Genomic DNA, 56,037 nt, shown 5'->3' with positions numbered 1-56,037 from the left:
ATCAAGACGCGGCCTTGGCCGCGGCGATTTCGGCAATCATCTGAAGTATATCACGTTCGGCCGCTTCCGCCGGAGCGTCTTCGCGGCTGCGGATGACGATTTCCGTCGAAAAGCGGTTCTCGCTGAAGCGCGGATAGGAGCCGATGCTGGTTTCCGGGTGCTTCTTCTGGATCCCCGCCAGCGCGCTGCCGATGTCGCCCTCGCCGAAGGGCGAGGCGACGGAGCGAGAGAGCATCGGCACGCCGCCTTCAAGCTTCGGCACGACGGTGCCGAGCATGGCGGTGAAGACCTGCGGCACGCCGGCCATGACATAGACATTGCCGATGTGGAAGCCCGGTGCCGTCGAGACGGCGTTCTCGATATGGACGGCGCCTTCGGGCATGCGCGCCATGCGCTGGCGCGCCGCGTTGAACTCCACGCCGCGGCGCTCGTACATCGCGCCGAGCAGCTGCATGGCGAGCGGATCGTAGAGGCAGGGCACGCCGAAGGCCTTCGAGACGGCATCCGCCGTGATGTCGTCATGGGTCGGGCCGATGCCGCCGGAGGTGAAGACATAGGTATGGCGCGCGCGCAACGCATTCAGCGCCTCGACGATCGCGTCCTCGTCGTCGCCGACGATGCGCACCTCCTTGAGATCGATGCCGGCGAGGAAGAGCACGTCGGCAAGCTGGCCGATATTCTTGTCCTTGGTGCGCCCGGAGAGCAGTTCGTCGCCGATGGCGAGCATGGCGGCGGTGGCGATGGGACGGGAACTCATGGGCGCTCTCTGAAGTTCGGACAGAAATGCCGACCGGAAGGAACGGCATTGTCAATGACGGGTGAACAGTCTGTCGACCGGGCGGCCGCTGGGGGACCGCCACCCCGAAGTGCTACATCCAACGAGACGCCGCGATCAAGCGGAAAGGCATCATCGAAACAGGAGACGACGATGGCAAACGTACTGGTTCTTTACTACTCGGCCTATGGCCATATCGAAGCCATGGCCTATGCAGTGGCGGAAGGCGTGAAGTCGGCCGGGGCCGAGGTGACCGTCAAGCGTGTTCCGGAGCTGGTGCCGGAAGAGGTGGCGAAGGCCTCGCATTTCAAGCTCGACCAGAAGGCCGAGATCGCCACCGTCGACGAGCTGGCCAGCTACGATGCCATCATCGTCGGCGCCGGCACGCGCTTCGGCACGGTCGCCTCGCAGATGCGCAACTTCTGGGACCAGACGGGCAGCCTCTGGGCGCAGGGCAAGCTGGTCGGCAAGGTCGGCTCGGTCTTCACCTCCTCGGCCACCCAGCACGGCGGCCAGGAATCGACCATCCTCGGCTTCATCCCGACGCTGCTGCATCACGGCCTCGTCGTCGCCGGCCTGCCTTATGCCTTCCAGGGCCAGATGGGCGTCGAAGCCGTCAAGGGCGGCTCGCCCTACGGCGCCTCGACGATCACCGACGGCGACGGGTCGCGCCAGCCGTCCGAAGTCGAACTGGACGCCGCCCGCTTCCAGGGCGCCCATGTCGCCAGGATCGCGGCCAAGCTTTCGGCCTGACGTTCTCCTGAAACGTCGCCGAACAGAGCGGCGCGGCCTGCATAAGGCCGCGCCGCTTTTCGTACCCGCCCGCAAACCGCGCGAAATGCGGGTATCCGTATCCGGTTCCTCGATCGTCCGACATCCGAAGGTCCGGCTTCACCACTCTCTTTCCGAGATGGGAAAGGCCGGAGATTTCCGGGACGCCCTATTGACGAACCTCCTCGACTTTCCGAAAAGCGGGGCACGCGGGCGTGGCGAAACTGGTAGACGCAAGGGACTTAAAATCCCTCGGCCTTGGCTGTGCGGGTTCGATCCCCGCCGCCCGCACCATGCGGCACCAACGGGGTGTCGCAAGTCCCTTGTGCCGGTGATTCGCAGCCGGCCGGCGAAAGGACAGAGCGGCGCGGGTTGCGTGGCTCCTGCGGTCGGAAACCGTCGTTTTTCTGCCGATGCCAGGGCGGACTGTGCCGGTCTTGCAACACAGTTGCCTCCTTCGGCGCCGAAGAGGCGCAATCTATAGGCGAAGTCTTGCCAGGTAAAAGAACTTTCGCTTTTTTAGCGCCCAATGTTTCAATGTGGAGCACCATTGGGGGGCGTAGATGAAATTTCCGAAATACCTGACGAAGGCCTATCTCCAGAAGACCTACGGTTCGCTCAGCGGCGTCGGTGATTTTACGGTTACGCTGACCAAGTTCAGCAAGACCGCCACGACCCTGAAGGCCACCGTTGAAGTCGACAGCAGCTTCGGCGACAGCAAGACCGACATCCTGATGAAGGTCGGCAAGACCACGACGAGCCTGAGCCTGAAGATCGAGGCCGAGGGCTATAGCAGCAAGCTGGCCTATTCCACGGCGCAGACGAAGGCCGGCCTTACCATCAAGGCGACCTACACCGACAGCTTCAATACGAAGATGAACTACAGCCTCAACCTCGAGAAGGATGGGGATTTCAGCAAGTTCAAGCTGGTTTACGCCCTCGGCACCGAAAAGATGACCATCACCTCGACGAAGATTTCCGGCGATGTGGTGACGTTCAAGGCGGTGGACGGTGACGGTGACGTGATCGGCACGGCCAAGATCAACCTCAAGGCCTTCGGCAGCTATTACGACAAATCCGACAAGTATCTCTTCGATTCGTCGAAGACGGCCGAACTCTTCAGCAAGATCCAGCTCAAGTTCACCAGCGTGAAGAAGGCGGGCGAGCCGGCGGACGACGATCACAGCGGCGCCGACGCCTTCGTCTTCAAGAAGATGGCGGCTCCCGACGGCGACCACGACACGGCCGCCTTCGCCGCCCGTCCCTTTGCCATCGAGGATGCCTCGGATGCGGCGGGCGCCGATGCGTTCCACTTCGCAGCGGCGCACGATCTGGGCCAGCCGGTCCACGCATCTGATCTTTTCTGATCGGCGATTGAAAACGGCATGACCGGAACGGCGGGAGCGACAACGCTTCCGCCGTTTCCGTTTGGGCTCGCCTCAGCCGGTGACGGCGTTGATGGTGAGGAAGAAGAGGGCGGAGATCGCGGCGGCGGACGGCAGCGTGATGATCCAGGCCCAGACGATGTTGCCGGCGATGCCCCAGCGCACGGCAGTGACGCGGCGCGCGGCGCCGACACCGATGATCGCGCCGGTGATCGTGTGCGTGGTCGAGACCGGGATGCCGAGCCAGGTGGCGGCGAAGAGGGTGATCGCCCCGCCCGTCTCCGCGCAGAACCCCTGCATCGGGTTGAGGCGGGTGATCTTGGAGCCCATCGTATGGACGATGCGCCAGCCGCCCATCAGGGTGCCCAGCGCCATCGCCGCCTGGCAGGTGATGACCACCCAGAAGGGCACATGGAACTCGTTGCCGAGATAGCCCTGCGAGAACAGCAGGACGGCGATGATGCCCATGGTCTTCTGCGCGTCGTTGCCGCCATGGCCGAGCGAATAGAGCGAGGCCGAGATGAACTGCATGACGCGGAAAGTGCGGTCGACGGCGAACGGCGTCTGGCGCACGAAGAGCCAGGAGACCGTGAGCACGAGGATGAGGGCCAGCAGGAAGCCGATGGCGGGCGACAGGAAGATGGCGCTCGCCGTCTTGATGAGGCCGCTCCAGACGACCGCGTCGAAGCCTGTCTTGGCAAGGCCCGCGCCCACGAGGCCGCCGATGAGGGCGTGCGAGGAGGAGGAGGGGATGCCGAAGATCCAGGTGACGACGTTCCAGATGATCGCGCCCATCAGCGCCGCGAAGATGACGAGCGGGCTGACGATGCCAGGATCGATAATGCCCTTGCCGAGCGTCTCGGCGACATGCAGGCCGAAGAACAGGAAGGCAATGAAGTTGAAGAACGCCGCCCACATGACGGCATATTGCGGGCGCAGCACGCGCGTCGAGACGATCGTGGCGATCGAGTTCGCCGCATCGTGCAGGCCGTTCAGGAAATCGAACAGCAGCGCGATGCCGACGAGGCCGACGAGCAGCGGAAAGGCGAGGGTGGCGTCCATCAGACGTTCTCGATCACGATACCGCTGATTTCATTGGCGACGTCCTCGAAGCGGTCGACGACCTTCTCGAGCTCGCCATAGATCTCGCTGCCGATGATATAGGCCATCGGGTCGGTCTTGCCGTATTGCCTGAAGAGGTCCTTGAGGCCCTGGTCGTGCAGCTCGTCCGAGCGGCCCTCGACGCGGGTGACCTCCTCGGCGATCGTGCTGAGGCGGCCGGCATGCACGCCCACCTTGTCGAGCAGCGGAATGGCCTCGGCGATAAGATGGGCGGCCTTGACGACCGCCTCGCCCATTTCCTGCATGCCGGGCTGGAAGCTCGTCTGCTCGTAGAGGCGGATGGTCTTGACCGTCTTGTGCATCATGTCGATGGCGTCGTCCATCGACTGGATCAGGTCCTTGATGTCGCCACGGTCGAAGGGCGTGATGAAGCTGCGGCGCACGGCGAGCAGCACCTCGCGGGTGATGTCGTCGGCCTTGTCTTCCAGTTCGACGATGCGGTTGCAGTGTCTTTCCATGTCCGGCCCGCCGGCAAGGAGCGACTGCAGGGCTTCGGCAGCGCCGACGACGGTGCGGGAATGCTGCTCGAAGAGATCGAAGAAACGGTCCTCGCGCGGCATGAGTTTGCGAAACAGCGAAAGCATGGGTGCCCCTTACGTGGCTGGGGTTGTCATGCGGCTGTCATAATTGACCGTCAATCCTCTGGAAAGCGCCGATTCCGGCTTGTCACAATTCTCTGCGTGCCTGTGGAAAAGTCGATCAGGGAACGATCTTGAAGGGCTGCTCGCTGATCGCGACCGCGCCGCTTGCGGCATCGCGAAAGCGGTAGCGCAGCACATAGTCGCCGACCGGCGGGCCGCTGAGATTGAGCGTCAGCTTGGCGAAGACCTCCTGGTTGCGCACGCTGCCCTTGAAGTCGAACGAGCCGAAGGCCTTCTGCTCAGCGAGCACCGTGCCCTTCGGATCGAGCAGCTCCAGGTCGACGGTGAAATGCGATTCGAGCAGGCCTCCGTCGGCCGGCCGCCAGGTGAGGCCGACCGGCTCGACATAGGAGATCAGCGCCTCGCCGGCCTTGAAGCTGGCTTCCGGCCGCACCGCATACATGCCGTAGCCCTCCGGCGCGGCCGAAACGAAGACGGCCTTGCCGATCGAGAAGGGCAGGGTGGCTGCGAAGGCCCCGAAGGCATCGCGGATCGTGTTGTGCGCGCCGACCGTGTCGCCGGCCGCGGCCTGTTCCTCCGCTTTCTTCGCCGCATCCGCGAGGGGACCGGCAAGGGCGAGCGTGGGTGCGAGCGCGGCAACAAAGGTCATGCGCAACAGGGACTTCGACACGAACATTCCGTCTTCCTCCAGCCGGTTGGCGGCAGGATGCGAAGAAGCATGGCAACAGTCAAGAACGCCCGCAGGTCGTCGCGCGATCAGTTCTTCCAGAAGAGCGGCGTCAGGATGACGAGCACGGTCAGGATTTCGAGGCGGCCGAGCAGCATCAGGAAGGAGAGCACGTAGAGCGCCGCATCGTGGAAGACCGCGAACGTGCCGGCCGGGCCGATCGCCTGCGTGATACCGGGGCCGACATTCGACAGCGAGGTGGCGGCCGCCGAGACGGCCGTCAGGACGTCATAGCCCATCAGCCCGAGCACGATCGCCCCTACCGCGGAGAGCGCCACATAGGTGATGAAGAACAGGAAGACGCCGCGCTGGAAATCGGCGTCGACCGTCATCGGGCCGTAGCGGACGGCATGAATGCCGTCCGGATAGATCAGGCGGTAGAGGCCGGTGCGGATGAAGTTGAAGAGGATGATCAGGCGATAGGCCTTCAGGCCGCCGGAAGTGGAGCCTGAACAGCCGCCCATGAAGGTGGCGACGAAGGCGAGCGCCACGATGAAATGGCCCCATTGCGTATAGTCGTCGCTGGCAAAGCCGGTCGTCGAGAGAATGGAGGCGACCGTGAAGAAGGAGTGGGCAAGCGCCTCGTGGAAGCTGACGCCGTTCTCCAGCCGCTGGAATATGCTGGCCGCGAGCGCGAAGAGCACGAGATAGCCGAGGAAGACGCGGATCTGCGGATCGCGCCAGGCATCGATGCGCCCGCGCACGACGAAGAGGATGAGCAGCGAGAAGGGCAGGCTGGAAAGCGTCATGAAGAAGGTGGCGGCCCACAGCAGCGGCAGGCTCTTGAAATAGCCGAAGGAGGCGTCGTGCGTCGAAAGCCCGCCGGTCGCGACCGTCGACATGGCGTGGTTCAGCGCGTCGAAGCGGTTCATGCCGAGCGCGGCGTAGATCACGGCGCACAGCAGGGTGATGCCGATATAGAGGGCGAGGAAGGCGCGGGTGTAGCTTGCGATGCGGGCGAAGGGCTTGTCGGCCGTGTCCGACGATTCCAGCTTGAAGAAGGACATGCCGCCGACGCGCAGATACGGCATGATGAAGAGGCCGAGTGCGAGAATGCCGATGCCGCCGAGCCAGTGCAGCAGCGAGCGCCACATCAGCACGCCGGGCGGCGCATGGTCGAGGCCGACGATGACGGTGGAGCCGGTCGTGCTGATCGCCGAGACCGATTCGAAGAAGGCCTGCGCGAAGGTGAGGTTCAGCGAGGACAGCCAGAGCGGGATGGCGCCGATGATGCTGCCGGAAAGCCAGAGCATGTTGACGACCAGAAAGCCCATGCGCTTGTTGAACGGCGGCGGGCCGGCGCGCGTGGCCGCGGCGGTGGTGAGCGAGAGACCGCCGGTCATGAAGGCGGAGAGAAAGAAAACCTCCGAATCGGGGTGGCCGTAATAGACGTCGATGAGTGCCGGGATCAGCATCGCCACGGAAAGGTAGATTCCGCTGATCGCTGCGATGTTGATGGCTGATCGGAAGATGGTGGCGTTCAAGTTCTGGTCTCGAAGAGGCCATGGTGGCCAGGGCGGGTGGTAACCGTCGCGTCGATATGCCATAGCCTTTGCATCGTCCAAACTCAAGGATGGCGCGGCGGCGCGGTCCATCCGGTTCGGGCGGGTTCTGCTTCGTGGGCCCCGCGGCCGCGGGGCGTCGGAAAGGTTTGAAGAATGACCGGCTTTCCCTGCCTCTGTCCTCTCCCGAAGGCAAGACACGCAGCATTTTGAACCCAATCCTATCGAACACGGACCAGAGCATGACATCCGACGTCGACACGGCCATGGAGGCCCTGCGCGGACTCTTCCCCGAAACGCCGCTCCAGCTGAACGAACACCTTTCCGCCCGCTACGGCGCGGAGATCTACCTCAAGCGCGAGGACCTCTCGCCGGTGCGCTCCTACAAGATCCGGGGGGCGTTCAACTTCTTCCGCAAGGTTCTCGCCGACGATGCCGGTGCGCGCAGCTTCGTCTGCGCCTCGGCCGGCAACCACGCGCAGGGCTTTGCCTTCGTCTGCCGCCATTTCGGCGTGCCGGGCGTGGTCTTCATGCCGGTGACGACGCCGCAGCAGAAGATCGACAAGACGCGCATGTTCGGCGGCGACTTCGTGACGATCAAGCTCATCGGCGACTTCTTCGACCAGTGCTACAAGGCCGCGCGCGACCATGCGGAGGCGACCGGCGCGCTGATGGTGCCGCCCTTCGACCATGCCGATATCATCGAGGGGCAGGCGACGGTGGCCGCGGAATTCGTCGCGCAGCTGCCCGATGGCAGGCTGCCGGACCTCGTGGTGCTGCCGGTCGGCGGCGGCGGCCTTGCCTCCGGCATCACCGGCTATCTCGACGGCAGGATGGGCCCGTCGAGCTTTGTCTTCTGCGAGCCGGCCGGCGCGCCGAGCCTGCGGCGCAGCCTCGAAAGCGGAACCGTGGTGACGCTCGACCAGGTCGACAATTTCGTCGACGGTGCCGCGGTCGGCCAGATCGGGGCGCTGAACTTCGCCGCGCTCAGCCGCTTTTCCGCCGACCAGGTGATGCTGCTGTCGGAGAACGCGATCTGCGTGACGATGATCGACATGCTGAACGTCGAGGGCGTGGTGCTGGAGCCGGCCGGCGCGCTGTCGCTGACGGCGCTGGACGCGCTGGGCCGGGAGGCGCTGGAGGGCAAGACGGTCGTCGCGGTCGTTTCCGGCGGCAATTTCGATTTCGAGCGCCTGCCCGACGTCAAGGAGCGGGCCATGCGGCATGCGGGGCTGAAGAAGTACTTCATCCTGCGCCTTGCCCAGCGCCCCGGCGCGCTGCGCGATTTCCTCAACCTGCTCGGCCCGGACGACGACATCGCCCGCTTCGAATATCTCAAGAAATCCGCCCGCAACTTCGGTTCGATCCTCATCGGCATCGAGACCAGGGCGCCGGAGAATTTCGCCGCGCTGAAGAAGGCCTTCGACGGCGCGGGCCTGCGCTACCAGGACATCACGGAAAACGAGATTCTGGCCAATCTCGTGATCTAGCGTTCCGCATCCGCCCGCCGCGGCCTTCTGCCGAAGGGGGAAGGGCGCGGCCAGGAGGCGAGTATCCACAGCTCTCCCCTTGGAGGCTGCCGCGGCCTGTGTTAGCAATCGGCCATGGCATCGTTCTTTTCAAAACTCTTCGGTCGCGGCGGCGACTCGGCAGCTCCGGCGAAAGTCGCGGAGGAAACCGAGGCCTACAACGACCTCACCCTCGTCGCGGCCCCCATTGCGGAAGGCGGGCAGTACCGCCTTGCCGGCAGGATCGAGAAGCGGGATGGCGAGCGGGTGCTGACCCGCAGCTTCATCCGCGCCGATCTCTTCTCCTCGCGGGACGATACGGTCGCCTCCACCTTCCGCAAGGCCAGGCAGATTGTCGACCAGCACGGCGCCTCGCTCTTCGGCGACGGCGTGGAAAACCGGCAGGTCTGAACGTCGCCGGGCGGATTTTCGCCCGCCGTTGTGAAAAATCGCAAGGAAGCGCTGGAGAACCGGCGCGATTGCCTGTATCCGCGGGAAAACGACTTGTTGCGACTCTCGCGCCGGGTTTAGCTGGCGGGCAGTCGAGGATGCTGCGGACCGCCCATGGGTATTGAAAACCTGATCCTGCTTCTCATAGAGGCCGGGTTCTACTTCGTCTTCATGGTGGGCCTCCTGCACCTGCGCCATCAGTTGGGCATCGGCGTCTTCATCGCCGCGCTCGGCGTGATGCATTTTCTGGAGACCTATCTTGCAGCGGTCTTCTACATCGAATTGCCCTTCGGCGTCATCTCGCCAGGCTCCTCGGTGCTGTTTTCCGGCAAGCTGATGATGATCCTCCTGCTCTATGTGAAGGAGGACGCGGCGGTGGTGCGCGCGCCGATCTACGGCCTGCTCGCGGGCAACTTCCTGACGGTCGGCCTCGGCTTCTTCCTGCGCCATCACCAGACGATCGGCGTGGTGCCGGGACGCATCGCCGATCTCGCCTTCATCGACGAGATGGGCTGGCTGATGCTCTGGGGCACGACGCTGCTCTATCTCGATTCGCTGGTGATCATCCTGCTCTACGAGCGGCTCGGGCGGGTCTTCAGGAAGAGCACGGCCATGCGGTTCTTCGTCTCGGGCGTTGCCGTGCTCACCTTCGACCAGATCGGCTTCTTCGCCGCGCTGCATTTCCTCAACGGTGCGCCGCCGGAGGTCTTCTGGGGCGGCTGGATCGCCAAGATGATGGCGGCGAGCGCCTATGCGGTGCTGATCACCATCTATCTGCATTATTCGCGCATCTCGGCGATTCCCGTCTCGCCGCGGCCGATATCGGATATCTTCGCCGATCTCACCTTCCGCGAGCGCTACGAGGACCTGCTCGACCGCTCCGGCCGCGACGCGCTGACGGGGGTCTATGATCGCAGCCGCCTGGAGTTCGAGGCGCCGCGCATCCTGTCGGCCATGCTGGCGGAGGGCAAGCCGATGGCGCTGATGATCATCGATGCCGATCATTTCAAGCAGGTCAACGACCGCTTCGGCCATCTTGCCGGCGATGGCGTGCTGAAGGAGACAGCCGCCTGCCTGCAGCGGGCGCTGCGCGCCGGCGACCGCCTGTTCCGCTTCGGCGGCGAGGAGTTCGTGGTGATCTGCGAGGACATGCCCCCGGCGGTCGGTGCCGATCGGGCGGAAATGCTGCGCCGGACCGTCGAGGCCGAAATCCGCCGGCCGGACGGCGTGACGGTGACGGTCAGCATCGGGGTCGCCAACAGCTACAGCGACGGCACGACGCTGAACGCGCTGCTTTCGGCCGCCGATGCCCGGCTCTATGCCGCAAAGAATGCCGGCCGCAACCGGGTCGTTTCAAGCTAAGGCCGATTTGCCCGGAATGGCGTGAAACCGGAATGACCTAGACCCCGACATTCGGCCGGTCGATGATCTCGCGCAGCGCGAAGCTCGAATTGATCTTCACCACATGGGGCAGCGCCGACAGCCAGTCGCGGTGGATGCGCTCGTAGTCCTCCAGGTCCTTGGCGGCGACACGCAGGATGTAGTCGTATTCGCCCGACATCAGGTAGCAGACCAGCACATTGGGGCAGAGCTTCACCGCCGCCTCGAATTCCGCGAGCGTCTTGGCGAACTGGCCGGACAGCGAGATGTGCACGATGGCGATCATCTTGTAGTCGAGCGCCTTGGGCGAAATGCGGGCGTGATAACCTGTGACGGTGCCGGATTTTTCGAGGATGTCGAGACGGCGCGAGCAGGCCGAGGGCGACAGGCCGACGCGCTCGGCAAGCTCCGCGTTGGAAATCCGCCCGTTCTGCTGGAGAGCCTTGAGGATCGCAGTATCGATTGCATCCAAATGCGCCATTCGAATTTCCTTCGAAAATCATGCTGATATTCGGAGAATATTCGACAGCCAGGCATTTCGCAAACCGGCTTTGCAAGGACATTGCGCCCGTCCTCTGCTTCCATGGTGATCCCGCCGGGAACGGCGGCAAGCAAAAACGGGAACAGACTGGGAAAGGAACGCGCATGCGTGTCGGTTGTCCGAAGGAAATCAAGAATCATGAATATCGGGTGGGTCTGACGCCCGGTGCCGTGCGCGAATATGTGGCCCACGGCCACGAGGTTCTCGTCGAGACCAAGGCCGGCGCCGGCATCGGCGCAGATGATGACGCCTATCGCGCCGCCGGCGCGAGGATTGCCGCCACCGCGGCCGATATCTTCCAGAAGTGCGACATGGTGGTGAAGGTCAAGGAACCGCAGCCCGCCGAATGGGCGCAACTCCGCGACGGACAGATCCTCTACACCTACCTGCATCTTGCGCCCGATCCGGACCAGACCAAGGGTCTTCTCGCCTCCGGCGTCACCGCCATCGCCTATGAGACGGTGACGGACGAGCGCGGCGGCCTGCCGCTCCTTGCGCCCATGTCCGAGGTCGCCGGCCGCCTCTCCATCCAGGCGGGCGCGACGGCCTTGCAGAAGGCCAATGGCGGCCGCGGCATCCTGCTCGGCGGCGTGCCGGGCGTGCTGCCGGCCAAGGTCGCGATCATCGGCGGCGGCGTCGTCGGCCTGCATGCGGCGAAGATGGCGGCCGGCCTCGGCGCGGACGTGTCGATCCTCGACCGCTCGATCCCGCGCCTGCGCCAGCTCGACGACCTCTTCGGCGGGCGCATCCACACGCGCTATTCGACGATCGACGCGCTGGAAGAGGAGGTCTTCTCCGCCGATCTCGTCATCGGCGCGGTGCTGATCCCCGGTGCGGCGGCGCCGAAGCTCGTCACCCGTGAAATGCTCTCGGGCATGAAGAAGGGCGCGGTCATCGTCGACGTCGCCATCGACCAGGGCGGCTGCTTCGAGACCTCGCACGCCACCACCCATTCCGACCCGACCTACGAGGTGGACGGCGTGGTGCACTATTGCGTCGCCAACATGCCGGGCGCCGTGCCGGTCACCTCGGCCCACGCCCTGAACAATGCGACGCTGCACTACGGCCTGCAGCTTGCCGACAAGGGCCTGAAGGCGATTGCCGAGGACCGGCACCTGCGCGCCGGCCTCAACGTGCACAGGGGCCGCGTGACGAACCGTCCGGTCGCCGACGCCCTCGGCTACGAGGCCTATGCGCCGGAAGCGGTGCTCAACGTCGCCTGACCGGGCACGCAGCGAACAGGACGAGGCCCGGAGCGATCCGGGCCTTTTTCATGCCCGCTCGACGCGGCACTGGTAGCAATTGTTGCGGGCCGAGCGGATGTGCAGGTAGGCGACATCCTCCCGGTCGAGCAGCGTTGCGGCATAGGCCGGTATGTCGGGCGTCGGCACCACGGCGCCGGTGCCGTAGAGGATGCGGTCTTCCGCCGAGTAGCCGCGCACGATGTAGTCGCGGCTTGTCAGCATCGGCGGCGGGGTTTGCGAGGGCGCGTGGGCGGCGCAGGGCTCGGCATGGAGGAAGATCGGCCCGGTTTCCGCATAGGGCTGCACGGCCGGGAAGGGACGGTGCGCCAGGATGAGATAGGGCTCCCCGGCGCCGACCAGCCGCAGGCAATGGCGGCAGGGCACGCCGGTGCCGTTGGAGACATGTCGTTCCGGGGCAAGGCCGTAGGCATCCGTGCCGCCGGCCCAATAGGCGGCGGCGGTTTCGGTCGGCAGGGGCAGGAAGCGGATGGACATGGCGGGGGCTCCGGTTGACGTAGCGATACCTTCCCGCCTTTGCCGCGGCCGCGACACCCGTTTCTTGCGGCTCAGCCCGGCTTGCGGAAGAGCTTGTCGCACTGCTCCAGCAGGCGCACGGGGTCGATCGTCCGCTCGGCAAGGCAGAGGCCGACCATGGTCCTGGCGATATGCTGGTAATAGGCCTCGTTCTCCCGGGCGGAGGCGATGTTCTTGGCGATGGCCGCACGCCGGGCCACCACCCGTTTGCGCAACGGGGACGGCAATACGCGCTCGCCGGTTGCCAGCACGCGATCCCGGATGGCGAGGTGGCGGATGCGCCTCTGCCGCGCGGCGAGCAGGCGCGTCGCCGCGGTGAAGACGAGGTCCGTCGCGTGGCGCTGCCAGATATCGGCAAGGGCGGCCGGGCAGGCGGCGAGGTAGCCCTGGAGCAGGCTTCGCCGCTGCGCGCCCTGGCGACAGAAGGGGCGCATCAGCGTGGCGGCAAGCTCGATGCCCGAGACGTCATAGGTCATCAGCTCGTAGTCGATCAGGCCGATCGCATGGTCGCCCTGCTCGATGATGTTGCTGCCGTAGAGATCGCCGTGGGTCAGCTGGTTGGCGGGCAGGCGGCGCATGCGGGCAAGGCTCTCCTCGATCCAGCGCCGCTCCTCGGGCGTGTGCGCGGCACCGGCGAGGGAAAGATAGGCCTCGTGCGGCAGCACGGGGCGGCGCCGCTCGAAAAGCGCGCCGGCTGCGGCGCCCTCGATCGCGTTCAGCTTCGCCAGTGTCCCGCCGAGCGCGGCGAGGGCCTTCGGATGGGCCTTGCGCGACAACGGCGTGCCCGGCAGGAAGGAGAGCGCCAGCCAGTGGCCGCCGGCCCGCAGGGCCTCGCGCCGCGAGTGGGTGCCGGCACAGACATGCTGGGCGGAAATGCCTGCTTCCTGGAGCTTTCGCACCGCCGCCTCGAAGCGGTCCTTCGTGGACTTGCGCAGGAAGAAATGCAGCACATAGGTCTGCTGCTCGAACTCCACGATGCGCTTCTGGATGCTGAGGCGCCGCTTGGTGTGCAGGATGCGCACCCGCTTGCTGAGCAAATCGCGAAGGTCGGGCGTGCGGCTGTCCATGCGAGCGAGAAATTCCGTTTGTCTGCCGATCGATCCGTCCACCGGATCCATCGCCTCCGGAATTGCGCGTGACAGTCATATGGCACAGCTGTGACGGCGTTTCCAGCGGCGAATTGGTCCGGACCCGTCGCCCGAAACGCAATCACCGCGGCTGCCGGAGGACCGGGCCGCGGTGATCGTCACGGATTTGTCGCGGATTTTAGCGCACGAACTCATCGATGCGGCGCAGCGTCACGCGCCGGTTGCGCCATTCCTCGCTGAGCGTCTGGACGAGCAGGTAATCCTCGCCGTAGCCGACGGTTTCGAGGGCGCGGGAGGGAATGCCGAATTCCTGCACGAGCAGCCATTTCAGCGATTCGGCACGGCGCTCCGAGAGGATCTGGTTGGAGGCGGCGGACCCGACGGCATCCGTATGGCCCTCGATCAGGAAGACCGCGCGGCGGCGACGGTTGAGGAGCTGCTCCATGGCGCGGGCGATCTGGCGCACCTTGCGGTATTCCGAGCGCGGAATCTCCGCGGAGCCGAAGGCGAAGTTGATCGACTGGATGTTGATCGACGGCGCGGCGCCGCGCAGGTCCGGCCGGCGCTTGAATTCGCGCACCGTCACCCGTTCCTCCTCGCGCAGGCGGCGCGTGGGGGCCGCGTCGAGCCGGCGAAGGATGATTTCCGAGGACGGCGTTTCCTGCGCGAGCGCGAGGCCCGGAAGGGCGGGAACGGCGAGGGCGGTGGCGAACGCGGTCAGAAAGGCGCGACGTTGCATGGCAGTGTTTCCTTGCTCGATTGATCGTCTGTTGGCCGGAAAGTGCCACGGACGAACTGAAGCGGACCTGAACCGTCCGTTGGGTTCCGTTCAGAATGATTAACGCGGTTCGGAGGGCGGCAGGCAGTCCCGCTTGGCAAGCGCCAGGAGCTCGGCGTCGGACAGCGGCACGAGTTCGGTATCCTTCGTGCCGACCGGCGAGAAGCCGAACATCTGGTAGAGCTGCAGGGCGCGCGGATGGTCGAGATTGTTGGTGTCGACCGTCACCCGCTTCGGGCCGAGCGCCCAGGCGGCATAGAGCGTCTGGAGCAGGAACCACTTGCCGATGCCAAGGCCGAGCGCCCGCTCGAACAGGCCGAAATGGGAAAGCTCCACCACAGCGTCGTCGACCTGCAGCAGTTCGAAGAAGCCGGCGGGCGCGCCGTTTACGTAGAGCACCGTCACGCTGTTGCGCTTGTCGTGAAGCGTCGCGGCCAGCGTCGCGTCGTCCATGCGCAGCCGGTCGACCCAGTGCCAGCGTCCGCCGACCTGCCGGTAGAGGAAGCGATAGAAGGCGAGCGGGATATCGGGCGCGTTGAGGATGGCGGTGTGCACGTTGACCGGCACCGGCAGGCTCTGCTTCGGCGGCGCGGTCATTTCCAGCGTGGTGACATGCACGGCGATCGGCGCAGGCTGGGACTTCTTCGCCATCAGTCTTTCCCCGTCACCACGGGCGTGTCGTCCCGCCCGCCCCATTCGGACCAGGAGCCGTCATAGAGCGTGTTGTCCTCGTGGCCGAGCGAGTGCAGGGCCAGTGTGATGATGGCGGCGGTGATGCCCGAGCCGCAGGTCGTGACGACCGGCTTGGAGAGGTCGATGCCGGTTTCCTCGAAATGCCGGCGCAGGCTGGCGAGGTCCTTGAACCGCCCGCCCTCGGAAAAGCTGCCCGACGGCATGCTCTTTGCGCCCGGCATGTGGCCGGAGCGCATGCCGGCGCGCGGCTCGGCCTCCTCGCCGGTGAAGCGGCCGGCGCCGCGGGCATCGGCGATCTGCCTTGCGCCGGTCGTGACGATGCCGCGCATCTCCTCGAAGGAGGTGACGGCATAGGGGTTGAAATTGGTGTGGAAGACGGCCGGTGCCGGTTCCGGCAGGTCGGTCTGAAGCGGCCGTCCCTCCTTCTTCCAGCCGTCGAGGCCGCCATCCAGCACGAAGACGTTCTTCGCGCCCATGGTGCGGAACAGCCACCAGACGCGCGGGGCGGTGAAGATGCCGGGGCCGTCATAGACGACGATGGTGTCCGTATCGGAAATGCCGAGCTTGCCGACTTCGGCGGCGAAGAAGTCCGGCGAGGGCACGGTGTGCGGCAGCGTGCCGGAATGATCGGCGATCACGTCCTGGTCGAAGAACACGGCGCCGGGAATGTGGCCTTCGGCATATTCGGCCGCGCCGTTGCGGTTCTGTGCGGGAAGGTACCAGGCGGCATCGACGATGCGGAATTCCGGCGCGCCGAGCTGCTTTTCCACGAAATCCGCCGAGACGACGAACCGGCTCCTGTCGTTGGACATGGTCTTCTCCTATGAGGCCGGCAGGGCCCGGCATGCGCGCATTGCGCGAAGGGCACTGCAAGAAATTGAATATGCTGGAAAATATCCTAGATCGATTTTGCTGTGGAGCCTATCCCGTCAAGCCTCCGGCGCACCGAAGCGGATGCGGAACCGGCGGTTCTCCTTACCTTTTTTCTCGATCTTGGTGATGTGGATGGCGCCCACTTCCTGGGTTTCGGACACATGGGTGCCGCCGCAGGGCTGGCTGTCGATGGCGGAGTTCTCGCCGATGCACACGAGGCTGACCCGGCCGAGGCCCATCGGCGGGCGCACGTTCTTCGATTTCACGATGCCGGGATTTTCGGCAAGCTCCGCGTCGGTGATCCACTGCACGAAGACCGGATGGTTCTCCGCAACGAGTGCCATCAATCTGGCCGTCACCTCGTCCTTGTCGATCGTCTCCGTCATGTCGAAGTCGACGCGGCTGTCCTCCTCGCCGACGGCCGCGCCGGTGATCGGGTAGGGACAGACGACGGAGAGCAGGTGGCAGGCGGTGTGCATGCGCATCAGCTTGTAGCGGCGCGCCCAGTCGATATGGGCGACCACCGTCTCGCCGACGACCGGCAGCGCTTCGCCTTCCAGCGGGCGATGGAGGATGATGTCCTTGGTCGCGCCGGTCACCGCCGGGCCGAGCGCGATGCGGCTGCCGTCGGCGCGCTCCAGGAAGCCGGTGTCGCCGGGCTGGCCGCCCGACGTCGCGTAGAAACAGGTCTGGTCGAGCTCGATGCCGCCGTCCTGGTGCACCGCCGTCACCACCGCCTCGTTCGTCGAAAGATAGAAATCGTCGCGGAAGAGGGCAGTGGTGGTGAGGGACATGGGACCTATTCGACCGGCTGGTAGGGGACCTTGATCCCCGATTTCGCCTTCAGCCATCCCGGAACGGGCAGGCTCTTCGAATTGAGGAAGTCCGCGTTGAAGAGTTTCGACTGGTAGCGGTTAGCATAGTCGCACAGGATCGTCACGATCGTGTGGCCGGGGCCGAGGTCCCGGGCGAGCCGGATCGCGCCGGCAATGTTGATGCCCGAGGAGCCGCCGACGGCGATGCCTTCCTTCTCGATCAGGTCGAAGACCAGCGGTACGGCCTCCGAATCGGGGATCTGGTAGGAATAGTCGGGCGTGAAGCCTTCGAGATTGGCGGTGATGCGGCCCTGGCCGATGCCTTCGGTGATGGAGCTGCCGGAGGATTTCAGCTCGCCATGCGCATAATAGTTGTAGAGGGCGGCGCCGTCCGGATCGGCAAGCGCGATCTTGATGTTGGGATTCTTCGCCCTGAGGCCCGCCGCGACCCCGGCAAGCGTGCCGCCCGAGCCGACCGCCGAGACGAAGCCGTCGACCTTGCCGTCGGTGTCGCGCCAGATTTCCGGCGCCGTCGTCTCGATATGGGCGTCGCGGTTGGCGACATTGTCGAACTGGTTCGCCCAGATCGCGCCGTTCGGCTCGGCCTTGGCGAGTTGCTCGGCAAGGCGGCCGGAGAGTTTTACGTAGTTGTTCGGGTTCTTGTAGGGAACGGCCGGAACCTCGACGAGCTCGGCGCCGAGCAGCCGCAGCGCGTCCTTCTTCTCCTGGCTCTGGGTTTCCGGGATGACGATGACGGTGCGATAGCCGAGCGCCTGCGCGACGAGGGCAAGGCCGATGCCCGTATTGCCCGCCGTGCCCTCGACGATGACGCCGCCCGGCCGCAGGGCACCGGAGCGCTCCGCCGCCCGGATGATCGAGAGCGCCGCGCGGTCCTTGACCGACTGGCCGGGGTTCAGGAATTCCGCCTTGCCGAGGATCTCGCAGCCCGTCGCCTCCGAGGCCTCCTTGAGCCGGATCAGCGGCGTGTTGCCGATTGCATCCAGAACGGACGGAAGAATTGCCATGGGACCCGAGCCTCGCGTTGTATGCCTAGATTGGAAAGCGTCTTTTCGGCCGGCAAGCGGCGCTTTGCAAGAAATCGTGTTCCCATGGAGCGATCTTCCAGAGGGATTTTTTCCATGGCGGGCCGTCAGGCGGGGGGCCGCGTGTAGACCACTTGGCGAACGTCGATGTTGCGCGCCCGGAAACCCGCCTCGCAATAATAGAAGTAGAACTCCCAGAGCTTGCGGAAGCGCTCGTCGAAGCCGAGCGGAACGATGCGCTCCCAGGCGGCCCAGAAGCGGTGGCGCCATTCGGCGAGCGTGCGGGCATAGTCGTGGCCGAAGCCGATGTCGGAGGCCGTTGCGAGCCCGACCTGCCTGCCGAGGGAGGCAAGATGCTCGCGGGTCGGCAGCATGCCGCCGGGAAAGACGTATTTCTGGATGAAATCCGGATTGGCCCGGTATTCGGCATAGGCCTCCTGCAGGATGGTGATGATCTGCAGGCCCGCCCGGCCGCCCGGCTTCAGGCATTCGCTGAGCTTTGCGAAATAGGCCGGCCAGTAGCGTTCGCCGACCGCCTCGAACATTTCGATGGAGACGATGCGGTCGTAGGTGCCGGTCTCGTCGCGGTAATCCTGGAATTTCAGCTCGACCCGGTCGGCAAGCCCGGCCTTCGCCATGCGCTCGCGCGCGAAGGCGAGCTGCTGGCGGCTGATCGTCAGGCCCGTCACCTTGCAGCCGATCTCGCTGGCGGCGAATTCCGCAAAGCCGCCCCAGCCGCAGCCGATTTCCAGCACATGATCGTTCGGGCCGATGCCGGTCGCCTCGGCGAGCGCGCGATATTTCGCGACCTGGGCCGAGGTGAGGTCGTTCGCCCCGCGCGAATAGAGCGCGGAGGAATAGGTCATCGTCGGGTCGAGCCACTGCGAATAGAACTCGTTGCCGAGATCGTAGTGCGCCGAGATGTTGCGCTTGGAGCCGCGGCGGGTGTTGGCGTTCAGCCAGTGACGGAACTTCTCCACGAGGAGGAAGAGGCCGCGCGGGCCGTTGGTGTAGCTGCGGCCGACATTCGTGTTGACGAGGAAGAGTTCGAGGAAGGCGCCGGCATCCGGGCTCTCCCAGTCGCCGTCCACGTAGCTTTCCGCGACGCCGATCGTGCCGGCGCTGACGGCGCGGTGCACGAGGTTCCAGTTGTTGAGCCGGACGATGGCGCGGGGACCTTGTGTCCTGCCGCGGATCACGAAGGTCTGCCCGCCGGGAACGGTCATCGCCAGCGCGCCGGCCTCCAGACCCAGCAGGCCGCGCAGCACCATCCTGGCGCGCAACGGCAGGCGCTTCGTGCGTTCGGCAAAATTGGCGGCCGTCAGTGTATCGTGGTCTGAAAATGCCTTTTCTGAAATCATTTCAGTCGTCATCGATTGCCCCTCTGCCAACCCGACGTTGGGTGAAGGCTATCGTCAATGGCGCCGAACGCCAAGACGTGAATCATGACAGACCGGATCATGAAGGGGCCTGTCGCGGATCGCAAAAAGGGAAGGGTTTTAACGATCTGTTAGCAAACGTGGTTAATTTTGCGTCTATCCGGCGTGTCGATGGGAACGCAAGTCCCGCCCGGCCGTTTGGAGGGAAACTGGAGACAGCATCATGTTTTTCGGACTTTTTCAGGTGAACCCGGCCATGCCCGAGGACGACATCGCAACCGGCACCTATGCGGATGGTGTGGTCGGAACGCCGCTTGCCGACCGGACGGCTCCGCCGCGCGACCGCAGCCAGGCCTTCCGCCGCACCTTTCCGGACCGGGATTACGGCCTCTCCCGCAAGGCCGGCCAGTCCGGCGCCGGAATGGTGGCCTGACACGAAGGGTGCCGGGAACAAAGGCTTGGCCCGGCGCATTCTTCCTTTGTTCGAATTCCGAACGGAGGAGGCCCCCGATGACGCATCACATCGACAATCGCCAGTTCACGCCGCGCCAGCCTCGCCATGTCCTCGACGTCATCGAACATTGCCGCAGGAATGGGCTGGACAAGGCCGAGGAACGCAAGCTGCTCCGGCTCTTCGGCCGCTTTGCCAGCCGCCACGAACTCCAGATGAACACGAAGCGCCCGCCGGTCAGCCCGCGCTAGGCAATGCGGCTTCATGGAGCGGAAAATCTGTCGATGGCTGAAAAGCAGAAGGGCCGCGCTATCCAGCGCAGCCCTTCAAGAATCTGGCTCCCCGGGCCGGATTCGAACCGGCGACCTGTCGATTAACAGTCGAATGCTCTACCGCTGAGCTACCAGGGATCATCCGCTCGCCGCGGAGTGAGCGCGTAATACAAATGCCTGATCGATTTGCCAAGCGCTTTTTGACAAAAAAATGCACGAGACTTGATTGATTGTGGAGAAGTCTCCAACTGGGGGGTGGACGAGCCTTGGAAAACCAGGCGTTTGGGTGAAACGGACGGCGGATGACGACGCGAAAAACAAATATGCATTTCGGGATAGACCCCCGCACGCGGGAGATCGTGATCGGCTCTTTTCGGATGAAACTGCCGGAATCGCGCTGGCTTCGCACCACGATCGGCGTCCTTCTCATCGTCGGCGGCCTCCTCGGCTTCCTGCCGGTGCTCGGATTCTGGATGGTGCCGCTCGGCCTTCTGGTGCTCTCGCACGATTCTCCCTTCGTCCGCCGCCAGCGCCGCCGCCTCGCCGTTTGGTGGGCCACCCGCAAGGCGCGGCGCAATGCACGCTGAAGGGCTTTGTTGCATCGCCGATGCGGACCTGCTCTAACCGGGCAGGCAAGGTTTGGGCGAGGGGCGCATATGGAATTGCTGTTGAAGGGCGTGGCGATCGGCATCGGCGCCACCGTGCTGATGGACCTGTGGGCGGTTGTCCTCTGGAAGGTCTTCCGCCAGGCGCGGCCGAACTGGGCGCCGGTCGGCCGCTGGTTCTGGCACCTGAAGAACGGCACCGTTTTTCATGACGATATAAGCAGGGCTGAGCCCTATGCGTCCGAGCTCGCGCTCGGCTGGGTCGGCCACTACGCCGTCGGCATTCTCTATGGCGTGATTCTGGCGCTGCTCGTCGGGCAGGCCTGGTTCGCCGCCCCGACCTTCCTGCCGGCCTGGATTCTCGGCATCGTCACCGTCGGTGCCGGCTGGTTCCTCCTCCAGCCCGGCCTCGGCATCGGTGTGGCGGCGTCGAAGCTTCCCAATGCCAATCAGGTGCGGTTCCTCAATCTGGTTTCGCACACGGTTTTTGCCCTGGGGCTCTACGGAACGGCATTGTTGCTGCGGTGAGGGCAGGGCGCCGGATCGCGGCGGTCAGTCGTTTCGGCGGTCTCTAGGAGCATATGGGACGGCCAGCGTGGTCTCGCGGCAGCGACGTGACGTCAATCGGTCGCCCGACCCCGATCTAACGTTATCGGCAGTCGCGTCCCGCGCTGCTTCTGACAGGTTGTGGTGGCTTCGTCCATCCATCACGGCCTTTTCGCGAGCCTTGAACCGCTTACCGCCCCAAGCCGAACTCGACGATGTCGATTCTGCGCCGGGAGAGCAGTTCCAGGGAACGATCCGGCGCGATCCGGTAGACTTCCATATATTCATCGCCGAACCGATCGCGGAACCGGTGGTCGAACGTGCTGCCGATCGGCGCCTTCGTCAGCTTCGTGCGCGGCTGGCCCTTGTAGATGATGCTCCCCGGGATCGGTTCCAGGGCGGCCGCGGCCGTGCAGCCGGTCAGGGCAAAGGCAATGGCGATCGCCGCGACGGTTTTGAGGCTGGGCATCGAAATCTCTCCTTATCTCGCTCGCATCGGCCGTATGTCGGCGGCCTTGAGGGTCCCGCAGCACGGGGGCGACATGATGGTGGCGATCCGGTCGCACCTGTTGCTCAGGAGTGTATTCAGTGCCTCGACATCTGCGAAGGCGAAGAAGCCGGGCACGATGAAGGTTGTCGCCCGCCTCCTCGCGGGAAATTCAGACCTCATTCCCCGATCATCTCTGGTTGACGAATTCAACAGCATCCATCTTGGCCGTCAGGCGAAGGCCATGCGATGCGGAGTGCCGATGAGCGACATAATCGACGACGGCGCGACGACCACGAAAGGAGAGGGCCGGCGGATGGCTCGGGAGTTGCTGCCCAATCGCCACGACGCCGGCCCAAGCAGATTTTACCGCCCCTGTATCACGCGAATGAACCTCGGGCTCTTTGTTCTGAAATCGCTGTAGGTGATGCGGCCGCTGGCGATACCGTTGAATGCGCGCTGGCAATAGATCCGGGCGACGTCGCGGCGGGGGCTGACATTCATGATCTTCGCCATTTCCGCCTTGCGCGCCGGTGACGCGCGGCGAGCGCCAGCATAGCACTTGTTGACGCCATCACGCTTGGCGGCGGGACTGCCCCTGACAATTTCCTGAGCACGGTTATAACTGGTCTCCGTGACACACCCCGTGATGAACAGGGACGCAGACGCAAGGGCTACAATCGACAACAGCCGCATATAATCCTCCTTTCGGTAACAAACGAGACAGACGATAACGTTTGAGATCCAGAGTTCAATGGATTCGTTGCGCAGCTATTGCTTCGTTCTGACTTGCCACGCCGAACCTTGCATTCGGCGCGATAGGAGAATACGCCGTGAGAGAGGTCGTTCCAGTCGCCTTTTATTCCATTCCGTGTCCAGAGCCGTAAGGCTGGAAACTTGGCGTCAGGGGCGCCACTAGGCAGCGCGCCAACAGCGCGCGACGGACATAGCGACAACCAATCTCTTCGGAACGTTTCGCCGCCTTCACGATTTCTCTACCGCATTTCATCTTGCAAAGGAGAGACATCATGAAATCGCTGGCTGATATCTTTGAGCACACCCTTCAGGACGTCTATTACGCAGAGAACGCGATCACGAAGGCCCTGCCCAAGGTCGCGAAGGCCGCCAAGAGTGCCGAGCTGAAGAAGGCGGCCGAGGAGCACCTCTCGGAAACCAAGGACCAGATCAAGAAGCTCGAGCAGGTCTTCAAGTCGATCGGCAAGAAGGCGTCGGGCGAGAAGTGCGATGCCATCGAAGGGCTGATCAAGGAAGCCGACGGCCTTATGGAAGAAGCACAAGGCACTGCCCTTGATGCCGGCCTGCTTGCCGCATGCCAGGCTGTCGAGCACTACGAGATCGCGCGCTACGGCTCGCTTCGCGAATGGGCGAAGGATCTCGGTCATGACGAGGCGCACAAGCTCCTGAGCGAAATCCTCGACCAGGAAAAAGCGACCAACAACAAGCTGACGAACCTCGCCGTGACCGCCATCAACAAGACGACGACCGCCAAGAAGGCGGCCTGAACCGCACGACGGGACGCTGCGACACATCGAACGTCATCCACCAGACATCGAGAGCCGGGCTTGATACCCGGCTCTCGTTCATCTAGTCGCCGCTTTTCCCAAGACCTGGCGGTCCATCCAGCCGACCCGTGGTCGCCGCCAGCGCGCCGATCGCATCCAGCGCAGTCGCCAGGCCTTGCATCAACAGGGCGATGTCGCGCTCTTGGCCAGTTTGGCTGGTCTCCAGCGCTCGCTTCCGCAACGCGGCACTGTCCGTTTTCAGCCGGTTAAAGAGGTTGTCGTCCATGATGTTCTCCTTAAACTTGTTTGTGCCAAGTTTGAAAAACGTACGGCGCATCCTGGGGTTCCATCCGGGCGGGATGGCGTCAGATGTCGGTCACCATTGACGGGTCGGAACGAGGTCACGCGATGCGGTATGAAAATCAGGTCGAATCCTTTGAAGACCCAAAGCCAAATCGATTGCATGAGGAGCGCGCAAGCCGTCGGATACTGTTTGCCCTGCTGGTAGCGGGCGCTGTGGTCGCAAGTCTCTACGGGCTCGGTCTGGTTTTGGCGTCATCCATGGGCGGCGTATAGGCGTCGATGCCTGGGAAGGCGATTTCGCATAAAGGCAGGGGCGGGCCTTCCGGTGAATCGAGAAGGCCCGCCCCACCCAAGACTCCGCCAGGGGACCATCGCGGAGGCGCATCCGTAACCGGCGGCCCTGCACGATGTTCCGGAAGCCCGGGACATTTTTTCGTCGCCGGCCTCGTTATGTCCCAAAGAGCAGGAACGGCGGAACGCTGAGTGCCGTCAGCCCCGCGAAGATCAACACAGCCGCCGCCATCAGCGTCTTGTCGGTTTCCTTCCGCTCCTTCGCTCTTTCCAACATTGCAGTTCCTCCACGATGAAACTTTGGCGCGTCAATCCGGACGCGCGCGCTTTGTTCCATCGTTGCCCGGAAACTCGTCCACCATCCGAAAAACACGCCTTTGAAGGTCTCAGGCGTTGAACGGACGGAGCAGTCTTTCACGGAAAAGCCGGATGACGCCTCCGCCGTGGAACATCGCGACCTCATCTTTGTTTTCAATAAATCACGAAAACAAGGGAGGGTGAGATGTTTCAGGCATCTCTCGGCGGCGGCTTCGGCGCGCAAGAATACGGCCTGCGCGCCTCTATCCGAGCCGCGATCGCCTATGACGAGCTTTGCTCCGGTCACAAGATCGAACTCGTCTTCGAGGCGCAGGCCATCGTCATCCACGGACGCGTGCCACCGGATGTGGCAAGGCGTGTGCGCGTGATCATCTACGAGGTTGCCGGGCCAACGCCTGTGTGGGACCGAACTTTCTGGTTGGGCTGAGTACAGCGACTGCCGCACGAACCCTTCGGCTTCACCCGCGCCGCCGGTCCCGATCTGGCTCGGGGTGCCAGCCTCGAACAACGCCGCGGCTCATTGCCCGGCCGGCGAGCTTGAACTGCCAGCGCAGAGAGGCGCAGTCCGCCGGCGGCACAGCCACATCTGAAAAATACATTCGTATTTTCAAATAATTACGATGCGTTTTTGAAGGGAATGGAGGCCTCGCCGAGAATCGAACTCGGGTGCAAGGATTTGCAGTCCTCTGCGTAACCACTCCGCCACGAGGCCGTCCGTTTGCTATAAAGCGAGTGGTGCCGGGCGTTTAGAACGAATTGAGAAAGGGCGCAAGGGGCTTATTCCGAACACGCAATTTTTTTCATTCGCGCTCGTCTTTGCTTCCGCCTCGGCCAGAGATCCGACATGCGATGGAAGGGCGCCGGGGCAGGGCGGCGCGCCCGCAGGCGCGCGCCACATTTTATTGTTGCTGCGCCGGGGCGCCGCCTTCGAGGCCGACGAGGGCGATCTTGCCGTATCCGGCCCCGCGCAGAAGGTTCATTACATCCATGACATTGCCGTAGTCGACCGCCTTGTCGGCACGCAGCAGGATGCGGGCATCCTTGTTGCCTTCCGTCACCGCGTCGAGTTCCGGGCCGAAATTGTCGCGGGCGATCTCGCCATTGCCGATCGAGACCGTCAGGTCCTTCTTCAGCGTCATGAAGACCGGCTTGTCCTCGCGCGGCGTCGGCTGGGCGACGGAGGAGGGCAGGTCGACATTGATGTCGACGGTGGCGAGCGGCGCGGCCACCATGAAGATGATCAGCAGCACCAGCATGACGTCGATGAACGGCGTCACGTTGATCTCGCTGTTCTCCTCCAAGTCGTCGCCACCGCCTTCCTTGATCTTGCTCGCCATGACGTCACCCGATCTTCACGACGGAGCCGGCGGCGCGTTCGCTGCGCTGCGCGCCATGGCGCAGCGAGCGGCGCACGTCGAGGTCGCGGCTGGCCAGCCGCTCGATGGCGGCCGAGGCGTCGCCGAGGTTCTGGCGGTAGCCGGTGATGGCGCGGGCGAGGAAGTTGTAGATCACGACGGCGGGAATGGCGGCGACGAGGCCGATCGCGGTCGCAAGAAGCGCTTCGGCGATGCCGGGCGCGACGATGGCGAGGTTCGTGGTCTGGGCCTTCGAGATGCCGATGAACGAATTCATGATGCCCCAGACGGTGCCGAACAGCCCGACGAAGGGCGCGGTGGAACCGATGGTGGCGAGCAGGCCCGTTCCCTTGGCGATGCGCCGGCCGGCATGGACCTCCATGCGGGCGAGGCGCGAGGAGATGCGCTCCTTCACGCCGCCGTCCGAAACGTGGTCGAGCACCGCCTCGGAGGCATCCATTTCCTCGCGGGCGGCGCGCGTCATGCGGGCGACCGTGCCGCGGTTGCGGCCGAGCGCCTGTTCGCCGTCCTCGAGGCCGCGCGCGACGATCAGCTGCCGCACGGCGCGGCTTGCCGAGCGCTGGGCGGCGGCCAGCTCGGCGAGCTTGGCGAGAAGCACGGCCCAGGTGACGACGGAGGCGAAGGCAAGGCCGATCATCACGCCCTTGACGACGATGTCGGCGGCCATGAACATGCCCCAGGGGGAAAGGTCGTGCGGCAGGCCGGCCTGCCGCTCGCCCGTCGCGGCATCGTCGACGGCGTCGAGCTCGGTCGCTTCCTCGCCGTCCGCCATCCCGTCGGCTTCGCCCGCGGCGGTCGTTGCCGCGTCGCCCGTCGTGGGCCGCGAGGTCGTTTCCGTGGTGGTTGTCGCCGCCGCGCCGTTCGTCGTGTCGCCGGCGGGCTGTCCGGCATCCGGCTGGCCGTCCGTCTGGGCGGCGGTTCCCTGGGCCTGGCCCTGGGTTGCCCCGGTCTGTGTTTCCTGGGTCTGGGCCAGGGCGGCCGGCGGGGTGGCGAGCGCCATCAGGATGATCGCGAATAGCAGTCGAGACCGTTTCAGCACGGCGTATTCCTCTTGCATGTCTCAATTTAAACGGTGCCCATCCGACAAACGGGCATGGCGCGGACGCCAGGCGCCGCTAAAACCTGACTGCTCAATACGACATTATGGAGGGGACAGGCAATAATATGTTGAGTAATTTATTCATGATAAACCCTGGAAATTCCGGCGGGCGATCCGGGCGAAACCGCGGGAGCGCGGTTTTTGCGCGCAGACGACCGCCGCCTATGGACACCCGGCCCGAAACCGCTCTAAGAGGATTGCGACGCATCCGGCATCGCAACCGGGCCTTCGTGCCGCGGTCTGCCGCTTACTCACAGGGCTAGAGATGATTGACTACAAAGCAGCGCGCACGAAGATGGTGGACAACCAGATCCGTACGACGGATGTGACGGCGCACGAGGTGCTCGACGCCTTCCTGACCGTCGCGCGCGAAGAGTTCGTGCCCGCGGCCGTCAAGCCGCTCGCCTATATCGACGACGATATCCAGATTGCCCCCGGCCGCTACCTGATGGAGCCGTCGCCGCTCGCCAAGTTGATCCAGCTTGCCGAGATCGCCGGCACCGATGTCGTGCTGGAGGTCGGCTGCGGCACGGGCTATGCCTCGGCCATCCTGTCGCGTCTCGGCAGCTCCGTCGTGGCGCTGGAGAGCGACGCGGAACTGGCCGCGCGCGCGACGGAAACGCTCGCCCGCCTCGGCTACGACAATGTCGCCGTCGTCACCGGCGATCTGGAGGCCGGCTATGCGCCGGAAGCACCCTACGAGGTCATCTTCGTGCATGGCGCGGTGGAATTCGTTCCGGAGGCGCTCTTCGCCCAGCTGCGTGATGGCGGCCGCCTCGTCGTCGTCGAGGGCTACGGCAATGCCTCGCAGGCCCGTCTTTATATCAAGGAAGGCGTGCACGTTTCCGAACGCAACGTCTTCAACACCGCCGTCAAGCCGCTTCCGGGCTTCCGCAAGGCGAAGGAATTCGTCTTCTGAGCCAGCGCCGGCGCGCATCGTTTCGATCGGCCCGTTTGTTGCACTTTCGCAACGGGCCGGTCCTATTGTCGTTACCAAATCCTTCCTGATGGGCCTGACGACTGTTCCTGATTGAACGAAGAGGCATTATCGCGGGCGGAGCGGATCCGTCCGCGGCCGGCCGCCGATGCCGGATGGAGTGTGCCCGGCCTTCGTGCCGGTGAGAAGTGTGTAAAGGCAGCTCCCGCGACGGGCTGGCCAGGATCGGAGTTTCGTACTGTGTCCCTTCTTCGTCGAACCGCCCTTGCGCTCGCGCTCGCCACTGCCGTCCATGTCCTGCCGCAGGCGGCCCTGGCCGAGACGCTGGCCGGCGCCATGGCCAAGGCCTACGAGAACAACCCCGACCTCAACGCCGCCCGTGCCGCACTGCGCGCCATCGACGAGAACGTGACGATCGCCAAGGCCGGCATGCGGCCGCATGTGACCGGCGTGGCCGAGGTGGAGGGTACCCGCACGAACCTCGACGTTCGGCCGGCGGCCAACATTTTCGGGCAGCGCGCGGGCCGGCAGACCGATTACGTCGCCTCCAGCTACGGCATCACGATCAGCCAGCAGGTCTTCGATGGTTTCCAGACGCTCAACCGCGTCAGGGCGGCCGAGGCGAATGTTCTGGCGAACCGGGAGTCGCTGCGGGCCCAGGAGATCTCCATCCTCCTTGCCGCGGTGGAATCCTATTCGAACATTGCGCGTGACCAGCAGATCGTGTCGATCCGCAAGAAGAACATCGCCTTCCTCCAGGAGCAGCTCAGCGCCGCGAATGCGCGCCTGAATGTCGGCGAAGGGACGCGCACGGATGTCAGCCTCGCCGAGGCGGAGCTTGCCTCCGCCAAGGCCCTGCTCACCGCCGCCGTCTCCTCGCTCAAGCAAAGCGAGGCGGCCTATGTGCAGATCGTCGGTGAAATGCCGAAAGGCATCAAGCAGCCGTCGCCGGCCAAGAAGGCGATGCCCAATTCGCTGGACAATGCCGTGGCGACCGGCATGCGCGAGAACCCGAACATCCTGGCGGCCATGCGCAGTGTCGATGCCGCGGGCTTCAGCGTGAAGGAGGCCGAAGGCGCCATGTTGCCCGGCGTTTCCCTGCAGGGCAGCGTCTATAAGTCCGTCAATACCGAGGATGGGCCGAGCGACAGTCTGCAAGGCACCGTGTCCGCCCGGCTTACCGTCCCGATCTATCAGGGCGGCGCGGAATACGGCCAGATCCGCCGTGCCAAGGAGCGGTTCGGCGAAAGCCAGCTGCTGGTGGATTCCGCCCGCATGGAAGTCCAGCGCACGATCGCCACGGCGCATGCGCAATACGAAGCGGCCAAGGCCTCGATCGCGGCCATCCGGGTGCAGATCGACGCCGCCAACCAGGCGCTGAGCGGCGTCATCGAGGAGCGCAATGTCGGCCAGCGCACGACGCTCGACGTGCTCAACGCCCAGCAGAACGTGCTCGATGCGCAGGAGGACCTTGCCGCCGTGCAGCGCAATGCGGTCGTGGCGAGCTATTCGCTGCTGGCCGCCACCGGCAGCCTGACGGTGCGCAGCCAGGGCCTGGAAGTCGCGGAATACCGCGCCGAAGTGCACTACGAGGCCGTCAAGGACAAGTGGTTTGGCCTGCGGACCGTCGACGGTCGCTAGGGTCTGTACTCCATAGGGACGGGCCACCTGATCGCAAACAATGCTCGACAAGGCCAAGGGGCCTTGCCTTGCGCTTGTTTGCTTCCATCCAATCCCGTCCATGACAACAGAACACCTATCCTGTACAGACCCTAAGCCTCGCCCTTGGCAGGGCAAACAAATCTGTGCATCACTCGTAACACATGATTCGCGGCGATTTAGTTCGCCGTCGAACTCGCCTAGGGTTTTCGGGATGTCCGGCAGGTCCCGCAGCGGCTGGCCATGGACGCCGCAGAGAACGGGGATAGAAATGGCTCAGCCAAATGTCGCGCGTGAACCGTCCATGGATGAAATCCTGGCGTCCATTCGCAAGATCATCGAGAACAACGAAGCCATGCCGGATCTTGCGGCCGATGCCGCGGACGACGGGGGCTTCGACATCACGACGGGGAGCGAGGGCCGCACCCTGCTCGATCATCCCGGCGTGATCGAACAGGGGCATGCCGAGGAGCATGCCTCCGCTGCGATCCAGCCGATCCCGCGTGCCGAACCGGTGCAGGGCGGGCAGCCGGCCCTGTCGCTTGCCGATGTCGCCGCCCGCGTTCGCGCCGCCTCCGAGCGGCATGTCGCCAGCCGTGACATGCCGGAGCGCGAACCCGTTTCCGCCGAGCCGGTGCAGATGCCCGTGCGGGAGGAAAACCCGATCGTGACCGCGCGCATGGCGGCAAGTGCCGGCCGCACCCTGCCGGCGTTCGAGGCCGTCGCGAAGGTTGAGCCCGTTGCCGAGGACGTGGTGGCGCCGGCCGTCGTGCCCCATGCCGAGGAACGCGCCGCCCAGCCGGCTGCTGCCGGCCGGGATGTCGCCGCGATCGTCTCTCCGGCCGTCGGCGAGCGCGTGGCCCAGTCCTTCGGCGCGCTGGCGCAGGCGCTCGACGCCGGCCCGCGCCGGTCCTTCGACGAGATCGCCGAGGAGATGCTGCGCCCGATGCTGCAGGAATGGCTGGACGACAACCTGCCGACGCTCGTCGAACGCCTGGTGCGCGAAGAGATCGAACGGGTGGCGCGCGGCCCGCGCCGCTGACCGACGCCGCCAATTCTCCAAAAGATTGGTTTAAGCCGCGCCGGAGCCCCCGGGGCGGCTTTTCTTCTGATATTGTTGACTTCGCCCCGGCCATCCGGTTTAGAAAACGCAACCGACAAACAGCAGGCCACGCACGAAAATGCTTGAAAAGAACTATGATTCCGCAGCGGTCGAGCCGCGCATTGCCAAGGCATGGGAAGATGCGGACGCGTTCCGCGCCGGCGAGGGGGCAAAGCCCGGGGCCGAGACCTTCACCATCGTCATCCCGCCGCCGAACGTGACGGGCTCGCTGCATATGGGCCACGCCCTCAACAACACGCTGCAGGACATCATGGTCCGCTTCGAGCGCATGCGCGGCAAGGACGTGCTGTGGCAGCCCGGCATGGACCACGCCGGCATCGCGACGCAGATGGTCGTCGAGCGCAAGCTCGCCGCCGAGAAGCTGCCGGGCCGGCGCGAGATGGGCCGCGAGGCCTTCGTCGAGAAGGTCTGGGAGTGGAAGGCGGAATCGGGCGGCCTGATCTTCAACCAGCTGAAGCGCCTCGGTGCATCCTGCGACTGGTCGCGCGAACGCTTCACCATGGACGAGGGGCTTTCCGACGCCGTCCTCGAGGTCTTCGTCTCGCTCTACAAGGAAGGCCTGATCTACCGCGGCAAGCGGCTGGTGAACTGGGACCCGAAATTCGAAACGGCGATTTCCGACCTCGAGGTCGAGAACAGGGAAGTCGACGGCCATATGTGGCACTTCAAGTACCCACTCGCCGACGGTGCGACCTACACCTATGTCGAGAAGGACGCCGACGGCAATGTCGTCTTCCAGGAGGAGCGCGACTACATCTCCATCGCCACCACGCGTCCCGAGACGATGCTGGGCGACGGCGCGGTCGCCGTCCATCCCTCGGACGAGCGCTATGCGCCGATCGTCGGCAAGCTCTGCGAGATCCCGGTCGGCCCCAAAGAACATCGCCGCCTCATCCCGATCATCACCGACGAGTATCCGGAACCCGACTTCGGCTCCGGCGCGGTGAAGATCACGGGCGCGCACGACTTCAACGACTACCAGGTCGCCCGCCGCAACAACATCCCGCTCTACCGCCTGATGGACACGCGCGCCGCCATGCGCGCCGATGGCGAACCCTACGCCTTCTACGCGGCGCAGGCGCTGGAGATCGCCAAATCCGGCGACCTGCCGAACGAGGCCGAGGTCGACGATATCAACCTCGTTCCCGACGAATATCGTGGCCTCGATCGCTACGAGGCCCGCAGACGCATCGTCGAGGCGATCAACGCCGAGGGCCTCGCGGTCACCGTCAAGGATGCCGAAGGCAACGACGTGCCCTTCGTCGAGAACAAGAAGGTCATGCAGCCGTTCGGCGACCGCTCCGGCGTCGTCATCGAGCCGATGCTGACCGACCAGTGGTTCGCCGACGCCGCGACGCTGGCCAAGCCCGCCATCGCCTCCGTGCGCGAGGGCCGCACGAATTTCGTCCCGAAGAACTGGGAGAGGACCTATTTCGAGTGGATGGAGAACATCGAGCCGTGGTGCATCTCCCGCCAGCTCTGGTGGGGCCACCAGATCCCGGCCTGGTACGGCCCGGACGGTCAGGTCTTCGTCGAGAAGACCGAGGAGGAGGCGCTGCATGCCGCCATCCAGCACTACATCGCCCATGAAGGCCCCTGGAAGGCCTGGGTCGAGGAGAAGCTGGAGAATTTTGCCCCCGGCGAGATCCTGACGCGCGACGAGGACGTGCTCGACACCTGGTTCTCCTCCGCGCTCTGGCCGTTCTCGACGCTCGGCTGGCCGGAACAGACGCCGGAGCTGGAAAAATACTACCAGACCGACGTGCTCGTCACCGGCTTCGACATCATCTTCTTCTGGGTCGCCCGCATGATGATGATGGGCCTGCACTTCATGAAGGACGAGTTCGGCAATCCGGTCGAGCCGTTCCACACCGTGTATGTCCACGCCCTGGTGCGCGACAAGAACGGGCAGAAGATGTCGAAGTCGAAGGGCAACGTCATCGATCCGCTCGAGCTGATCGACGAATACGGCGCGGATGCGCTGCGCTTCACGCTGGCCATCATGGCCGCGCAGGGCCGCGACGTGAAGCTCGACCCGGCCCGCATCGCCGGCTACCGCAATTTCGGCACCAAGCTGTGGAACGCCACGCGTTTTGCCGAGATGAACGGCGTTGCGGCCGATCCGAAATTCGTGCCGGAAGCGGCCTCGCTGACGATCAACCGCTGGATCCTGACGGAACTTGCCCGCACCGCGCGCGACGTCACCGAGGCGATCGAGACCTACCGCTTCAACGACGCGGCGAGCACGCTCTACCGCTTCGTCTGGAACCAGTTCTGCGACTGGTATCTGGAGCTGCTGAAGCCGGTGTTCAGCGGCGAGGATGCCGCGGCGAAGGCGGAATCGCAGGCCTGCGCGGCCTATGTCCTGGAGGAGATCTACAAGCTCCTGCATCCGTTCATGCCCTTCATGACGGAAGAGCTCTGGTCGCACACGGCCGGTGAGGGCAAGACGCGCGAAAACCTGATCTGCCACGCCGAATGGCCGTCGCCGGCCTATGGCGACGAGGCGGCCGCCGACGAGATCAACTGGCTGATCGACCTCGTCTCCGGCATCCGCTCGGTGCGCGCTGAAATGAACGTGCCGCCGAGCGCGACGGCGCCGCTTGTCATGGTGGGCGCCAATGCGCTGACGCGCAAGCGCCTTGAAACGCACGATTCAGCGATCCGCCGCCTTGCGCGCGTCGAGCAGATCCGCCTGGAGGACGCGGCGCCGAAGGGCGCGGCGCAGATCGTCGTCGGCGAGGCGACCGCCTGCCTGCCGCTCGGCACGCTGATCGATCTGGCGGCGGAAAAGGCCCGCCTGGAAAAGGCGATCGACAAGGCGAAGGCGGAAGCCGCGCGCATCGAGGCCAAGCTGTCGAACGAAAAGTTCGTCGCCAATGCCAAGCCGGAGGTGGTGGAGGCCGAGCGCGAGCGCTTCGCCGAGCTGGAGCAGCAGCTCGCAAGCCTGGCAGTGGCGCTTGCCCGCGTGAGCGAAGCGGGCTGATTCCCGTCAAATTTGCAGGGATGCTTTGAAAACCGCGCCGGGTCCCCCGGCGCGGTTGTTTATTCGGCGGACCGCTCGCAATATCTCGGCTGTGTCTAAAAAGTGACAGCCGGCTGCCGGATTGGAAAAGATAACTCTTAATTAGTGGAAAGCGCCCGATATTTGAAAAATCGTTTCTGGTCGTTCAACTGCTGAGGGGCTTCATGAAAATCTTACGTAATTTTTTGAACGTCCATCGGAAATCATGGGCAAAAACTGGGGTTTGCCAATCCCGCGCTCCTCTTCGATAGTCGGGATGGAGAGGCGCGAAGCAGAGGCAGCTGCTGTTTGCGCAGGACTTTTGCAGGGGAGGATTGCATGAAACGGAAGAACATCGGCCTTTTGGGGATGACGGCGATGGCCCTGCTGGCCGCCACATCCGCGCAGGCGGGCGGCCTGGAGCGCGGCGGGTACAATATCGACCTGCTGTTCGATCCCTCGGACTATGTTTTCGAGTCGGCGGTGACCTTCGTCAACCCGCAGCGCGACATGAACAATGTCCGCGACAACATTCCCCTCGACGGCGACCTGAACGGCCTGCCGAGCAACGGCATTCGCGACACGGAGAGCTACTGGGTGCCGCGCATCGGCTTCAAGGCGTCGATCACCGATGCGATCGACTGCATGGCCGACTATTCCCAGCCCTGGGGCGCCCATATCAATCCCGGCCGCAACTGGGCGGGTGCCAACGACAATGTCGAGACCAAGATCGAGAGCCATAACTACGCGGCGACCTGCTCCTATTCCTTCGACATGGGTCCGGGCCAGTTCCGGGTGATCGGCGGCGGTTTCTACCAGGAGGTTTCCGGCTTCAAGGATCGCCTCGTCTTCGCCATGCCCGAGGGCTCGCCGCTGAACGGCATGGGCCGCCTGAAGCTGGAAGGCGAGGGCTGGGGCTGGCGCGCCGGCATCGCCTACGAGATCGAGGAATATGCGCTGCGCACCAGCCTCATCTACAACAGCGCGGTGAAGCTCGACGACATCACCGGCACCATGGACCTCCGGCAGGTGCCCGGCGCCGTCCTGCCGGGTTTTGCGGGTGTCAGCACGCCGGTCTTCGGCTCCGCCGACATGCCCGATTCGCTGGAGTTCAAGTTCCAGACGGGCATCGCGCCGGACTGGCTGGCCTTCGGCTCGGTCAAGTGGACCGACTGGAGCCAGCTGCAGAGCCTGCCCTTCTGCCCTGTCGCCACGCGCGGCATCGACTGCCGCACGAGCGGCCCGACGGAGGTCACCTCGCTCGACCTGCTCTACCGCGACGGCTGGACCGTTTCGGGCGGCATCGGCCACAAGTTCAACGACAAGATCAGCGGCGCGGTGAGCCTGACCTGGGACCGCGGCACGAGCACCGGCATCGGCACGCATGCCGATACCTGGACCGTCGGCACGGGCATTTCCTATGCGGCGAACGAGAATGTCGAGTTCCGCCTGAGCGGCGCGCTGGGCATCCTGACGAGCGGCTCGTCCGGCCAGGTCGTCAAGGACGGCCGCACCTTCGGCCGCCGCGTCTCCTACGATTTCGACAGCGATCTCGTGACGGCGATCTCCACGTCGCTGAAGATCAAGTTCTGATCCGGCGGACCATTGGCGATCAGAATCGGGCCCGGTGTCATCACCGGGCCCTTTTTCTTGGTTAATGTTTCGTTACCTCGTCGCAGGCTTGATGGGGAAACCACAACGACGCCTCAAAATATGTGACGGAATCGCAACACATTTTTTTCCAGAGTTTGCTACACAACCGGGAGAGCGACGAAATGTCCATTTCCCGCCACAAACGGGGCGCAGCGATAACGACATGTAGACGCGTGGAAGCCGCGCCCAGGGAAACGATGAGCCAGCCGATGTCATTGCCGCCGGAGTTGCCGGAAACCCGCACGAGACCTGTGCGTTCCCGGTTCGGCGCTAGGAAGAAGGTCCGGCGCGGAATTGTAGAAGTGATGCCGAAGTCCGAGTTGATGCCGATGAAAGTAGTGGTATTGGGCCTTTGTCTCTCGCTCTCCTTCGGGGCGGCGTCCCAGGCTCTCGCATTCGATCCCCAATCCGGCGTCAGCAAGGAAAGCGGCCCCTTCGATCTCTTCAAGTTCGGCTTCTTCTCCTACAAGGAGGGGCGCAAGAGCGACGCCGTCGAGGCCTACCGCTACGCCGCCGAAAAGGGGCATACGGGCTCGCGCTGGGCGCTCGCCAACATGTATGCCGATGGCGACGGCGTGCCGGAAAACGATCTCGAAGCCTTCAAGATGTACAGCGAGATCGCCCAGGCCGGCGTCGAGCCGGGCTCGGAGGATACGGGCTACTTCGCCAATGCGCTGATCGCGCTCGCCAGCTACTATCGCCGCGGCATTCCGGACAGCCCCGTCAAGGTCGACATGGCGCAGGCCCGCCAGCTCTATTTCCAGGCCGCCTCCGCCTTCGGCATTCCCGAGGCCCAGTTCCAGCTCGGCCGCATGATGCTCTCGGGCGAGGGCGGCAATGTCAGCGTGCACCAGGCCAAGAAATGGCTGAACCGCGCGCGCAACAACGGCCATGCCGGCGCGATGGGCCTCTTCGGCAACATCCTTTTCCAGGAAGGCCAGACGGCTCGCGGCCTTGCCTTCATGACCGCCGCGCTCGATCATTGCCCGCCGAAGGACTGCGGCTGGCTGCAGGCCACGCAGGAAGAAGCCTTTTCCGTCGCCAGCGAGGACGACCGCCGCAAGGGCGTGGCGCTCGCGCAGAGCATCCGGTTCAGCCCGGAAGAATAGCGGCAAGATAGCCCCCCCTCATCCGGCCTGCCGGCCACCTTCTCCCCGCAAGCGGGGAGAAGGGATTTGTGGCAAGGCCGCGCCCCATCTTCCTTCTCCCCGCTTGCGGGGAGAAGGTCGCGGCAGCGGGATGAGGGGCGGCTCTGTACTCTACGCCGCGTAATCCAGCACCGCCACGACCGGCACGTGGTCGGACGGTTTTTCCCAGTTGCGCACATGCTTTTCGACCGCCGTCGAGACGAGGCGGTCCGAGGCTTCGGCCGACAGCATGAGATGGTCGATGCGGATGCCGAAATTCTTCGGCCAGCAGCCGCCCTGATAGTCCCAGAACGTATAATGCGGCACGGCATCGCTCGAGGCGCGCACGGCGTCCGTGAGGCCGAGGTTCTCCAGGCGCCGGAAGGCCTGGCGGGTCGGCGGCAGGTAGAGCGCGTCCCGTTCCCAGACCTTCACGTCCCAGCAGTCGTGCGGCTCGGGAATGACATTGTAGTCGCCGGCAAGGATCAGCGGCTCCTCGAGCGCCAGCCGGTCCTCGGCAAAGGCGATCAGCCGGTCCATCCAGGAAAGCTTGTAGGGATACTTTATCGGGTCGTCCGCCGGATTGCCGTTGGGCAGGTAGATCGAGCAGACGCGGATCGCGCCGTCCTCGACGGAGAACACGCCCTCGATGAAGCGGGACTGCACGTCCTCCTCGCCGCCGGGCAGGCCGCGGTTCACCTCGTCCGGCCGGATCTTCGAGAGCAGGGCGACGCCGTTGAAGCCCTTCTGGCCGTGCGTCTCGACATGATAGCCGAGCGCCTCGATCTCGCCGCGCGGAAACCCTTCGTCGATCGTCTTGATTTCCTGGAGCGCGACGATGTCGGGATTGGAGTCTTTCAGCCAGGCGACGAGATTGTCGATGCGCGCCCGCACGCCGTTGATGTTCCAGGTGGCGATCTTGATCGGCATGCAGGTTCCCGTCTTGGTTTTTTGAAAGGTCAGATCGAGAAGCTGGTGCCGCAACCGCAGCTGGCGACGGCGTTCGGGTTCTTGATCTGGAAGGACTGGCCGAGAAGGTTGTCGACGAAATCGATCTCGGACCCGTCCATGTAGATGAGCGAGAGCTGGTCGATCAAGACCTTCGCATTGTCCCGCTCGAGCACCAGGTCGTCGTCCTGCTGGTCCTCGACGAGGTCGAACTTATAGGAGAAGCCGGAACAGCCGCCGCCCTCGACGGAGACGCGCAACGCCTGCTTCTCGGGCGAGGCCGTCAGGATCGACGCGATGCGCCGTGCGGCGGCGTCGGAAATGGTAACGGACTTGTCGGTCATGTCTGCCTCCTGCCGGGGTCAAGGTCCGGAGAGAATCGCTATCCTTCCGGAACGGCGCTTCTGCCGCTCCTGGCGTGACCTGCTGCGAACCGTCTCAAACAAACCCTTGAAAAGGCTTGTATTTCAAGCTCCGCTTGCAGCCGGACTTGCCGCTGTGCACACTATAGGTATGAAGGCATTGCGGCCGCGTCAATGGCCGGCGTGAATGCAGGTGAAGAATGACGTTCGACAGACATGCGCTGGGTTTTGGCGCGGGGCAACGCGCCATCTATGCCTCCGACCCCTGGGCGACCCGTGGACGGCTCCATCCGGAAGCGGAAAGCCCGACGCGTTCGGACTTCCAGCGCGACCGCGACCGCATCGTGCATACCACCGCCTTCCGGCGCCTCAAGCACAAGACGCAGGTCTTCATCGCCGCCGACGGCGACCACTATCGCACGCGGCTGACCCACACGATCGAGGTGGCGCAGATCGCCCGCGCGCTCGCCCGCGCCCTGAAGCTCGACGAGGATCTCGCCGAGGGCGTGGCGCTGGTGCACGATTTCGGCCACACGCCCTTCGGCCATACCGGCGAGGACGCGCTGCACGAGGTGCTGAAACCCTTCGGCGGCTTCGACCACAACGCCCAGTCTCTGCGCATCGTCACCAAACTGGAGCGGCGCTATGCCGAGTTCGACGGGCTGAACCTCACCTGGGAAAGCCTCGAAGGGCTCGTCAAGCACAATGGGCCGCTGATCGGGCCGACCGGCGAGTGCACCCATGGCGAGGAGGTGCCGCGGCCGATCCTCGACTACTGCGCCATGCACGACCTGGAACTCGGCAGTTTCGCGAGCATGGAGGCGCAGGTGGCGGCGATCGCCGACGACATCGCCTACAACACCCACGATATCGACGACGGCCTGCGCTCGGGCTATCTCACCTTCGAGATGCTGGAGGAGGTCCCGTTCCTCGCCAGGCTGATGCACGACGTGCGCCAGCGCTATCCGGGCCTCGAAGCGTCGCGCTTCACCCACGAGATCATGCGCCGCCAGATCACCGCCATGGTGGAGGACGTGATCGGCTATGCCCAGCAGGCGATCGGCGACGAGCGGCCGGAAAGCGCCGAGGACGTGCGCAGGGCGCGCCGCTGCCTTGCGACCTTCTCCGCGGAGATGGCGGTCACCGACAAGGAGATCAAGAGGCTGCTGTTCTCGCGCATCTACCGGCATCCGGAGGTGATGCGGGTGCGGGCGAACGCCGCCTCGATCCTCACGGACCTCTATCACGCCTATATGGACGACCCGCAGCTCATGCAGGGGCACTATTGGGTGGACCGCATCGCGACCATGCCGGAATCGGCCCGCGCCCGCCATGTCGGCGATTATCTTGCCGGCATGACCGACAATTACGCGATCAACACGCACCGCCGGCTGTTTGACCATACCCCCGAATTGCGATAGTCAGCCGCCCACCTGAACTTCTTCGCAGGAATGGCCCGGAACGGGTTGCTGCGCGTGGATGGATGAGATGAACCTTTTTACAGACTTCGACAGCAGAATCAAAAACGTACTCGAAGGACTTGAGATCGTCCGTGAAAAGCGTGCCGACCTCGACTTCGGCCGTATCAGCGTCGAGCCGCCGCGCGATGCGAGCCATGGCGACGTCGCGACCAATGCCGCGATGGTGCTGGCGAAGCCTCTCGGCCTCAATCCGCGGGCGCTTGCCGATCTCATCGTCGCCGAGCTGAAGAAGGATCCGGAAGTGGCGGATGTCGGCGTCGCCGGCCCCGGTTTCATCAATGTCCGCCTCTCCGTCGCCTACTGGCAGAAGCTGCTCGCCGCGATCGTCCGGGCCGGGACCGGCTACGGCCGGGGTGCCCTCGGCACCGGGCGCAAGGTCAATGTGGAATATGTCTCGGCCAACCCGACCGGCCCGATGCATGTCGGCCATTGCCGCGGCGCCGTCGTCGGCGATGCGCTGGCCAACCTGCTCGCCTTTGCCGGCTTTGCCGTGACCAAGGAATACTACATCAACGACGCGGGCTCGCAGATCGACGTGCTCGCCCGCTCGGCCTTCCTGCGCTACCGCGAGGCGCTCGGCGAGACGATCGGTGACATCCCGTCGGGTCTCTATCCGGGGGACTATCTGGTGCCGGTCGGCGAGGCGCTGGCCGAGGAATTCGGCACGACGCTGCGCGCCATGCCGGAACACCAGTGGATGCCGATCGTCAAGGAAAAGACGATCGACGCGATGATGGCGATGATCCGCGAGGATCTGGCCGCCCTCAACGTCACGCACGACGTCTTCTTCTCCGAGCGCTCGCTGCATGCCGGCAACGGCGCGCCGATCCGCACCGCGATCAACGATCTGACCTTCAAGGGCCATGTCTACAAGGGCGTGCTGCCGCCGCCGAAGGGCCAGCTGCCGGAAGACTGGGAAGACCGCGAGCAGACGCTCTTCCGCTCGACGGAGGTCGGCGACGACATCGACCGCCCGCTGATCAAGTCGGACGGCTCCTATACCTATTTCGCCGCCGACGTTGCCTACTTCAAGGACAAGTTCGACCGCGGCTTCGACGAGATGATCTATGTGCTCGGCGCCGACCACGGCGGCTACGTCAAGCGCCTGGAGGCGGTCGCACGGGCCGTTTCCGAGGGGAAGTCGAAGCTGACGGTGCTGCTCTGCCAGCTGGTCAAGCTGTTCCGCAACGGCGAGCCCGTGAAGATGTCGAAGCGCTCCGGCGACTTCGTCACGCTCCGCGACGTGGTCGACGAGGTCGGCCGTGATCCGGTGCGCTTCATGATGCTCTACCGCAAGAACAGCGAGCCGCTCGACTTCGACTTCGCCAAGGTGACGGAGCAGTCCAAGGACAATCCGGTCTTCTACGTGCAGTATGCCCATGCGCGCTGCATGTCGGTGTTCCGCCAGGCGGCCGAGGCCTTTCCGGACCTCGATGTCGCCGCGCTCGATCTGGCTGCCGCGATCGACGGCAACATCGCCGATCCGAGCGAGTTGCAGCTTCTGGCGAAGCTGGCAGAATATCCGCGTGTGATCGAGGGGGCTGCACTGGCGCACGAGCCGCATCGCATCGCGTTTTACCTCTATGATCTTGCCAGCGCATTCCATGCTCACTGGAACAAAGGCAAAGAGCAGCCGGAATTACGGTTTGTTAACGATAAAAATAGAGAATTGAGTATCGCCAGACTTGGGCTGGTGCACGCTGTCGCCTCTGTTCTTAAGTCGGGCCTGTCCATTACAGGCACGGCTGCGCCGAACGAAATGCGGTAACGTCACCATTTGCCCACAATAAGCTGGCAAACGCGTTTTTGTAGCTTGTGAGTGGGAAGCAGTATGGCAGACAAGAACTTCGCGCGAAGCGGAACCGCTGACACGGATCTCCTGGCGGACGACGACCCGTTGGCCGAGCTTGCCCGTCTCGTCGACTACGAGCCGCGTCCGCTTCCGGGCGCCGGCAGGTCCTTCTCCGAGCCCGCCCGGGTTGTGCCGCGATTGGACAATCCTGTTCTCGCCCTTGAGGACGAGTTGATGCGGGCCTTCGAGCAATATGACACGCCGCGCCGCGAGAGCGTCGAGCCGGTCGTTGCCGAGCGGGCGGCGCCGCGCCATGTCGAGCCTGTGTTCGATATGCCGGAGCCTGCCGCCGAGGCGCGCGACGCCATCCTCGACACGGTGCCGACGCGCGATGCCGCGCCGGTCGATGCCGGCCATCGCGAGCCTTCCTTCGAGGAGCAGTTCTTCGGCGTCGAGCCGTCTGTCGAGGAAGAGCGCCCGGCGGAGGCGCAGCAGCCGGATGCCGTTGCGAGCGATGCCGGCCACGAGCCTGCCTTCGAGGAGCACGCCGTCGAGCCGCCTTTCGTGGAGGAAGCCTTCGCCGAAGCGGCCGAGCATGACGTCCTCCTCGACGCTGCGCCGGTCGATGCCGCCCACCGTGAGCCCGCCTTCGAGGAGCAGTTCTTCGGCGTCGAGCCGTCCATCGAGGAAGAGCGCCCGGCGGAGGCGCAGCAGCCGGATGCCGTCGCGAGCGATGCCGGCCGCGAGCCCGCCTTCGAGGAACATGCGGTCGAGCCGCCCTTCGCGGAAGAGATCGTCGCCGCGGCGACGCCGGCCGACGTCGAGCCTGAGCTGGATTTCGATCCGGCCCTGCTGCTTGCCGACGAGCTCGAGGCGGCCGTGCACGACGTGCCGTCCGTCGCGATCGAGCCGGCGGCGCATGCCGGCCACCAGTTCGTCGACCGGCTGGAGCCGCGCTTCGAGCCGCCCGTGCGCAGCGAACCCGTTGCCGAGACCCCCGTTGCCGCCAGCGCCGACGAGCGCCAGCCCGTCGTGCTCGGCCTGCAGCCGCTCGCTCCCGAGGAGAACCCGATCGACGAGATCGGCCTCGACCTGGAGCGCGAGCTGGAGCTTTCGATCGGCGATGGTTTCGCCGACGACCTGCTCTCCGAGGGACACAATGCCGAAGCGGCCGCGACCACGCAGGCCGGCGGCGAGCCGGTTCTCCAGGCCTGGATGTCCGATGCGGCCGCCGAACCCTTCCATGCCGAGCCGGCCTATGCCCGCGACGAGCCGCAGTTCGTCGCCGAAATGCCGTTCGAGACGCGGGAAGACCGTGCCCGCGCCGTGGCCGAGGCCGAGACGCAATGGCAGGATGCCGAGCCCGTGCACGACGCGCAGCCCGACTACCGGGTGGAATCGGTCGAGCCCGGCTGCACCTACGACCAGGACGCCCTGCTGGCGGAGGTCGAGCGCTATCCCGTGCCGGAAAGTCGCTCTCCCCTGACGGCCGCCACGCTTGCCGCCGTCGGCGCGACGCCGCGCAGCGGCATGGCCAACGTTTCCGCGATCTTCGGCCGTGCGACGCCCGTCGCGCACCGCCAGCCGGCCGTCGAGACGGCCCGGACGCCGGTTGCCGAAACCGCGCATGAACCGGTCTTCGAGCCCGCGCAGGAGCCGGTGGCGGACACCTATCGCACGCCGGTCGCCGAGACCCGCCAGGAGCCCGCCGCCATGGCGACCCCGGCTGCCTCGGGCGCTGAGCTCGATTTGGAGAACCTGGAATTCGACCTTTCCGACATCGACCTCGACCTTTCCGATTTCTCGCTCGACGAGGAGCCGGTGCGGCAGGAGGACAAGGCGCCGGAAACCCGGATGGAGGCCGCCACGCCCGTCGAGGTGCAGACGCCCGTGCGCCGCGAGCCGGCCGTCGCCGTTCCCGTTTCCACCTATACCGCGCCGCAGCCGGTGGTGGCCGAGACGGCCGATGGCGCGCTGCCCTTCGACCCGACGATGATCGCCGATACCGACGAAGGTGTCTCGCCGGTCACCGAGCTGGACGTCCCGCAGCTTCCCGTCATCGAGAAGGAAAAGCCGCCGGCCTACCAGCCCGACTACGATTTCGACATCGACGCGGAAATGGCGCAGCTCTTCAACGAGCCCGCCGCCAAGGCGCGCGGCGAAGACCTGTCGGCCGGCGTTGCCGGCGGTGCGGTTGCCGCGGCCATCAGCCAGCCGATGGCGCAGATCAACGATGTCGACGATTTCGAACGTGCCCTCGAGGAGGATTTCCGCCGCTCGCTGAACCAGCCGGAGCGCATGGCGATCCCCGTCGATCCGGGCCAGGCCAACACGCTCTATGCCGGCGACGGCTACGACGAGGAGCAGTCTCGCCCGCGCCGCGGCCTGCTGATCGCCGCCTCCATCGCGGCCCTGCTGATGGTCGGCGGCGGTGGCGTCTACGCCTGGAGCGCCTTCTCCGGCGGTGCGGCCGGCTCCGGCGAGCCGCGGGTGATCCTGGCCGACAAGGAGCCGGTCAAGATCGTGCCGGAGGAAAAGGGCGGCAAGACCGTGCCGAACCAGGACAAGGCGGTCTATGACCGCGTTGCCGGCGACACGGCCGCAACGCCGCAGCAGGAACAGCTCGTCACCTCGACGGAAGAGCCGGTCGACGTCGTCCAGCGCACGCTGACGCCGGAGACCCTGCCGTTCGATGGTCCGGAAGACGGCGTCGAGGCGGTCATCGCGGCGGAAAACGAAAACCGCGTGCTGCCGGGCGTCGACGAGCCGGAAACCGCAACGGCCGAAGGCGGCAGCAAGCCGCTCGTCTCGCCGCGCAAGGTCAAGACGATGATCGTCAAGCCGGACGGCACGCTCGTCGCCCGCGAGGAGGCGGTCGGCGAACCTGCGACGGACATTGCCGGGCTCGATGCCAAGGCGACCGCGACCACCGGCAGCGCCTCGGGCGAAGCCGCCGCGACGGTCGACGCCGATGCTTCGCTGCGCGCCGAGCAGGCGGCCGGCGAAGGCCAGCCGCGCTCCGCGCTTGCGGAGGTCGCCGATGCCGAAGTCGACGACACCGCGCCGGTGCGCACCGTGAAGACGACGACGATCGGCGCCACGACCGGTTCGACGGACGGCAATGCGCCGATCCCGGGCACCCGCCCGATCGACCAGCCGGTTACCGTGGTCGGCACCGTGACCGAGAACGGCAACGTCTCGGGCACGCGGACTGCCGAGGCCACGCCGACGCAGACGCAGACGGCGGAACAAACGCAGGTCGCAGCCGTCGCGCCGGGCAGCTACGTCATCCAGATCGCCTCGCTGCCCTCGGAGGCGGAGGCCCAGAAGAGCTACAATTCGCTCTCCTCCAAGTTCTCCAGCGTCATCGGCGGGCGCGGCGTGGACATCAGGAAGGCGGAGATTCCGAACAAGGGCACCTACTTCCGCGTCCGCATCCCGGCCGGTTCGCGCGAAGAGGCCAATGCGCTGTGCAACCGCTACAAGAGCGCCGGCGGAAGCTGCCTCGTCACCCGCTGAGGTGACGCCGAATTCCTGGGGAGGCGCGGGCATGGTCCGCGCCTCTTCGATTCCCGCGGGCCGTCGCCGAGTGGCGGGCAGGGCGCGCGCTTCGTTTTCCCTACCGAACCTTTAAGATTGCGGACATGAGCGAATCGAAATCCTTCCTTTCGGGCTGCAAGGGCCTGAGCCTGAGCGCCGACGAAAAAGCCTTCTTCCGCAGCGAGCGGCCCTGGGGCTTCATCCTGTTCGGCCGCAACATCGGCGAGCCGGCGCAGGTGGCGGACCTCACCGCCGAGATGCGTGACTGCGTCGGCGGCGGGGCGGACGTTCCGGTCCTGATCGACCAGGAGGGCGGCCGCGTCCAGCGCATCAGGCCGCCGCATGTGCAGCAATATCCGAATGCCGCCGCGCTCGGCGCCATCTACCGCGCCGACGCGGAGAAGGGGCTGCGCGCTGCCTGGCTGATGTCGCGCCTGCACGCCTTCGATCTCCTGCGCCTCGGCATCAATGTCGATTGCCTGCCGGTGCTCGACGTTGCCGTGCCGGGCGTGCACGACGTCATCGGCAACCGTGCCTACGGGCAGGAACCGGAGATCGTCTCGGTGATGGGCAAGGCCGCGGCCGAGGGCCTCAAGGCCGGCGGCCTGCTGCCGATCATGAAGCACATGCCGGGCCACGGCCGCACCATGGTCGATTCGCACCATGACCTGCCGGTGGTGCACGCAAGCCGCGCCGAGCTTGAGGCCTGCGATTTCGTGCCCTTCCGGCGCATGAAGGACGAGCTGATGGCGATGTCCGCCCACATCGTCTTCACCGCCATCGATGCCGACAACCCAGCGACGACCTCGGCGACGGTGGTGAGCGAGATCATCCGCGGCCATATCGGCTTCGACGGGCTGCTGATGTCGGACGACGTGTCGATGAACGCGCTGAAGGGCGATATTGCCGCAAGAAGCCGGGGAATCATTGCCGCCGGCCTCGACATGGTGTTGCATTGCCATGGCATCATAGAGGAAATGATCGCGGTGGCCGAGAACGTTCCGCCGCTCACCGGCGACAGCCTGCGGCGGGCGAATGCGGTTCGTGCGGGCTTCCCGACGCCGGACGGGGCGGACGAGGCGGCGCTGCGCGAGGAATTCAACGCCATGATCGCGGTGGCCTGACAGCCGCCGCAAATGGTGTCCCATGGTGCGCAGGCACACGGGGCAAGGAAAGGGGCGACGTGCAGGGAACGGGGTCGAAGCCACCGAAGAAGGGACGCGGCGCAGAGGCGCCGATGGCCGACCTGTGGCAGGACGCCGAGGCACGGGGCCTTTCCGAGGAGAGCCTCGTCGTCGATCTTGCCGGCTTCGAGGGCCCGCTCGACCTTCTCCTGCATCTCGCTCGCACGCAGAAGGTGGACCTCACCCGCATCTCCGTGCTGGCGCTCGCCGAACAATATCTCGTCTTCATCGAGCGGGCGCGCAAGATCCGCATCGAGCTTGCCGCCGACTATCTCGTCATGGCGGCCTGGCTCGCCTATCTCAAGTCGCGCCTGCTCATTCCCAGGCAGGCGAAGGACGACGGCCCTTCCGGCGAGGAGATGGCGGCCAGCCTCGCCTTCCGCCTGAAGCGGCTGGAGGCGATGCGGGATGCGGCGACGCGGCTTGTCAACCGCAATCGCCTCGGCCGCGACGTCTTTGCCCGCGGTATGCCGGAGCACATCCCGACCGAGCGGCGTTCGTCCTTCGAGGCCTCGCTCTACGACCTGCTCAGCGCCTATTCTTCGCTGCGCCAGCGCCATGCGATCACCCACGTCACCATCGAGAAGCGCAATGTCTGGTCGCTCTCCGATGCGCGCGAGATCCTGTCGCTGCTTATCGGCGGCTTCGAGGACGACTGGGCGGCGCTCGACAGTTTCATCCTGCGATACCTGAGCGACCCGGCGGAACGCACCACGGCGATCGCCAGCGCCTTCGCGGCGACGCTGGAACTTGTGCGGGAAGGGCGGCTGGAGCTGCGCCAGGACGGCGCCTTCCAGCCGATCTACCTGCGCCGCGGGCCGAAGCCCGAGGGCGACGAGGACGGGAGCGACGGGCGTGGCTGAGCCGGAGGACGACGCACCGCGCGAGGCGGACGGCGGCACGATCGTCGATCCGCGCCGGCTGCACGAGGCCGCGCGCATCGCCGAGGCGCTGGTCTTCGCGTCCGCCGGTCCGGTCTCGCAGGCCTACATCGCCGAGCGCCTGCCGCGCGGCGTCGACGTGCTGCATGTCATGCGCGAGCTGAAGGCGCTCTATGCCGGGCGCGGGGTCAATCTCGTGCAGCTCGGCGACAGCTGGGCCTTCCGCACCGCGCCGGATCTCTCCTTCGTCATCCGGACCGACGAGACGGAGGTGCGCAAGTTGTCGCGCGCCGCGCTGGAGGTCCTGTCGATCATCGCCTATCACCAACCCGTCACGCGCGCCGAGATCGAGGATATCCGCGGCGTGCAGACCTCCAAGGGCACGCTCGACGTGCTGATGGAGGCGGGCTGGGTGCGTTTCCGCGGCCGCCGCCGCTCGCCGGGCCGCCCGGTGACCTTCGGCACGACGCGCGATTTCCTCGATCATTTCGGCCTGGAGGATCTGCGCGACCTGCCGGGCCTCGAGGAGCTGAAAGGCGCCGGCCTCCTGTCCGGCCGCATCCCCTCCAACTTCCAGGTGCCGATGCCGCTGCGCGAGGACGAGCTGGCGGAGGACGAGGACCCGATCACCCAGCTGGACCTGGAGGAACTCGGTCTCTTGACACCGGGCGGAAAAGAAGACGAATAGACGAAGCTTATAGAGCAGTTCCAGCAAAAGTGCGCCGCGGTTTTGCGCGCGGAACTGCGCCCACACAACGGCTGGGGCATCCTTGCGCTTCGAGGCGGCGTGAAAATGCTCTGCAGGACTGTATCGCGAGCGCACAGGCTGGCGACAGGGAAAGACTTCGGCACATGGTTCTGGATCCGTCAGGCTCCAACGGTATCGAGACGAAACGCGCATCGGCGGTAACCTTCGCGGCGCGCCTGTCCTTCGAGGATATCCGCCACAGCTACCACAACAAGGAGACGATCCGCGGCATTTCGCTGACGGCGGAACCCGGCGAGGTCCTGTGCCTGCTCGGCCCGTCCGGCTCCGGCAAGACGACGCTGCTGCGCATTGCCGCCGGCATCGAGGCGCAGACGGCCGGCCGCGTGCTCCTGAACGACCGCGAGGTTGCCGGCCCCGCCGTCTTCCTGCCGCCGGAGCGGCGCGGCGTCGGCCTGATGTTCCAGGATTTCGCGCTCTTTCCGCATATGTCGGTGCTCGACAACGTGCGCTTCGGCCTGACGGCCCTGCCGCGCGCGGAGGCCGAGGCGGAGGCGCAGGTGGCGCTCGAACGCGTCGGCCTGTCGCATTATGCCCAAAAGTTTCCGCATGTGCTTTCGGGCGGCGAGCAGCAGCGCGTGGCGCTTGCCCGGGCGCTCGCGCCGCGTCCGTCGGTCCTGCTGATGGACGAGCCGTTCTCCGGGCTTGATTCGCGCCTCAAGGATTCGATCCGTGCCGATACGCTGGCGATCCTGCGCCAGTCGCGCGCCAGCGCCATCGTGGTGACGCACGATGCGGAGGAGGCGATGCGCATGGGCGATCGGATCGCCCTGCTGAAGGATGGCCGCCTCGTGCAGGTCGGCACCGCGGAAGAGCTTTATCTTCATCCGAGCAACATCTTCGCCGCCGCCTTTTTTTCGGAGATCAACGAATTTCCCGGCCGTGTGCGCGACGGCGTCGTCGAAACGCCGCTCGGCAATGTCGATGGCAAGCGTTTTTCCGATGGCCAGAAGGTCCATGTGGCGGTGCGCCTTTCGGGGCTGCGCGTCATGGAAAAGGACGGCGAAGTGCCCGCGCGCATATTGTCGCGGCGCTTTCTCGGGGTCGTCGAGCTGCTCGAACTCGCCATACCCGGCACGGACCAGCCGATCCGTGCCCGCGTTCGGGCAGATCAGTTGGCATCCGGATTGCGCGACGTCACGCTTTCGGCTAACCACCGCGACATTCTAGTGTTTGAAAAAGACGGCTGAACGTCTTACATCGGGGTACAAGTTCGAAAGGGAGTCAAGACAATGGGTTCTTTCAGCATCTGGCATTGGCTGATCGTTCTGGTGGTGGTGCTGCTGCTGTTCGGCCGCGGCAAGATTCCGGAACTGATGGGCGATGTCGCCAAGGGCATCAAGAATTTCAAGAAGGGCATGTCCGACGAGGAAGCCGCCGCCGCCGACAAGGCGAAGACCGTCGATCACAAGGCCGACGAGGTCAAGTGACCGGCGTACGGCGCCCCGCGTCCCTCGTGACGCGCAAAGGACGCTGCAGAACCTGGATTTGCCAGGTCGATCCGTGCGGTTTGATATCGTGCGGATCGGCATGGCGGCCGCGAACGGCGGTTCGCGGTCCATGAGGACAGTACCCTATGCTTGATGTCGGCTGGACCGAAATACTCGTCATCGCGATCGTCCTGATCATCGTGGTCGGTCCGAAGGACCTGCCGCAGATGCTGCGCACGTTCGGCCGCATGATGTCGAAGATGCGCGGCATGGCGAGCGATTTCCGCCAGCAGTTCGACGAGGCGCTGCGCGAAGCGGACCTTGAGGACGTCAAGAAGACGATCGGCGAGGCGCAGAAGCTCAATCCGCTGAACACCATCCGCGAGGCGGTCAATCCGCTGCGCCAGATGGGCGACGAGATCAAGGCGGACCTGCAGAAGACGACCGGTTCCGTCTCCTCGGCTGCGCCCGCGACAACGCCGGCCGAAGGCGTCACCGCCAGCAGCACGCCGGTCGCCGTGCCCTCCGAAGCGCAGAAGCCTGCCTCGGCCGAGCCCGTCGCCGCCGTTCCGCTGAAGGCGGGGCCGACCAGGAAAACGACGGCGAGGAAGCCGGCCGACGACGCCGCGAAGGTGTCAAAGTCGCGCAAGGCGCCCGTCAAGGCGGAAGGCGTCGGCAAGGCCGCTGCCAGGCCGGCCGCGAAGACCACTGCCGAAAAGAAGACGGCGCCCGCCAGGGCCAGGACTGCAAAGACCAAGAAGGGCGACGCATGAGCGGCGACATCGAAGACAAGCCCCAGCCGCTCATCGAGCACCTGATCGAGCTCCGCCAGCGCCTGCTGTGGGCGGTCGGCGCGTTCTTCGTCGCCTTTCTCGTCTGTTTCTACTTCGCCAAGCAGCTGTTCAACCTGCTCGTCCTGCCGTTCAAGTGGTCGGTGGAGTGGGCGGGGCTGACGCACCGCAATGTCGAGCTGATCTATACGGCGCCGCAGGAGTTCTTCTTCACGCAGATCAAGGTCGCCATGTTCGGCGCGCTGGTCATCGCGTTTCCGGTCATCGCCCAGCAGGTCTACAAGTTCGTCGCGCCCGGCCTCTACAAGAACGAGCGCGCCGCCTTCCTGCCGTTCCTGATCGCCTCGCCGATCCTGTTCCTCATCGGCGCCGCGCTGGTCTATTTCTTCTTCACGCCCATGGTCATGTGGTTCTTCCTGGCCATGGAGCAGGGCGGCGGCGAGGGGCAGGTCTCGATCCAGCTCCTGCCGAAGGTGTCCGAATATCTCAGCCTCATCATGTCGCTGATCTTCGCCTTCGGCCTCGTCTTCCAGCTTCCGGTTGTCTCGTCGCTCCTGGTGCGCGCCGGCTTCATCACGTCGGACACGCTGAAGGAAAAACGCAAATACGCGATCGTCATCGCCTTCGTGGTCGCCGCCGTGCTGACGCCGCCCGATCCGGTCTCCCAGATCGGCCTTGCACTGCCGGCCATCCTTCTCTACGAGATTTCCATCTATACGGCCCGACTCATCGAACGGCAGCGGGCGAGCGCCTCGAACGCGCAGGATGCGGACAGCGAGGTCGTCGCAACGCCGGAAGAGGCCGACAAGGCCTGACCTTCGGCGTTGCCGCACTGTGCTGCCGGGCGCGGGTGGGCCTCAATCCACGGAACGCCTGGAACGACAATGCTTGATATCAAATGGATCCGCGACAACGCCGCCGCTCTCGACGCCGCCCTGGCAAAGCGCGGCGCGAGCCCCCTGGCACAGGCCCTCATCGATCTCGACGAGAAGCGCCGCAGCGTCATCCAGAAGGCGCAGGACATGCAGTCGCGCCGCAACGCCGCCTCCAAGGAGATCGGCGCGGCCATGGCGGCGAAGAATGCCGAGCTTGCCGACAGGCTGAAGGCCGAGGTCTCGGCCATCAAGGACCAGCTTCCCGCGGCGGAAGAGGAGGAGCGCCAGGTCACCGCCGAGCTCAACGACGCCCTGTCGCGCATCCCGAACATCCCGCTCGACGACGTGCCGGTCGGCACGGACGAGACCGGCAATGTGGAAAAGCTGAAATGGGGCAGCAAGCCCGGCTGGAACCACAAGGCTCTGGAGCACTACGAGATCGGCGAAGCCCTCGGCTACATGGATTTCGAGGCCGCGGCGAAGATCGCCGGCTCGCGCTTCACCGTGCTGAAGGGCCAGCTCGCGCGCCTCGAGCGCGCCCTCGGCCAGTTCATGATCGACGTGCATACCGGCGAGCATGGCTATACGGAAGTGCATGCGCCGCTGCTGGTGCGCGACGACGCCATGTTCGGCACGGGCCAGCTGCCGAAATTCTCCGAGGACCTGTTCCGCACCACGGATGGCCGCTGGCTGATCCCGACCGCGGAGGTCTCGCTCACCAACCTCGTGCGCGAGGACATCCTCGACCAGGAGAAGCTGCCGCTGCGCTTCACCGCGCTGACGCCGTGCTTCCGCTCGGAGGCCGGTTCGGCCGGCCGCGACACGCGCGGCATGCTGCGCCAGCACCAGTTCATGAAGTGCGAGCTCGTCTCGATCACCGATGCGGAAAGCTCGATCGACGAGCACGAGCGCATGACGGCCTGCGCCGAGGAGATCCTGAGGCGTCTCGGCCTGCATTACCGCCTCATGACGCTGTGCACCGGCGACATGGGGTTCGGCGCCCGCAAGACCTACGACCTCGAAGTCTGGCTGCCTGGGCAGGATACGTTCCGCGAGATCTCGTCCTGCTCGGTCTGCGGCGATTTCCAGGCGCGCCGCATGAACGCGCGCTACCGCGGCAGGGACGACAAGGCGACGAAGTTCGTGCACACGCTGAACGGCTCGGGCACGGCCGTCGGCCGCGCGCTGATCGCCGTCATGGAGAACTACCTCAACGAGGACGGCTCGGTTACCGTGCCGGACGTGCTGCTGCCCTATATGGGCGGCCTGAAGAAGATCGAGAAGGCCGCCTGAGGCGGAAGGCGGAGACGACATGCGCATTCTTCTGACGAACGACGACGGCATCCACGCCGAGGGACTGGCGATCCTCGAACGGATCGCCCGTGAACTGACGGACGACGTCTGGATCGTCGCGCCGGAGACGGACCAGAGCGGGCTTGCCCATTCGCTGACGCTCTCCGAGCCGCTGCGCCTCAGGAAGATCGACGACAAGCGCTACGCGCTGCGCGGCACGCCGACGGACTGTGTCATCATGGGCGTGCGCGAGGTGCTCGACGAGAAGCCGGACCTCGTGCTGTCGGGCGTCAATGTCGGCGCCAACATGGCCGACGACGTCACCTATTCGGGCACGATCGCCGGCGCGATCGAGGGCACGCTGCAGGGCATCAAGTCCATGGCGCTGAGCCAGGCCTACAACCATGCCGGCGGCCGCGTCGTGCCGTGGGAGGTCGCCGAAAGCTTCGCGCCGAAGCTGATCCGCCAGCTGATGGATGTCGAGCTGCCGGACTGGACCTTCTTCAACATCAATTTCCCGAACTGCGCGCCCGCGGAGCTCAACGGCGTCGAGGTCACCAGCCAGGGCAAGCTCGATTTCGGCCTGACGATCGACGAGCGCATGGACGGCCGCGGCTTCCCCTATTACTGGCTGCGCTTCGGCGAGCGGAAGGGCGATTTCCGCGCCGGCACGGACATTCATGCGGTGAAGAACCACAAGATCTCCGTGACGCCGCTGAAGCTCGATCTCACGGACTACACGGTGCTGGATCGCGTCCAGCGCGTTCTCAACGGCGAGGATGCGGATTGAACACGGGGCGGGTGATCGAGAAAGAGGGGTTTGCCGCGCTGGCGCTGCGCCTGCGCGGCCAGGGCATCAACGATCTCGACCTGCTGACGGCCGTGGAACAGACGCCGCGCACGCTTTTCGTGCCGCCGCAATTCGCCGGCGAGGCCTATTCGCGCCGGGTCCTGCCGCTCGATTGCGGCTCTTTCATCGAGGGCATCGACCTTGCGGTGCGCCTTCTGCATCTCCTGAACCTGAAGGCCGGCCAGCGGATCCTTGAGGTCGGCACCGGTTCCGGCTTCACCGCCGCCGTCATGGGCCGCCTGACGGAGCGCGTGCTGACCGTCGACCGCTATCGAACGCTGGTCACCAATGCGCAGCAGTCGATCGAGAAGGCTGGCATCCGCAACGTCATCGTGCGCCAGGCCGACGGCAGCAACGGCATGCCGGGCGAGGGGACCTTCGATCGCATCCTCGTCACCGCCGCCTTTCCGGCGCTGCCGCGGTTCTTCGCCGAGCAGCTGGTGTCCGGCGGCATGCTGATCGCGCCCGTCATGGTCAGCGAAACCGAGTGCCGCATGCTGAAGCTCGTCAAGACCGGCAGCCGCTTCGATCGTGAAGACCTCTTCGACGTGCCCTACCTGCCGATCGTCCCCCAGATGGCGCAGGCCCTCTGACCCATCCCGACCGCGTTTCCTCCTCGCTCGGCAGGCTTGGGCCCGCCGAGTCTTTCGGCGTTTTCCCGGAAAATCGATGTTCGCAGCTGGAGCGCCTGCACGCCAGGCGAGCGTTTCGGGCGAAAATACAATGCGTTAACCTTTTGTTAACCGACGCAAGCTTCGCGCAAGCTTTAAGGCGTAGGCCCATGACGAAGCAGAAGTTTCCACACAGGGCGCCGGTTTCCCAAGGGATGCGGCGTTCCGATGGAGAGGAAAATGCACGTCTCGAACAGGATCGCCAGCAGCTCGACCAGCGACAGCCTCGCATATCTTGCGACGAGGGCTGCGGGCAAGGCTGCCGAAGAGAATGTCGAGGCGGGCTCGACCGCGCATCTGGCCGGCGGCAGCTACGATCCGTCCGCTCATGTCGGCCTTTCCGTCGATGCGCTGCTGGTCCTCAGCGTTGCGCGGGAAGAGGTGGCCTACAGCCAGCCGGCGCTCACGGATGCCGAGCGGGAGAATCTTGATACGGCCGCGCTCGAGGAGCGTGAGCATGCCGCCTTCGGCCGCTTCCTGGAGGAAGGCGACCGCAAGGCCTATTACCGCGCCTATATCGAATATTTCGACAGCATGCCGGCGGAGGACCAGCGCAGCGCCCGCTATGCCGGTACGCGTGAGCCAGCCGTCGCGGCGCTGCGCGCCATCGCCTACAACGAAAGCGCCCTCGACATGACGGCGCCCGACGCCGCCCTGGAAAACGCGACCGCCGGGGACAGGGCTGCCCGGCGCGCGACGCCCATCGCGGCGATCTTCCAGCCGAGCCAGGCGGACTTCGAGAACGCCGCCCGCCTCGTCACCAGCCGCATCTCGCGCGCCGACGCCATGTATGCGACCGGCTTTTGAGCCGCTTGCGCACGCCTTTCGCCATGGTGGGGCAAACCATGGTTATCAATTCATCAAAAAACCGATGCGGATAGCCCTGCTTTAACCGGGCAGTAACTCTAACGCGCTTTAATCGGCCTACATCAAGTAGCGTACCGATTGGGTAGTCATATGCGTAAGAGTGTATCGCCGAGTTTTGCCAGGACCACGACCCGCCTCGTTGCGGCCGCCCTGCTGGCCAGCGTCGCGACCGGGTGCAGCTCGGACGTGTCTCGTTTTGGCGGCCTCTTCTCCTCCTCCGGTCAGGACAACATCACCACCAGTTCGGTTCCGCGCCGCACGCTGCTCGGCGGCAATCCGGTTCCGCGCGGCAATGTCGGCAACGGCCAGCAGTTCGCGACGGCCGACCAGCTGGGGTCGCGCGAGGAGGCGCTCAACCAGCCGTTCCCCGATCAGGGCACGGTCTCCTACGACCCGATCAACACCGCGACCACCGGCGGCTCCGGCACGCGGCTGGCGACGACGCCGATGAGCGTCCAGCGCGGCGAGCTCGCCGATCCGACGCTCGGTGCCCGCCAGTCCGCCGAGCGCGAGGTCGCCCTCGGCCAGCAGCTTCCCGAGCGCAAGGCGAAGGCCATCGTCGAGGGCGCCGACAACCTGACGACGTCGACCGTCAACAAGGGCAAGGCCGGCTGGTCGACGCGGAACGCACCGGTCGTCATGCTGCGCCAGGGCGAAAGCGTGAAGACGCTCGCCAATCGCTACGGCGTGCCGGAAAAGGAAATCCTCGCCGCCAACAACCTGAAGCGCGCGTCGGATGCCGAGCCCGGCCAGAAGATCGTTATCCCGACCTTCAGCACCACGGCAAGCGCCGCCAAGGCCTCGACCGACAGCACGCTCAAGGTCGACAACAAGCTGCCGACGCCGGAGCGCAAGGGCGAGCAGAACGTCGCAATCCTGCCCACCACCTCCAGCCGCGAGAAGCTGAAGTCGGAAAGCGGCCAGACGAATTCGAACGTCGCCGATGCCGGCGAAGGCAAGGCCAAGGGCGGCTACGAGGTGCAGCCGGGCGATTCGCTCGCCAAGATCGCGCGCAGCAACGGCGTCTCCGTCGATGCGCTGAAGAAGGCGAACGGCCTTGAGACGGCATCGATCCGCATCGGCCAGAAGCTGGTCATCCCCGCCGGCGGCAGCGTGGCCGCGGCCGAGACGACGACCGACAGGACGGTGACCGCGTCCGTTCCGGTCAAGAAGGAAAAGGCCGTCGAGACGGCGGAGAAGAAGCCGGAAGCCTACAAGGCACCGGTCAAGACCGTGTCGGTCACCGAAGTCGCGGAAAAGTCCGATGTCACGGAGGAAGCGCCCGAATCGACCGGCATCGGCAAGTATCGCTGGCCGGTGCGCGGCGCGGTGATCGCCGGCTACGGCGCCAATGTCGAGGGCAACCGCAACGACGGCATCGACATCTCCGTTCCCGAGGGCACGCCCATCAAGGCCGCCGAGAACGGCGTGGTCATCTATGCCGGCTCCAGCCTGAAGGAACTCGGCAACGCGGTCCTCGTGCGCCACGACGACGGCACGGTCACGGTCTACGGCCATGCCGGCGACCTTAATGTCCAGCGCGGCCAGAAGATCCAGCGCGGCCAGACCGTCGCCACCTCCGGCATGAGCGGCAACGCCACCCGCCCGAAGGTGCACTTCGAGGTGCGCAAGAACGCCACGCCGGTCAACCCGATGACCTTCCTGGAATAGGATTCTGGTCGGTTGGGAAAAACAGAAAGACCCGGTTCAACCGGGTCTTTCTGTTTGCGGGGGGTACCTGCCGAACCTCTCCACCGTCATGGTGGGCTCGATCCGACTATCCGCCTCCGTGCGCCGGTCGGTGGATCCCCGGCTCAAGGCCGAGGATGACGTCGGAGGGTGGGGGGAGGTTTCCTGATATTACTGAGGCCGGGATCGACCGGGCCTTGCCGCCTGACAAAGGCGCCGAACCTCTCCTCCGTCATGGTCGGGCTTGACCCGACCATCCAACTTCCGAGCACGCCGGTTGATCCTCGGCTCAAGGCCGAGGATGACGTCAGAGGGTGGGGTGAGGTTTCCCGATATTACTGAGGGGGATCGACCGGGCCTTGCTGTTCCTGACAAAGGCGCCGAACCTTTCCTCCGTCATGGTCGGGCTTGACCCGACCATCCACCTTCCGAGCACGCCGGTTGATCCTCGGCTCTGGGTCGAGGATGACGTCGGAGGGTGGGGTGAGGTTTCCCGATATTACTGAGGCTGGGATCGACCGGGCCTTGCTGTTCCTGACAAAGGCGCCGAACCTCTCCTCCGTCATGGTCGGGCTTGACCCGACCATCCACCTTCCGAGCACGCCGGTTGATCCTCGGCTCTGGGTCGAGGAT

General features: G+C 65.1%; 55 protein-coding genes and 3 tRNA genes. 34 read left to right on the top strand and 24 right to left on the bottom strand.

Features of this window, described 5'->3' with window-relative positions:
- Window position 1: 1 nt before the first annotated feature.
- Window positions 2-757, bottom strand: a complete 756-nt coding sequence (locus MUU56_RS01995; protein WP_244765663.1) for a competence/damage-inducible protein A — start codon at window positions 755-757, stop codon at window positions 2-4.
- Window positions 758-928: 171 nt separating this feature from the next.
- Here MUU56_RS01995 and wrbA point away from each other — a divergent pair, with 171 nt between their 5' ends.
- The 3 genes from wrbA to MUU56_RS01980 all read left to right on the top strand — a co-directional run bounded on the left by wrbA (window position 929) and on the right by MUU56_RS01980 (window position 2,913).
- Window positions 929-1,528: an NAD(P)H:quinone oxidoreductase type IV gene (gene wrbA, locus MUU56_RS01990; protein ID WP_244765662.1), complete on the top strand. Its 600-nt coding sequence runs from the start codon at window positions 929-931 to the stop codon at window positions 1,526-1,528.
- Window positions 1,529-1,755: 227 nt separating this feature from the next.
- Window positions 1,756-1,840: transfer RNA gene (locus MUU56_RS01985), tRNA-Leu, on the top strand.
- Window positions 1,841-2,109: 269 nt separating this feature from the next.
- A complete protein-coding gene (locus MUU56_RS01980) occupies window positions 2,110-2,913 on the top strand; it encodes a hypothetical protein (RefSeq protein WP_244765661.1) in 804 nt (267 codons plus the stop codon).
- A gap of 72 nt (window positions 2,914-2,985) precedes the next feature.
- Here the strand turns inward: MUU56_RS01980 and MUU56_RS01975 are convergent, their stop codons facing one another.
- The 4 genes from MUU56_RS01975 to MUU56_RS01960 all read right to left on the bottom strand — a co-directional run bounded on the left by MUU56_RS01975 (window position 2,986) and on the right by MUU56_RS01960 (window position 6,866).
- Window positions 2,986-3,993 (bottom strand): inorganic phosphate transporter, encoded by a 1,008-nt coding sequence (locus MUU56_RS01975; RefSeq protein WP_244765660.1) that lies wholly within the window; start codon window positions 3,991-3,993, stop codon window positions 2,986-2,988.
- Entirely contained in the window at window positions 3,993-4,637 is a 645-nt protein-coding gene (locus MUU56_RS01970; protein WP_244765659.1) for a DUF47 domain-containing protein, read from the bottom strand. Before MUU56_RS01970 ends, MUU56_RS01975 begins: the two co-directional genes overlap by 1 nt.
- A gap of 115 nt (window positions 4,638-4,752) precedes the next feature.
- Entirely contained in the window at window positions 4,753-5,331 is a 579-nt protein-coding gene (locus tag MUU56_RS01965) for a hypothetical protein (RefSeq protein ID WP_244765658.1), read from the bottom strand.
- Between the two features lie 80 nt (window positions 5,332-5,411).
- A complete protein-coding gene (locus MUU56_RS01960) occupies window positions 5,412-6,866 on the bottom strand; it encodes a TrkH family potassium uptake protein (RefSeq protein WP_244765657.1) in 1,455 nt (484 codons plus the stop codon).
- Between the two features lie 260 nt (window positions 6,867-7,126).
- Here MUU56_RS01960 and ilvA point away from each other — a divergent pair, with 260 nt between their 5' ends.
- From ilvA to MUU56_RS01945, 3 genes are all read left to right on the top strand, one after another.
- Window positions 7,127-8,374 (top strand): threonine ammonia-lyase, encoded by a 1,248-nt coding sequence (gene ilvA, locus MUU56_RS01955; RefSeq protein WP_244765656.1) that lies wholly within the window; start codon window positions 7,127-7,129, stop codon window positions 8,372-8,374.
- A gap of 114 nt (window positions 8,375-8,488) precedes the next feature.
- Window positions 8,489-8,803 carry an HlyU family transcriptional regulator gene (locus MUU56_RS01950; protein WP_244765655.1) on the top strand — a complete coding sequence of 105 codons (315 nt, stop codon included), beginning with the start codon at window positions 8,489-8,491 and terminating at the stop codon, window positions 8,801-8,803.
- Between the two features lie 153 nt (window positions 8,804-8,956).
- Window positions 8,957-10,204: a GGDEF domain-containing protein gene (locus tag MUU56_RS01945; protein WP_244765654.1), complete on the top strand. Its 1,248-nt coding sequence runs from the start codon at window positions 8,957-8,959 to the stop codon at window positions 10,202-10,204.
- A gap of 37 nt (window positions 10,205-10,241) precedes the next feature.
- On the opposite strand, the gene MUU56_RS01940 is transcribed toward MUU56_RS01945, so the two are convergent.
- The gene (locus MUU56_RS01940) at window positions 10,242-10,703 is read right to left on the bottom strand and encodes an Lrp/AsnC family transcriptional regulator (protein WP_244765653.1); all 462 of its coding nucleotides are present in this window, start codon (window positions 10,701-10,703) and stop codon (window positions 10,242-10,244) included.
- 164 nt (window positions 10,704-10,867) lie between these two features.
- Here MUU56_RS01940 and ald point away from each other — a divergent pair, with 164 nt between their 5' ends.
- Window positions 10,868-11,986, top strand: coding sequence for an alanine dehydrogenase (gene ald / locus MUU56_RS01935; protein WP_244765652.1), 1,119 nt, complete (start codon window positions 10,868-10,870; stop codon window positions 11,984-11,986).
- A 48-nt stretch (window positions 11,987-12,034) separates the two neighbouring features.
- On the opposite strand, the gene MUU56_RS01930 is transcribed toward ald, so the two are convergent.
- The 8 genes from MUU56_RS01930 to MUU56_RS01895 form a co-directional block, all read right to left on the bottom strand.
- Window positions 12,035-12,502, bottom strand: coding sequence for a DUF1203 domain-containing protein (locus MUU56_RS01930; protein ID WP_244765651.1), 468 nt, complete (start codon window positions 12,500-12,502; stop codon window positions 12,035-12,037).
- Window positions 12,503-12,573: 71 nt separating this feature from the next.
- Window positions 12,574-13,608, bottom strand: a complete 1,035-nt coding sequence (locus tag MUU56_RS01925) for a phosphotransferase enzyme family protein (protein WP_244765650.1) — start codon at window positions 13,606-13,608, stop codon at window positions 12,574-12,576.
- 199 nt (window positions 13,609-13,807) lie between these two features.
- Window positions 13,808-14,368, bottom strand: a complete 561-nt coding sequence (locus tag MUU56_RS01920; RefSeq protein WP_244765649.1) for an OmpA family protein — start codon at window positions 14,366-14,368, stop codon at window positions 13,808-13,810.
- Between the two features lie 99 nt (window positions 14,369-14,467).
- The gene (locus MUU56_RS01915) at window positions 14,468-15,058 is read right to left on the bottom strand and encodes a GNAT family N-acetyltransferase (RefSeq protein ID WP_244765648.1); all 591 of its coding nucleotides are present in this window, start codon (window positions 15,056-15,058) and stop codon (window positions 14,468-14,470) included.
- The gene (gene sseA / locus MUU56_RS01910) at window positions 15,058-15,912 is read right to left on the bottom strand and encodes a 3-mercaptopyruvate sulfurtransferase (protein WP_244765647.1); all 855 of its coding nucleotides are present in this window, start codon (window positions 15,910-15,912) and stop codon (window positions 15,058-15,060) included. Before sseA ends, MUU56_RS01915 begins: the two co-directional genes overlap by 1 nt.
- 117 nt (window positions 15,913-16,029) lie before the next feature.
- A complete protein-coding gene (locus MUU56_RS01905; RefSeq protein ID WP_244765646.1) occupies window positions 16,030-16,767 on the bottom strand; it encodes an alanyl-tRNA editing protein in 738 nt (245 codons plus the stop codon).
- A 5-nt stretch (window positions 16,768-16,772) separates the two neighbouring features.
- Window positions 16,773-17,813: a cysteine synthase A gene (locus MUU56_RS01900; protein ID WP_244765645.1), complete on the bottom strand. Its 1,041-nt coding sequence runs from the start codon at window positions 17,811-17,813 to the stop codon at window positions 16,773-16,775.
- A gap of 125 nt (window positions 17,814-17,938) precedes the next feature.
- On the bottom strand, window positions 17,939-19,204 hold the full coding sequence (locus MUU56_RS01895; RefSeq protein WP_244765644.1) for an SAM-dependent methyltransferase: 1,266 nt from the start codon (window positions 19,202-19,204) through the stop codon (window positions 17,939-17,941).
- 229 nt (window positions 19,205-19,433) lie between these two features.
- Here MUU56_RS01895 and MUU56_RS01890 point away from each other — a divergent pair, with 229 nt between their 5' ends.
- Window positions 19,434-19,643: a hypothetical protein gene (locus MUU56_RS01890; protein ID WP_244765643.1), complete on the top strand. Its 210-nt coding sequence runs from the start codon at window positions 19,434-19,436 to the stop codon at window positions 19,641-19,643.
- A 77-nt stretch (window positions 19,644-19,720) separates the two neighbouring features.
- On the top strand, window positions 19,721-19,912 hold the full coding sequence (locus MUU56_RS01885) for a hypothetical protein (RefSeq protein ID WP_244765642.1): 192 nt from the start codon (window positions 19,721-19,723) through the stop codon (window positions 19,910-19,912).
- An 84-nt stretch (window positions 19,913-19,996) separates the two neighbouring features.
- On the opposite strand, the gene MUU56_RS01880 is transcribed toward MUU56_RS01885, so the two are convergent.
- Window positions 19,997-20,071 (bottom strand) — tRNA-Asn (locus tag MUU56_RS01880).
- A gap of 164 nt (window positions 20,072-20,235) precedes the next feature.
- On the opposite strand from MUU56_RS01880, the gene MUU56_RS01875 reads away from it, so the two are divergent.
- A complete protein-coding gene (locus MUU56_RS01875; RefSeq protein ID WP_244765641.1) occupies window positions 20,236-20,520 on the top strand; it encodes a hypothetical protein in 285 nt (94 codons plus the stop codon).
- Between the two features lie 69 nt (window positions 20,521-20,589).
- Window positions 20,590-21,066 carry a DUF2938 domain-containing protein gene (locus MUU56_RS01870; protein WP_244765640.1) on the top strand — a complete coding sequence of 159 codons (477 nt, stop codon included), beginning with the start codon at window positions 20,590-20,592 and terminating at the stop codon, window positions 21,064-21,066.
- 208 nt (window positions 21,067-21,274) lie between these two features.
- Here MUU56_RS01870 and MUU56_RS01865 read toward each other — a convergent pair whose 3' ends face one another.
- Window positions 21,275-21,553: a hypothetical protein gene (locus MUU56_RS01865; RefSeq protein WP_244765639.1), complete on the bottom strand. Its 279-nt coding sequence runs from the start codon at window positions 21,551-21,553 to the stop codon at window positions 21,275-21,277.
- Between the two features lie 384 nt (window positions 21,554-21,937).
- On the bottom strand, window positions 21,938-22,267 hold the full coding sequence (locus tag MUU56_RS01860; protein ID WP_244765638.1) for a hypothetical protein: 330 nt from the start codon (window positions 22,265-22,267) through the stop codon (window positions 21,938-21,940).
- 332 nt (window positions 22,268-22,599) lie between these two features.
- On the opposite strand from MUU56_RS01860, the gene MUU56_RS01855 reads away from it, so the two are divergent.
- On the top strand, window positions 22,600-23,094 hold the full coding sequence (locus tag MUU56_RS01855) for a YciE/YciF ferroxidase family protein (protein WP_244765637.1): 495 nt from the start codon (window positions 22,600-22,602) through the stop codon (window positions 23,092-23,094).
- Between the two features lie 82 nt (window positions 23,095-23,176).
- Here the strand turns inward: MUU56_RS01855 and MUU56_RS01850 are convergent, their stop codons facing one another.
- Window positions 23,177-23,380: a hypothetical protein gene (locus tag MUU56_RS01850; protein WP_244765636.1), complete on the bottom strand. Its 204-nt coding sequence runs from the start codon at window positions 23,378-23,380 to the stop codon at window positions 23,177-23,179.
- Window positions 23,381-23,463: 83 nt separating this feature from the next.
- Here MUU56_RS01850 and MUU56_RS01845 point away from each other — a divergent pair, with 83 nt between their 5' ends.
- On the top strand, window positions 23,464-23,670 hold the full coding sequence (locus MUU56_RS01845; protein ID WP_244765635.1) for a hypothetical protein: 207 nt from the start codon (window positions 23,464-23,466) through the stop codon (window positions 23,668-23,670).
- Window positions 23,671-23,845: 175 nt separating this feature from the next.
- Here the strand turns inward: MUU56_RS01845 and MUU56_RS01840 are convergent, their stop codons facing one another.
- From MUU56_RS01840 to exbB, 4 genes are all read right to left on the bottom strand, one after another.
- Window positions 23,846-24,334 (bottom strand): hypothetical protein, encoded by a 489-nt coding sequence (locus MUU56_RS01840; RefSeq protein ID WP_244765634.1) that lies wholly within the window; start codon window positions 24,332-24,334, stop codon window positions 23,846-23,848.
- Between the two features lie 310 nt (window positions 24,335-24,644).
- Window positions 24,645-24,718: transfer RNA gene (locus MUU56_RS01835), tRNA-Cys, on the bottom strand.
- A gap of 187 nt (window positions 24,719-24,905) precedes the next feature.
- A complete protein-coding gene (exbD, locus tag MUU56_RS01830) occupies window positions 24,906-25,343 on the bottom strand; it encodes a TonB system transport protein ExbD (RefSeq protein ID WP_244765633.1) in 438 nt (145 codons plus the stop codon).
- A 4-nt stretch (window positions 25,344-25,347) separates the two neighbouring features.
- Window positions 25,348-26,421, bottom strand: coding sequence for a tonB-system energizer ExbB (gene exbB / locus MUU56_RS01825; RefSeq protein WP_244765632.1), 1,074 nt, complete (start codon window positions 26,419-26,421; stop codon window positions 25,348-25,350).
- 328 nt (window positions 26,422-26,749) lie between these two features.
- On the opposite strand from exbB, the gene MUU56_RS01820 reads away from it, so the two are divergent.
- From MUU56_RS01820 to exoR, 6 genes are all read left to right on the top strand, one after another.
- Window positions 26,750-27,400, top strand: coding sequence for a protein-L-isoaspartate O-methyltransferase family protein (locus MUU56_RS01820; RefSeq protein WP_398430730.1), 651 nt, complete (start codon window positions 26,750-26,752; stop codon window positions 27,398-27,400).
- 258 nt (window positions 27,401-27,658) lie between these two features.
- On the top strand, window positions 27,659-29,059 hold the full coding sequence (locus tag MUU56_RS01815; protein WP_244765630.1) for a TolC family outer membrane protein: 1,401 nt from the start codon (window positions 27,659-27,661) through the stop codon (window positions 29,057-29,059).
- Between the two features lie 289 nt (window positions 29,060-29,348).
- The gene (locus tag MUU56_RS01810; protein WP_244765629.1) at window positions 29,349-30,119 is read left to right on the top strand and encodes a PopZ family protein; all 771 of its coding nucleotides are present in this window, start codon (window positions 29,349-29,351) and stop codon (window positions 30,117-30,119) included.
- Window positions 30,120-30,258: 139 nt separating this feature from the next.
- Complete coding sequence (locus MUU56_RS01805; RefSeq protein ID WP_244765628.1) at window positions 30,259-33,186, top strand: valine--tRNA ligase; 2,928 nt, start codon at window positions 30,259-30,261, stop codon at window positions 33,184-33,186.
- Window positions 33,187-33,543: 357 nt separating this feature from the next.
- Window positions 33,544-34,797 carry an OmpP1/FadL family transporter gene (locus tag MUU56_RS01800; protein WP_244765627.1) on the top strand — a complete coding sequence of 418 codons (1,254 nt, stop codon included), beginning with the start codon at window positions 33,544-33,546 and terminating at the stop codon, window positions 34,795-34,797.
- Window positions 34,798-35,162: 365 nt separating this feature from the next.
- A complete protein-coding gene (gene exoR / locus MUU56_RS01795) occupies window positions 35,163-35,966 on the top strand; it encodes an exopolysaccharide production regulator ExoR (RefSeq protein ID WP_244765995.1) in 804 nt (267 codons plus the stop codon).
- A 150-nt stretch (window positions 35,967-36,116) separates the two neighbouring features.
- Here the strand turns inward: exoR and xth are convergent, their stop codons facing one another.
- Window positions 36,117-36,908, bottom strand: a complete 792-nt coding sequence (xth, locus tag MUU56_RS01790) for an exodeoxyribonuclease III (RefSeq protein WP_244765994.1) — start codon at window positions 36,906-36,908, stop codon at window positions 36,117-36,119.
- 35 nt (window positions 36,909-36,943) lie between these two features.
- A complete protein-coding gene (gene erpA, locus MUU56_RS01785; protein ID WP_244765626.1) occupies window positions 36,944-37,276 on the bottom strand; it encodes an iron-sulfur cluster insertion protein ErpA in 333 nt (110 codons plus the stop codon).
- 218 nt (window positions 37,277-37,494) lie between these two features.
- Between erpA and MUU56_RS01780 the strand changes: the two genes are divergently transcribed.
- The 15 genes from MUU56_RS01780 to MUU56_RS01710 all read left to right on the top strand — a co-directional run bounded on the left by MUU56_RS01780 (window position 37,495) and on the right by MUU56_RS01710 (window position 55,386).
- The gene (locus MUU56_RS01780; protein WP_244765625.1) at window positions 37,495-38,715 is read left to right on the top strand and encodes a deoxyguanosinetriphosphate triphosphohydrolase; all 1,221 of its coding nucleotides are present in this window, start codon (window positions 37,495-37,497) and stop codon (window positions 38,713-38,715) included.
- 67 nt (window positions 38,716-38,782) lie between these two features.
- Complete coding sequence (gene argS / locus MUU56_RS01775) at window positions 38,783-40,543, top strand: arginine--tRNA ligase (RefSeq protein WP_244765624.1); 1,761 nt, start codon at window positions 38,783-38,785, stop codon at window positions 40,541-40,543.
- A gap of 63 nt (window positions 40,544-40,606) precedes the next feature.
- Window positions 40,607-44,086: an SPOR domain-containing protein gene (locus MUU56_RS01770; RefSeq protein WP_244765623.1), complete on the top strand. Its 3,480-nt coding sequence runs from the start codon at window positions 40,607-40,609 to the stop codon at window positions 44,084-44,086.
- Window positions 44,087-44,211: 125 nt separating this feature from the next.
- Complete coding sequence (gene nagZ / locus MUU56_RS01765; protein WP_244765622.1) at window positions 44,212-45,231, top strand: beta-N-acetylhexosaminidase; 1,020 nt, start codon at window positions 44,212-44,214, stop codon at window positions 45,229-45,231.
- Window positions 45,232-45,344: 113 nt separating this feature from the next.
- A complete protein-coding gene (locus tag MUU56_RS01760; protein WP_244765621.1) occupies window positions 45,345-46,154 on the top strand; it encodes a segregation and condensation protein A in 810 nt (269 codons plus the stop codon).
- Window positions 46,147-46,860, top strand: a complete 714-nt coding sequence (scpB, locus tag MUU56_RS01755) for an SMC-Scp complex subunit ScpB (RefSeq protein WP_244765620.1) — start codon at window positions 46,147-46,149, stop codon at window positions 46,858-46,860. Before MUU56_RS01760 ends, scpB begins: the two co-directional genes overlap by 8 nt.
- 164 nt (window positions 46,861-47,024) lie before the next feature.
- Window positions 47,025-48,128, top strand: a complete 1,104-nt coding sequence (locus tag MUU56_RS01750; protein WP_244765619.1) for an ABC transporter ATP-binding protein — start codon at window positions 47,025-47,027, stop codon at window positions 48,126-48,128.
- Between the two features lie 42 nt (window positions 48,129-48,170).
- Window positions 48,171-48,368 (top strand): twin-arginine translocase TatA/TatE family subunit, encoded by a 198-nt coding sequence (locus MUU56_RS01745; RefSeq protein ID WP_023511864.1) that lies wholly within the window; start codon window positions 48,171-48,173, stop codon window positions 48,366-48,368.
- A 146-nt stretch (window positions 48,369-48,514) separates the two neighbouring features.
- On the top strand, window positions 48,515-49,141 hold the full coding sequence (gene tatB / locus MUU56_RS01740) for a Sec-independent protein translocase protein TatB (protein WP_244765618.1): 627 nt from the start codon (window positions 48,515-48,517) through the stop codon (window positions 49,139-49,141).
- Entirely contained in the window at window positions 49,138-49,974 is an 837-nt protein-coding gene (tatC, locus tag MUU56_RS01735) for a twin-arginine translocase subunit TatC (protein WP_244765617.1), read from the top strand. Before tatB ends, tatC begins: the two co-directional genes overlap by 4 nt.
- A 69-nt stretch (window positions 49,975-50,043) precedes the next feature.
- Complete coding sequence (gene serS, locus MUU56_RS01730; protein ID WP_244765616.1) at window positions 50,044-51,327, top strand: serine--tRNA ligase; 1,284 nt, start codon at window positions 50,044-50,046, stop codon at window positions 51,325-51,327.
- 19 nt (window positions 51,328-51,346) lie between these two features.
- On the top strand, window positions 51,347-52,117 hold the full coding sequence (gene surE / locus MUU56_RS01725; RefSeq protein WP_244765615.1) for a 5'/3'-nucleotidase SurE: 771 nt from the start codon (window positions 51,347-51,349) through the stop codon (window positions 52,115-52,117).
- On the top strand, window positions 52,114-52,770 hold the full coding sequence (locus MUU56_RS01720; protein ID WP_244765614.1) for a protein-L-isoaspartate(D-aspartate) O-methyltransferase: 657 nt from the start codon (window positions 52,114-52,116) through the stop codon (window positions 52,768-52,770). Before surE ends, MUU56_RS01720 begins: the two co-directional genes overlap by 4 nt.
- 258 nt (window positions 52,771-53,028) lie before the next feature.
- Entirely contained in the window at window positions 53,029-53,655 is a 627-nt protein-coding gene (locus tag MUU56_RS01715) for a biotin biosynthesis protein BioC (protein WP_244765613.1), read from the top strand.
- A gap of 150 nt (window positions 53,656-53,805) precedes the next feature.
- Window positions 53,806-55,386 (top strand): peptidoglycan DD-metalloendopeptidase family protein, encoded by a 1,581-nt coding sequence (locus tag MUU56_RS01710; protein ID WP_244765612.1) that lies wholly within the window; start codon window positions 53,806-53,808, stop codon window positions 55,384-55,386.
- The last annotated feature ends 651 nt before the right edge of the window (window positions 55,387-56,037 follow it).

It is taken from the genome of Shinella yambaruensis, from assembly GCF_022899355.1.
GTDB classification, from domain to species: Bacteria; Pseudomonadota; Alphaproteobacteria; order Rhizobiales; family Rhizobiaceae; genus Shinella; species Shinella yambaruensis.
Note: the sequence above shows the minus strand (reverse complement) of the source record. Positions and strands in the feature narration are given on the sequence as shown.

Coding starts and splice junctions, on each gene's coding strand:
- MUU56_RS01995 (WP_244765663.1), bottom strand. CDS start 757: ATGAGTTCCCGTCCCATCGCCACCGCCGCCATGCTCGCCATCGGCGAC.
- wrbA (WP_244765662.1), top strand. CDS start 929: ATGGCAAACGTACTGGTTCTTTACTACTCGGCCTATGGCCATATCGAA.
- MUU56_RS01980 (WP_244765661.1), top strand. CDS start 2,110: ATGAAATTTCCGAAATACCTGACGAAGGCCTATCTCCAGAAGACCTAC.
- MUU56_RS01975 (WP_244765660.1), bottom strand. CDS start 3,993: ATGGACGCCACCCTCGCCTTTCCGCTGCTCGTCGGCCTCGTCGGCATC.
- MUU56_RS01970 (WP_244765659.1), bottom strand. CDS start 4,637: ATGCTTTCGCTGTTTCGCAAACTCATGCCGCGCGAGGACCGTTTCTTC.
- MUU56_RS01965 (WP_244765658.1), bottom strand. CDS start 5,331: ATGTTCGTGTCGAAGTCCCTGTTGCGCATGACCTTTGTTGCCGCGCTC.
- ilvA (WP_244765656.1), top strand. CDS start 7,127: ATGACATCCGACGTCGACACGGCCATGGAGGCCCTGCGCGGACTCTTC.
- MUU56_RS01950 (WP_244765655.1), top strand. CDS start 8,489: ATGGCATCGTTCTTTTCAAAACTCTTCGGTCGCGGCGGCGACTCGGCA.
- MUU56_RS01945 (WP_244765654.1), top strand. CDS start 8,957: ATGGGTATTGAAAACCTGATCCTGCTTCTCATAGAGGCCGGGTTCTAC.
- MUU56_RS01940 (WP_244765653.1), bottom strand. CDS start 10,703: ATGGCGCATTTGGATGCAATCGATACTGCGATCCTCAAGGCTCTCCAG.
- ald (WP_244765652.1), top strand. CDS start 10,868: ATGCGTGTCGGTTGTCCGAAGGAAATCAAGAATCATGAATATCGGGTG.
- MUU56_RS01930 (WP_244765651.1), bottom strand. CDS start 12,502: ATGTCCATCCGCTTCCTGCCCCTGCCGACCGAAACCGCCGCCGCCTAT.
- MUU56_RS01925 (WP_244765650.1), bottom strand. CDS start 13,608: ATGGACAGCCGCACGCCCGACCTTCGCGATTTGCTCAGCAAGCGGGTG.
- MUU56_RS01920 (WP_244765649.1), bottom strand. CDS start 14,368: ATGCAACGTCGCGCCTTTCTGACCGCGTTCGCCACCGCCCTCGCCGTT.
- MUU56_RS01915 (WP_244765648.1), bottom strand. CDS start 15,058: ATGGCGAAGAAGTCCCAGCCTGCGCCGATCGCCGTGCATGTCACCACG.
- sseA (WP_244765647.1), bottom strand. CDS start 15,912: ATGTCCAACGACAGGAGCCGGTTCGTCGTCTCGGCGGATTTCGTGGAA.
- MUU56_RS01905 (WP_244765646.1), bottom strand. CDS start 16,767: ATGTCCCTCACCACCACTGCCCTCTTCCGCGACGATTTCTATCTTTCG.
- MUU56_RS01900 (WP_244765645.1), bottom strand. CDS start 17,813: ATGGCAATTCTTCCGTCCGTTCTGGATGCAATCGGCAACACGCCGCTG.
- MUU56_RS01895 (WP_244765644.1), bottom strand. CDS start 19,204: ATGACGACTGAAATGATTTCAGAAAAGGCATTTTCAGACCACGATACA.
- MUU56_RS01890 (WP_244765643.1), top strand. CDS start 19,434: ATGTTTTTCGGACTTTTTCAGGTGAACCCGGCCATGCCCGAGGACGAC.
- MUU56_RS01885 (WP_244765642.1), top strand. CDS start 19,721: ATGACGCATCACATCGACAATCGCCAGTTCACGCCGCGCCAGCCTCGC.
- MUU56_RS01875 (WP_244765641.1), top strand. CDS start 20,236: ATGACGACGCGAAAAACAAATATGCATTTCGGGATAGACCCCCGCACG.
- MUU56_RS01870 (WP_244765640.1), top strand. CDS start 20,590: ATGGAATTGCTGTTGAAGGGCGTGGCGATCGGCATCGGCGCCACCGTG.
- MUU56_RS01865 (WP_244765639.1), bottom strand. CDS start 21,553: ATGCCCAGCCTCAAAACCGTCGCGGCGATCGCCATTGCCTTTGCCCTG.
- MUU56_RS01860 (WP_244765638.1), bottom strand. CDS start 22,267: ATGCGGCTGTTGTCGATTGTAGCCCTTGCGTCTGCGTCCCTGTTCATC.
- MUU56_RS01855 (WP_244765637.1), top strand. CDS start 22,600: ATGAAATCGCTGGCTGATATCTTTGAGCACACCCTTCAGGACGTCTAT.
- MUU56_RS01850 (WP_244765636.1), bottom strand. CDS start 23,380: ATGGACGACAACCTCTTTAACCGGCTGAAAACGGACAGTGCCGCGTTG.
- MUU56_RS01845 (WP_244765635.1), top strand. CDS start 23,464: ATGTCGGTCACCATTGACGGGTCGGAACGAGGTCACGCGATGCGGTAT.
- exbD (WP_244765633.1), bottom strand. CDS start 25,343: ATGGCGAGCAAGATCAAGGAAGGCGGTGGCGACGACTTGGAGGAGAAC.
- MUU56_RS01810 (WP_244765629.1), top strand. CDS start 29,349: ATGGCTCAGCCAAATGTCGCGCGTGAACCGTCCATGGATGAAATCCTG.
- MUU56_RS01805 (WP_244765628.1), top strand. CDS start 30,259: ATGCTTGAAAAGAACTATGATTCCGCAGCGGTCGAGCCGCGCATTGCC.
- MUU56_RS01800 (WP_244765627.1), top strand. CDS start 33,544: ATGAAACGGAAGAACATCGGCCTTTTGGGGATGACGGCGATGGCCCTG.
- exoR (WP_244765995.1), top strand. CDS start 35,163: ATGCCGAAGTCCGAGTTGATGCCGATGAAAGTAGTGGTATTGGGCCTT.
- erpA (WP_244765626.1), bottom strand. CDS start 37,276: ATGACCGACAAGTCCGTTACCATTTCCGACGCCGCCGCACGGCGCATC.
- MUU56_RS01780 (WP_244765625.1), top strand. CDS start 37,495: ATGACGTTCGACAGACATGCGCTGGGTTTTGGCGCGGGGCAACGCGCC.
- argS (WP_244765624.1), top strand. CDS start 38,783: ATGAACCTTTTTACAGACTTCGACAGCAGAATCAAAAACGTACTCGAA.
- MUU56_RS01770 (WP_244765623.1), top strand. CDS start 40,607: ATGGCAGACAAGAACTTCGCGCGAAGCGGAACCGCTGACACGGATCTC.
- nagZ (WP_244765622.1), top strand. CDS start 44,212: ATGAGCGAATCGAAATCCTTCCTTTCGGGCTGCAAGGGCCTGAGCCTG.
- MUU56_RS01760 (WP_244765621.1), top strand. CDS start 45,345: ATGGCCGACCTGTGGCAGGACGCCGAGGCACGGGGCCTTTCCGAGGAG.
- MUU56_RS01750 (WP_244765619.1), top strand. CDS start 47,025: ATGGTTCTGGATCCGTCAGGCTCCAACGGTATCGAGACGAAACGCGCA.
- MUU56_RS01745 (WP_023511864.1), top strand. CDS start 48,171: ATGGGTTCTTTCAGCATCTGGCATTGGCTGATCGTTCTGGTGGTGGTG.
- tatB (WP_244765618.1), top strand. CDS start 48,515: ATGCTTGATGTCGGCTGGACCGAAATACTCGTCATCGCGATCGTCCTG.
- tatC (WP_244765617.1), top strand. CDS start 49,138: ATGAGCGGCGACATCGAAGACAAGCCCCAGCCGCTCATCGAGCACCTG.
- serS (WP_244765616.1), top strand. CDS start 50,044: ATGCTTGATATCAAATGGATCCGCGACAACGCCGCCGCTCTCGACGCC.
- surE (WP_244765615.1), top strand. CDS start 51,347: ATGCGCATTCTTCTGACGAACGACGACGGCATCCACGCCGAGGGACTG.
- MUU56_RS01715 (WP_244765613.1), top strand. CDS start 53,029: ATGCACGTCTCGAACAGGATCGCCAGCAGCTCGACCAGCGACAGCCTC.
- MUU56_RS01710 (WP_244765612.1), top strand. CDS start 53,806: ATGCGTAAGAGTGTATCGCCGAGTTTTGCCAGGACCACGACCCGCCTC.